We start from the raw sequence: 57,671 nt of genomic DNA, 5'->3' as shown, positions 1-57,671 counted from the left end.
GAATTACACTGCGTTTGAGGAATATTCAGTCTGCAGAGTGGGGAACAGCTTTAAAATAAGTCCATTTGTGCCGGTTTTTTCATCGAATTGAAATATGATCTCCTTATCATTCCCTATAGATAAGAAAAAGTTGAGTGACTGGATGATCGAAAAGATTTTTTATGCATAGATTCAGGTCATTTGAAATATTGAGGCACAAACTATTTTAGGCTTTAATTATTTTAAAATGATGTATTTAAAATAGTTCCACTCCCCACGATAAAGCGGAGTGAGTTAAATTAGCTCAATTATCGAAATTTGGCTTTATAAGACATCTGTTTGTCATATAATTGTCACAATTAAATTGAACAATAAGGGGATTTTATTATCTCCTTGAACCGTCTGCATGAATTCTAATATTCCTCCCGTCCAAGATCAGGTGCCATCCGCACCATCGAAATCGACGAATGTGCATGTTCCTACACCGAAATTTTTTATGCCGGTGTTTATCACGGTTATTGTTTCTACTTTGCTGTACATCGGCTTTCAACTTTCAGCTGATTTGGCCCATGTTCCAACACTCAGTTTATATTCGGTTATTCTTTTAGCGACTGCATTGTTAATCGCTTTAGGCTTTGAGTTTGTTAATGGTTTTCATGACACAGCCAATGCTGTAGCAACGGTCATTTATACCAATGCCTTACCTGCACCTGTTGCGGTGATGTGGGCAGGTTTTTGTAATTTCCTGGGGGTGATGGTTGCAAGTGGAGCAGTGGCTTACGGCATCATTGCTTTGTTGCCGGTAGAGTTGATCATGAATGTCAGCTCTGGCGCAGGTTTCGCCATGGTTTTCGCCATGCTGATTGCTGCGATTCTCTGGAACTTGGGGACTTGGTTCTTAGGTATTCCAGCATCAAGTTCACATACTTTAATCGGTTCGATTTTAGGGGTGGGCATTATGAATTACATCCTGCACATGGGTAATGGTGCAAGTGGTGTAGACATCGACCAAGTGATCAAAGTCGGTAAAGCCTTGTTGTTTTCGCCTTTAATTGGTTTTGCCTTTGCGGCAGTGCTCTTCCTTCTGGTCAAGAAGATTTTTAAAAAACAAGTTGAACTTTTTCAACCCCCTGAAGGTAATAAACCACCACCACCATTAATTCGTGCCATCTTGATTTTCACCTGTACTGGTGTAAGTTTCGCGCATGGCTCAAATGATGGTCAAAAAGGCATGGGCTTGATTATGCTCATTCTGATTGGTGTTGTACCTTTGGCTTATTCTTTAAATAAAAATTTAGATCCTGAACATATTCAATCATTTGACCAGCTATCTAACCAGGCTGCGACTGCCATTTATGCCAACCATTCTGACATTACAGATGGCGAAGCACGTCAAGTTTTGACCCGTTATATCCAGACCAAAGAAATATCTCCAGAAGTTGTACCTGCTTTAGCAAGTTTGACGGATCATTTGGGTAATCGTGTTGCGCAATATGGCGATTTAAAACAGATTCCAGAAACTGAAATTTCGATTATTCGTAATGATATGTACTTGAGTACGACAGCATTTAAGGGTTTGGATAAAAATGAACAGTTGCCTGCAATGTCAGCTGATCAAACCAAGACAGTGAAAGCATATCGCGACAATTTAGATTCGTTCCTGCAATACATTCCCACTTGGGTGAAGGTGGCAGTTGCACTGGCACTTGGCCTTGGAACCATGGTAGGCTGGAAACGTATTGTGGTGACTGTGGGTGAACGTATTGGTAAAGACCACATGACGTTTGGTCAAGGGATGTCAGCAGAACTTGTGGCAATGTCGACCATTGCTGCGGCTGATGGCTTTGGTATGCCCGTATCGACGACTCACGTGCTGAACAGTGCAGTTGCAGGTACCATGGTGGCCAATAAATCCGGACTGAACTTTGTGACGGTAAAAAACATTCTTTCCGCATGGGTCTTTACTCTACCCGCAACAATCTGTTTATCGGGTGGCTTGTTCTGGTTGTTTCTGCAGTTTGTTTAAGAAATTTATTTGAAATAAAAAAGCTGCAATTGCAGCTTTTTTATTTTTAAGGAATACGTAGTTTAAAAAATAAACTCTTCCTGGACTAGCAGAACTACTCATCTTTTTTAAATAGAGAAGTTCCTCCTCTCTTTGGGAAGAGGTTGGGTGGAGGGTTTTTATTAATATATGTACCTTTTTAGTACAGTAAAAAAATGACCTCTACCTAACCATCTCCTTTAAGGAGAGGGAACTTTTCCAGAATAATGAATATATTGATCAAAAGGAAACAGTATAACCACTACTTCTTATTCTTAAATAAACCAAACACCTTCTTAAGCGGTAATTTCTCATTGGCAAAGCCATACAGTGCAGCAAAAGGCAGCGCGGTACGAGCCAAATAAGCCACACGCCATAAACCGCCATGGTTGGCACCTTTCATCATCAATTCTAATGGATGATCCAGAGGCGTTTCCGGATTCGCTACCGATTCAGGATGACGTAAGTCATAAATCCATAATGCGGCCATCAGCGCATTGGTGGTTTCTGGATGAAAAGATTCCACATCAAATAAACTTGCACCATTAAATGCGGCTTTTAATAACGGATTTTTAGTTACCGAATGCGTAGTGGTAGAGGGTGCAATATTGATGCTGACACGTTGTCCATAATGACGCGCCAAAATTGCACGCCATTGCTGAATCCGTTTTGCCAAAGCATAGTTTGGACCTTGCTCCACCACCAGGCAGTCTGCAATGCCATAGTCATGGCCGTTTTCACAGCGAATTAATCCATCCAGATTTTTCTGGAAAAAGTGCTTTGCAGAAATCAGCGAAATGCTTTCACTAATAACACGTTGCGATTTTGAGCGTGTGAGTAACTTAAGTGTTGAAGCGTCCACTACCTCTTTAGGAATGGCATAGACATCGGTTGGGGTGCACATGAACATTAAGCTTGTGTCAGCCTTTTGTTCACTCACGTACTGCATGATGCTATCCATGGCCATGGATACCCGAACGTGCTTTTCACCATCCAAATAGGCAATGGCTGCTAGGTCTAGCTGATGCTCACTCTGGATCAGCCAATGGGCAATTTCAGGTGTTTGAGTAAGTAAATTCGCCCCCAGTTTTTCTTTGAGTATAGTGGTTGGCATATCTTCCGCCAATTTTTCCGAACAGGGTGCATATAGGATGGCATTGCCTTGTTGAATGGTCTTTAAAATTCTATCCCAAACACGGCTGTTGGGTAAATCGACGGCCACAATATTGGCTTTCCATTTTGACAGCCAGGTCAGTGGACCCGCTTCAGAACCTGCACCAAATAAGACCATGGTGCGGTCAGAAAGATCGAACCATTCAGGATGAGCTTGTGCAGCACGTAAAGCATCGGCATGGCTGGGTTCTATAATGCCTGCATCTTGCCAGATTTGAATTTGATCGAGTAAAGCCTGACCTTGCAGTTTTTGACCTTTATACGGCACGTACCATTCTGGAGCGGAATCACTTTCACCTTTTAGCTGAACCGTATACAAAGGGGCTGTATCGATATCCTTCATAATGTCTTTAAGCAAATAGCGTTGACCATTTCTATAAAAGTCAAAGCTATGATGGGCTTTGTGTAAGCCTTGTTTTGCAATGGTAATCGGATTATTGAGGTTGCGAATACCTTGTTCAACCAGAGCCTTAAAATAGACAGGATAATGCTTACGCCAGTTTTTTTCCGCAAGTGCATTCATTGATGACTTGTTGCCAACAATTGATAAAGCTTCAGCAATAATTTCTTTGCCTGTCTGCGAGCTGCTGGGTTTATTACTGCTGGGATTGATAGGAAATTGAAGACCATCTAATGAAGTGGACATGCAAAAAATCTCGTTTTTTTGATCATTAATATACAGATGTCTACATTATCTATGCCAAATTGATTTGAGGGGTAGCATTTAATGACAAAATTGTGTGAATCTTTTTCAAAAGGTACAGTAAAAAGGAGTCGAGGCTCCTTAATCTATGAATATTATCCTTTTAGGATGATTTCGAAATGTCGCCCGAATACAGTATTGTCCAGACCTGTGCCAGAGATATATAAGGCATTCGCATTTACAAAAATAACTCGATTCTGTTTTACTGCGTGAGACTGCCCCAAAACAGGATGGGTTTTAATGCCGTCCTTGGTAGCATATTTCTGGGTATTCAAGGCGCCACGATCCAGCCACAATTACATAATCCGGGTTTTGTTGAATGGCAGCATTTAGCTGTTCAGCATTTTTCTTTTGTGTGGCTAAAGCTTCAGCTGATCCTGCTTCAGGGCGTGCAGTATCCGTGTTTTCAGTCAGCGGAAGAACAGATTTAAAACCTGTTAACTCATGGATAAAACCAAAATGGTCATTGGTTGAATGCGGCATGTATTTATCTCCGGCAGCAAAGAACATCACTGCTGATTTATTGGCAGTCTGTTGCTTCACTTTCAGCTGTAATTAATCCAAATCTTTTAATTTTTTAGCGGCAATATCTTCACGCTTAAAGGCTTTTACAAGAGTTAATGTGCGATTTTTCAAATCACTCATGTAATGGTCAGTCTTGGGAGAAAGGTCAACCGTTGCTGCAATCAATTGCAAGCTTTCCATTGTTTTCGCGGAACGACCACCGACAAAAATTAAATCGGGTTTTAACTGTTTTAATTGAGCCAAATCGGGTTCAAAAAGACTACCTGCTTTAACAAACTGCGCTTGATTATATTCAATTAGGCTGCCTGTAAATGTGGTTTTAGGCACAATTTGAGCCTGAATGTTTAGGGTATTTAAAGTATCTAAAATGGAGAGATCATAAACTGCAATTTTTTCGGGATTTGTTTAAGTTCAATGTTCCATTTTTCTGTAGCTAGATTGAAAACTGCACTATGTGCCAAACTATTCAATCCCACTGAAGCTAAAATGGCACTTAAAATAATACTTTAGTTTTCATTTGAATATGATCTTCGCTTAAATTTGTGCAAGAGGGTAACAAATAGTTTAATTATTTAAAATGATAATCATTAACAAGTAGAAATAATTTTTTTTTTAACATAAAAAAGACGCTGAAAATTCAGCGCTTTGGAATATTGATAGCTAAACAATCCATTTTAGAAAGGTAATTGCATCAGCTTATTGAAAAAGTGGGGGATAAGCCGTGGTTCAAGAATGATGGTCATGATCACACCATATGCAGCTCCCCAAAGATGCGCACTATGGTTGATGTGGGAATTGCCACGCTTACCTGACCAGATACTGTAAGCAACATATAAAATCGCAAAAATAATAGCTGGTACAGGAATAAAGAACACAAAAATCAGTTTCCACGGCTCAAATAAAATATAAGCAAACAAGACTGCCGAAACGGCACCAGAAGCACCTAAACTTGCCCATTGATGGTCATTTTTATGTTTGAGATAACTTGGAATAATGGCAACAATTAAGCCGCCTAAATAGAACAATACAAAACCAAGATCAAAAAAATACTGGCGGTAAAAACTTTCAATTACACTACCAAAAAAGAATAGCGTAATCATGTTGAAGATCAGATGCCCACCATCGGCATGCACGAAACCATGGGTAATAAAGCGGTCATATTGTCCACGCTGCATTGCAGGAGGCCAAAAAATAAGACGGTTCATGACCTTCTGATTTGAAAATGCAATCAGTGAAACAGCCACTGTAATCAGGATCAGGCAAACAGTATGGTTAAAAGGTAGATCTAGCATAAAGTGGAAGTTCAACTTTTAAATATTTATACTTAATAATGCCATTAAATGAAGCATTAAGATGAACTTTTATAATAATTCCGACAATTTTAGTTGATTTTTTTTTATTACCCCGCATCTTCAGTTAAAATGATAACTTCAGCTTGAGGAAATATGATTATGTCGACTGAGAACATCAGCGCTGCAGTTGCAGAAGAAATTCCAAATTTATTGATTACGCCAACGGCACAAGAGTATTTGTTTGACCTGCTTGAAAAACAAAACACTCCAGGCATTGCTGTGCGTATTTTTGTGGAAAATCCTGGTACGCCACGTGCTGAATGTTGTATGGCATATAGTGCACCTGAAGAAGTGATTCCTACAGACTATAAACAGGATTATCCAAATTTTGCGGCTTATATTGATGCGCCTTCTATCCCATATTTGTTAGATGCCGTGATTGACTACAATAAAGACCGTTTTGGTGGTCAGTTGACTTTCCGCGCACCAAACTCGAAAGTGCCACGTGTAGGTGCGGATGCCTCAATTGAAGAGCGTATTACCTATGTATTGCAATCTGAAATCAACCCCGGTCTTGCAGGTCATGGCGGTAGCTGTGCCTTGGTTGAAATTGTTGAAGATGAAGAACATGGCTTAACTGCTGTATTGAAATTTGGTGGTGGCTGCCAAGGTTGTTCATCAATTGATTTGACCTTGAAACAAGGCGTTGAAACAACATTAAAACAACATATTCCTGAATTGGCACATGTGGTTGACCAAACTGACCACAGCAATACCGAAGGTGCTTATTTTAAATAAGTCCAAATAGTTGAATAGAATAGCCTCCATATTGGAGGCTATTTTTTTTGCCTAAAAAATAAAAAAATGAGAATGATTCTTATAATTAATTGCATTAAGTTTAACTTTTGTTACACTGTGCAACGAAAATTGCATTACTTATCCATTATTTTGCCACTTGGGGAAATTTGAATGACCAAGCGTATTGTTCGATCTGCACTCTCACTTTCAATTTTATCTGTTATCGCTTCAGTGACATTTGCAGCTGATCAGAATACATCTTCTGTTTCCAATCCGGTCAAATTAGAAACAATAGTCGTTACAGCGGCAGGTTATGAACAGGATGTAAGCAAAGCTCCCGCATCCATGACTGTGATTACCAAAGAAGAACTAGAAGCGCGACAATATAACGATATTACTGATGTACTCAGAAATACGCCGGGGGTGGTGATTTCTGGCGCAGGTTCTGCACAAACGGTCAGTATTCGTGGTATGGGTTCAAGTTACACCTTGTTTTTGGTCAATGGTAAACGTCAATATTCTAAAGATGTCAATCCGAATGGGGATGACAGCGGATTTGAAAAAAATATCTTGCCGCCGGTTGCATCCATTGAACGTATTGAAGTGATTCGTGGGCCTGCATCTACTTTATATGGCAGTGATGCGATGGGTGGTGTCATCAATATTATTACCAAAAAAGTCAGTGATGAATGGTCGGGAACAGCTGAATTAGGAACGGTTTTACAGGATTCGAATAATTCTGGAGATATCAAAAATGGTTCGGTCTATCTAGCCGGGCCTTTGATTGAAAATAAACTGGGCATGCAGCTTGGAGTGAATAAGCAAAAGCGTGAAGAAGACAGCTATGTAGGCGGCTTCCGCGGTACAGAAGTAGAAAGTCTAAATTCCAGACTAACTTATTTAATCAATGATAATCATGATTTAGAGTTTGATGCAAATTTCACCAAACAGGAATCTGAATCTACTGCGGGTCAAACCATTCTAAGTACGGGAATAGATTCATACGGTCGAAATTATCGTGAAGTCTTTGGTTTAACGCATAATGGCCGCTATAGCGATGTATTGAATAGCAGTTCTTATATTCAATATGAAAAATCAAAAAATCCGGATCGTAAAAACACGACTTCAGGTCTAAGCGGAATTGAACTTGAAACCTGGCTTGCCAATACTCAATGGAATTGGCAGTTAAGTAATCATAATTTAATTTCGGGCTTATATTTTAAAAATGAGTCAGTGGTTGATAAAGCAACCAATCAAAATTTGGAGATGCCTGTAACTGAATTAGACCGTTGGGCATTTGCAGTTTTTGCAGAGGATACCTGGGCAATTACCGATACTTTTAACTTAACCACGGGTTTACGTTACGATCACGATGAAAATTATGATGGTAACTTTTCGCCTCGCTTATATGGGGTGTACAACCCGACAGATGCCTGGACATTTAAGGGCGGGGTATCTACAGGTTATAAACAACCTGACTTAAGACAATCATCAAGTGATGTACATTCTGTGACCGGTAAAGGCAGTGCCTTTATTATGGGTAATGATGATTTAACGCCGGAAAAATCGTTGAGCTATGAACTTGGAACTGCATGGCAGGGTGACAAGTCTAAAGCATCTTTAACCGCCTTCTATACTGAATATAAAGATAAAATTACTGAAGTACGCGATTGTTCATCTCCAAACGGGAATAACAGTGATTCGGCGACCTGGACATGTGCAGACCCATTTGGTCGCATTGATGCAGCGACGGGGAATGTCCGCTTGTGGAACTTTATCAGTTCACGAATTAATGTGGATGAAGCCACCATGCAAGGTGTGGAGGCTTCATTTGACACCGAGCTTGCGGAAGGGGTAAATCTAAATACCAACTACACCTATACGGAAACCGAACAGAAATCAGGTGGTTTAAAAGGTCAGCCTTTAAATCAAATGCCAAAGCATATGTTTAATGCAACTGTGGATTACAACATCAATGATGCTTTAGATGTCTGGACACGCCTACATTATCGTAGTGAAACCTCTTCTTATTTAGGTCGTGCAGCAATGTCTGATCCGACACCTGCGTATCAATTCCTGGATGTTGGCTTTAACTATCAATTTACCCCAAGCTTAAAAGGTAAATTCGGGGTTTATAATATTCTGGATGAAAAAGCAGAAGATGCAGATGGCGATCAGGTTTTAGATGGCCGTCGTTATGGAGTCAGTTTTGTTGCCAATTTCTAATCAGTTGAATGTTGAATAAAGAAAAAGCCGCTTCAAGCGGCTTTTTTTATGATTGAATCTTTAAAATTTTCTGTGCGGTTTCAGCATAATAAAATTTTTCTAAATATGCGCGAGCACGCATGCGTAAGTAGTCAGAGGAAAGCATTTTTTGAATAACCGGTGCTAACAACTGCTGCAATTCATGTTGAATTAAAGCTTCATCAATATTTAAGTCGCGCAGTAACAAGTCAAAACTACGCTCCTGATTCCGGGTATACCAGGCATAGACACCATCATGAACTTGCTGTTTTAAATATTCTGTTTGACGCAGATGATCCCAGATTTCATGCCCTAAGCCGACAGTATTCGGCAGGTCTTGAACTTCGATATAGTTCTTCAAAACTATTACAGGCATGTCTTTAATTTTATGCCACAGATTGGCCTGAAAATGGTACAGCTTTTCATCATCAAAGTGCTGATTTAAAACATGCTCACTCATTTGACTGAGCTTTAAAATATTCTTTTGCAGATAATGCCCAATGGTCTCCTGCAGATTTGAGTCAGTAACGGTTTCTAAAACTGATTTACCCATTTTCATAAAACGTGACACACCCGGCACACGTTTTGCCATCACTGAATTATCCAGATAATCCTGAATGGAATGTTGAATCAATTGCGTGATCATGGCTGAAAAAGCCGGGCTATTGACCACGGTTTTAATCAGGCGTTGACGATGTCCACTTTTACTTGCGACATATTGGGCAATTTTATCGACGGTTAATACCGGAATGACATCCGCAATCTGAGTGCTCTCATTAGCAGGATGAATTAAGGCAAAGCGCAGATGTTCGCTAATTTGCTCAATTAAAAAGGGACTGGCAGGTTTGGCTAAAACCTGCTTTTGTAAGAGCGCGTTGATTTGCTCAAATGACCAGATATCCTGCAAGGTTTGTTTTCTAAACCACTGATAGAAATTTAAAAATTCGCTCTGAATAGTGGCAGTATGTGAAAACTCTTGCTCTAAAAAGTCAATATGAGCTTCAATCAATTGCTCAATCATCGGGTGTTTCGGCATACTGTCTCTACAAACTAATTTAATGGGATAAGTTTATCAGCAAGTGGGTTTTTTAACTTTTGGGTTCTTGCTAGAAAAGGTAAATAGTGGTTCGCCACTTGTTGTTCTGCTTCTAAAATAGGCATGTGCCCGACATTATTTAATATAACCGGGGTTTCTGCACGCTTTAATAAAGATTGTAATTCATTTGCAGCTTCGACATTAATAATTTTATCTTGCTTGCCCCACAGGATCAGTGTGGGGGCTTCAATGGATTGCGTCATTCGGGCAAAAGATTCAGGCGTATAAATACGACTCAGGGTGATCAACTGGTCAATCATTTTACGGGTCTGCACGGACTGGGAAATCAGCATTTTTTCTTGGGCTTTTTTAAAATAGATCGGTAAGTCGGGTGGGTTTTGCATGACTTGACCCATCACATCGTCCAGATCACCCGGTTTAGACACAATGAGATGCTTTAAAAAATAAGGGTTTTTGCTATAGGCGGTATTGGCCTGTTTATAGATTCCGGCGCTATTGAGTAAAAACAGGCTTTGAGTATCAAATGGATATTGTGAGGCATAAACCGTGGCAATCGATCCGCCCAGAGAGTGTCCTGCAATATTCAGTTTGTCTTCCACCTCAATGGCTTCCACGAAACGGCGTAAGCGTTCAGTGACATTAGGAACCGATAAATCAAAATTATCGGCAACTTTGGTTTCCCCGTTGCTGGGAAGGTCGGGAATAATGACATGGTAGTAGGGGGTTAAAAAATGTGCCACTCCATTCCAGTTGTCCCGGTTTCCTGCCAAACCATGAATAAGCAATACGGCCGGTTTATTGCTCGAGCCACCTTCACTATAGCTCCAGCTAATATCATTAATTTTAATGGTTTTACTGTGTAAGCCAGCAGCATTGCGTTCTTTGGCTAAATAATTCTCGAATGAAGGTTTAACAACATAGGTTTTTTTATTGATTGCTGCGTAGGAATAAACAGGCGTACTGATAGAAAGTGCCAAGCATGTTATTTGCAAAAAGCGCGATAAAGTCGGTTGAAGCGCTGTCATTGATCATCATCCTAATGTATTCATGACGATAATTGTTTATAAGTAATTCTATAAAAATCATCTGATTTTGACTGCATTTTATTTTTTTAAAAATGTCTGTAGTATATTGTAATTATTATTAAATAATTGTCACTGAATAGTTTTTTGAATTGCGTTACATGTCACTTTAAAAGTGTGATAGGGGTCAAGTTTATGAGCTAAATGAAATATTTTGTAACCTTAGTCATAAAATCAACAGCTATACCTTTTTGCAAGTGACTTTCCAATTTCATCGCATTAAAATATTGCAACTTAAAACATTGGAAGACCAGCATGCTAACAGCAGAAGAAGCTTTAGATCGTTTAAAAAAAGGGAACCAGCGTTTTGTAAATGGTGAAACCACCCATTTAAAGCTTTTGACTCACCAACAACGTGCAGAAATGGCGGAAAGTCAGGACCCATTTGCAATTGTTTTAGGCTGTTCAGATTCTCGAGTACCCGCTGAAATGGTATTTGACCAAGGCTTGGGTGATTTGTTCGTTATTCGCGTTGCCGGAAATATTGTTGCACCCTCGCAAGTCGGTAGTGTGGAATTTGCAGCAGAAAGTTTTGGCTGCCCAGTGGTGATTGTCCTCGGTCATACGCACTGTGGCGCAATTCATTCCACTATTGAAGCTTTAACCAATCCTGCGACTCCACCATCAGCCAACTTGATGTCCATTGTGAACCGGGTCCGTCCTTCAGTTGAAATTTTAATGCAGACCGAACTGAAAAATGATTTGGATAAACTGTCTATACATGCGATACGCTCAAATGTATTTGCCTCTGTAAATCAGCTGCGTCATGGTTCGGCGGTATTAGAAAACTTAATTGCCAAAGGCAAATTAAAAGTGGTTGGAGCAGAGTATTCACTTGAAACGGGTGAAGTCACTTTTTTTGATTTCTAAAATACAATCAATCTTCGAGTTGCATAAAAGGCGCTTTATAAAGCGCCTTTTATATAGGGATAAGCATTATCCAGTAAAATACTTTGTGCCTTAGCATTGGGATGAACTAAATCCTGCTGCATTAAGTTTTTCTTGCCTGCAACTCCTTCCAAAAAGAAAGGCATCAATTTGACTTTGTACTGTTGACTGACAGTTTTGTAATTTTTTTCAAAAGCTTTGCTATAGGCTGTACCGTAATTCGGTGGAATTTTCATTCCAAGCAGGATTACCGTCGCTTTAGCTTTCTGACTTTGTTGAATTAAATGAGCCAGATTCTTTTGAATCAATAGCGGGGCTTGACCACGTAAACCGTCATTTCCTCCTAACTCAATCACCACAATATTCGGTTTATGGATTTGCAATAATTTAGGCAACCGCGCCAAAGCACCACTGGTGGTTTCACCACTGACACTGGCATTGACCACTTTATGTTGTTTCGGATACTGTTGTTCTAGACGTTTTTGTAGTAAATGCACCCAACCTTGCTGTGCTTGCATTCCATAGCCTGCGCTAATACTGTCACCCAGAATCATAATGGTTTTAGCAGACACCACGACTGGAACAAGACACAGGCTGAACATCGCCAGGCAAGCAAATACACGAATTTTTAGATTGCGATTTTGCATATAGGGATTTTATGATCCAAGTGACGAGCGACCATTCCATCATGCCACAAGCAATAATTTCTGCACAGCAACTGACACAAAAGATAAAACTTCCTCAAAAGGAATTTATTATTTTCGAAAATTTCAGTCTGGATATTTTGGCAGGTGAACAGGTGGCCATTACCGGGCGTTCAGGCTCCGGAAAATCGACCTTACTCGGAATTCTGGCGACTTTGGATCAGGCCAGTTCAGGAAAGTTAATCGTTTGTGGTGAATCAATTACAGAATTGAATGAAGAACAACGTGCGCTGGTACGCTTAAAATATATCGGTTTTGTGTTCCAGTCTTTCCAGCTGTTGCCGCATTTAAGCGCGCTAGAAAATGTGATGTTACCGCTACGCTTAGAAAAGAATTTTAATTTTGCTTCCGCTGAAAAAAAGGCATTGGCTTTACTTCAGAAAGTCGGTTTAGAACGCCAGGCAACACAAACGCCCAAAGTACTTTCGGGCGGTGAACAGCAACGTGTTGCCATTGCACGTGCTTTAATTAGCAATCCGAAAATCATTTTTGCAGATGAGCCAACAGGGAATCTAGATGCTCAAACAGCCAAAGAAATTGAACAACTTTTATTTCAGCTGAATCGTGAGTTTGGCACGACCCTGGTTTTGGTGACCCATGATCCAGCATTGGCTAAACAATGTCAGCGCCATTTTGAACTGCTAGACGGTCGCTTGATTGAACATCGTAACGGTGAGGGCTGAAATGAATCCACTCTTTCGACCCTTGCTGACTCAAAGTTTTAAAAGTAGCGGTGTTTACCTCCTAATTATTGCTTTGACTCTGGCCATTAGTGCGACCACGGCACTGAAATTTAGCAATGAACAGATTCAAAATGCCGTGGCATTACAGGCTGCTGAAATGTTGGCAGCAGATTTGGTTCTGAGCGACAATCAGCCGCTTGAAAAAAAATGGCAACACAAAGCTGACCAGTTGGCGCTAAAAAAATCCGAAGTCACTACATTTAGTTCGATGGCACATACCAATGATCAGTTTGTCATGGTCAATGTCAAAGCCATTGATGATGCATTTCCTTTGCGTGGTGAAATTCAGGTTGTACCCCAAGCATGGAAAATTCAGCCAGGAGAGGTTTGGTTGAGTAACCGTGCCATGGATCTGTTGCATGTCAAAGTCGGGGATACTATCAATATTGCCGATGGGACATTTAAAGTCACTGCTAAAATTGAACATGATTCCAATCAGGAATTGGGTTTTTCCGGCTTTTCGCCTACGGTGATTATCTCCCAGGCTGATGTTGCCCGAACCCATGCTATTCAAGTCGGAAGTCGGGTTGAATATCGTTTATTAATGGCAGGACCTGTACAACAGACCAAACAGTTTGAACAAGATTTCAAACAGCTGTATAAATCAGCCCAGAGCAAAATACAGAATGAGCAATCCAGCTTAAAACTGCGTAATGCCAGCGAAGGCAATACCCGCTTAATGAAGCCGATTGCCAATCTAGATACCTTTTTACAACTTGCCAATATTTTGACCATTTTGCTGTGTGGTATTGCAATTGCCTTAACCAGCCAACGTTATGTGCAACAAAATCAGGATAGTATTGCACTGATGCGTTGTATCGGGGCAACCAAAAGACAAATTCTGAGCGCCTATCTGGCTTTATTGGGCGTGGTATTAATTGCCGCAATGGCGATTGGCAGTCTGGCAGGGGTCGCGCTTGGATATGGTTTGTTGCAACTGATGCTGCAACTGATTCCACATCTGCAAATTGAATTTTCTGCATTGGATATGTTGCTGGGTCCATTGCCGATTGCGATGCTGACCAGTGCAGTGGTGTTACTCGGATTTATCGTGCCAAGTCTATGGCAATTACTCAATACACCACCTATTCGTGTGATTCGCCAGCAAGAAAAATCTGTGCAGTCGATGCTGTGGATGTTGCTGATGGGCACGGCAAGTCTGGTGCTGTTTAGTGTTGTGCTAACCGAAAATATAGTGCTGACTGCATGGGTTATCGGTGCGATTATCATCTTGTGTACTGTTCTATATATACTGATTTGGGGGTGTTTAAAACTGATCAAGGGCCTGAAGTGGTCCATTTCAGCTTATATACGTGCACCTTATCAAAGCGCCTTTCAAATTACCGCTTTAGCCCTCGGTTTAAGTTTAATTACGGTCTTGGCAGTATTGCGAACAGATTTGCTCGAGCGTTGGCAGCAGCAATTGCCTGAAGGTACGCCGAATCAATTTGTTTACGGTTTGCCGCCGTTTGATATGCCTTTATTTAAAGCGCAACTTGAACAAAGGGATTGGCACAGTACTCCACTTTATCCCAATATTCGGGGACGATTGGTGGCAAAGAATGATCAACCTTTTTCGGATGAATTACTTAAAAACAATAACTCTTTACGTCGTGAGCTCAATTTGACCCAAACAGCAGAATATCCTACTGACAATAAAATCGTGCAGGGCACAGCCGCATTGCAGCAGGTCGGTGATGTATCGATTGAGGTGAAAACTGCAGAAGAACTGGGCATTAAAATAGGCGATCGGCTCACTTTTAGTCTGCCTGAAGGCTTGATTCAAGCCAAAGTCGTTAACTTGCGTAGCGTCGAATGGGAAAGCTTTAGTCCGAATTTCTTCTTTATTTTTGCACCGAAGACTATGGATGAAAATGCGGGCAGTTATTTAGGCAGTTTTTATGTGCCTGAACAGGATAAAAAACAACTGGTTTCTGTGATTCAACAATTTCCCAATACGGTTTTTATTGATGTCAGTCTGATTCTGGATGAAGTAAAACGCCTGGTAAATGTGCTGGTTCAAATTATTACCGTACTCGCGCTGTTGGTCAGTGTCTCGGGTATTCTGGTTTTAATTGCCTGCTTGAACTTGTTGATGGATGAACGCAAACGTGAAGTGGCTTTATTGCGCTCATTTGGTAGCTCTAAACAAAAGCTAAAACAGATGATGACTGTGGAGATCGGCTTTATCGGATTCATGGCAGGTGTAGTTTCATGTCTGTTTGCAGAAGTGATTAGTGCGATTGCCAGTTATAAAATGAATTTGGTGATTCAGGTGCATTGGGAAATTTGGCTGATTTTACCAATTTTAATGACTGTCGTGTGTGCCTTGATTGGGCGTTATCGTTTGAGTTATTTATGTGACATTCCACCACTGCAAAGTTTGCGCGAGATGAATCAATAATAGTTTCATCTCACAAAGAAGATTGATCCTTTTATTAAAAACGCAGTTGTGCGCGCATGGCTGCAAGGATTTGACGCCAGACAGGTTCGATGATTTGTACTTGCTGCATGCAGTAATCATACAACATATAGCAAGTTACAACGCCTACAACCAAACCGAGAATAACCCCTAAATTGGGTTTGTGGATACGTTGTCCCACATACCAAATAGCTGCCAATAATGCACCCATCAGCATACCACCGATATGGGCTGCATTGTTAATACCGGGCATGGTAAAGCCTATGAACAGGTTAATCCCCATCACCATAACCAAGGTTTTCTTGTCTAGAATAAAGCGTTGCCTTGGTAAAACAGGAAGTAAAGACAAAACGGTCAAAGCCCCCCCGATCCCCATCACTGCACCAGAAGCACCGGCACTGACCGTCGGGAAAAGTTTAGGATCATTGCTTTGCAGCAGTTCAAAGGTATTTTGAATATCGATCAAGCCACTGAGCAAACTTCCCATCAGGCCGGCAAGAATATACAGACCCCCATAATAGAATCGGCCAAAAAGCTGTTCAGTCACACTGCCGAAAATATACAAGGCCCACATATTGAGCATTAAATGAATCAAGCCAAAATGAAAAAACATGCTTGTAAACAGGCGAGTGGGTTCCTCTAAAAAGGTTAAAGGTGCATAATCAGCTCCCCAATGAATAGCATCGACCAGACTTGGACTGGTAATATTGACCCCTGTGAGTACTTGCCAGAGAAATAAACCGACATTAATGGCAATCAAAACTGCAGTTAGCCACCAAAGGTGAACTTCGGGTTTACTTTGAATGGGAGGAGGGGAAAGTTTAGCCATGCTATTCTTTTATAATCTTTGCTATATTCAGCTTCAAGCTTAGCACGAAAAAACAGATATTTTGGAGTAACTCACTGACATGAAAGCTTTTATTGTTCGTAGTTTGTTAATACTTGTCAGTTTGGTGCTTTTGATACAGCTTTGGATTTTTGCAAGTCTGGTATGGTGGCGAACTCATCCAGTGGATACCACCATGATGATGCGTCTGGATTATTGGTCTGAGCCCTCTAAGCCGATCAAGCATCAATGGCGTGATTATGATCAGATCAGTGACTACCTTAAACATGCCGTGGTTGCCGCAGAGGATGGCAAGTTTCTGCAACATCACGGTTTTGACTGGGCAGGCATGCAATTTGCCTTGGAGCGGAATAAAGACAAAGGCAAAGTGGTGGCTGGAGGTTCGACCATTTCACAGCAATTGGCAAAAAATCTATTCTTATATAACAAGCGTTCATTTCTGCGTAAAGGCCAAGAAGCTGTTGCGACCTGGATGATGGAGCGGGTTTGGACTAAACAACGTATTTTAGAAGTCTATTTAAACTCGGTTGAATTTGGCGACAATATTTATGGGGTGGAAGCAGCAACCCAGTATTATTTTGGTAAAAGCGCGAGAAGTTTAACCCGTGAACAAGCTGCCTTCTTAGCGGCCATTTTGCCCAATCCCAAATATTACCAAGACCACCGTGATGACCGGAAACTACAATACCGTAAACGTATGATTCAAAAGTATATGCGTTATAGCCACATTCCTTAATTGAAGACTGTAATAAAAAGCCCAAATTTTTGGGCTTTTTTTATGAAATTGTCATAATTTTGAAGCATACTGATCAAGATACGGATTACTTTCGAACAAGCATAGGTTAGGTATGAATACTGCAGCAGGGCTATCTCCTACACACACAGAATATACATATAACGATCGCTACATTAATCGTGAACTTTCTATTTTAGATTTTCATCTTCGTGTATTAGAACAGGCGGTTGATCCACTGCATCCTTTACTTGAACGGATGAATTTTTTGCTTATTTTCTCGCGCAATCTAGATGAGTTTTTTGAAATCCGCTTTGCGGGACTGATGGAGCAGCTCGATTTAGGCAATGAAAGTCACAGTCCGGATGGATTAACCCCAAAGCAAGTGTTAGAGATTATTTCTAAAACTGCCCATGCTGCCATCGAACGTCAATACCGTATTTTAAATGAAGAAATTTTGCCAAAGCTGCGTGAAGAAGACATCTGTTTTTTACGTCGTGGAGAACTGACACCTGCTCAATCGGCCTGGATTAAAAAGTATTTTCAGGAGCAAGTGGCGCCGGTACTCACTCCGATTAGCTTGGATCCAGCTCATCCATTTCCGCGTTTGGTCAACAAAAGCTTAAACTTTATTGTGACCCTCGAAGGTAAAGATGCCTTTGGTCGTCAAATTGATTTGGCGGTTGTGCCAGCCCCACGTTCATTGCCGCGAGTGGTCCGTTTACCGGATGAATTGACTGACGGCAAAGAGCATCATGTGATGTTGTCTGCCATTATTCATGAGCATGTTTCAGATTTGTTTCCGGGTATGACGGCAACCGGTTGTTATCAGTTTCGTGTGACCCGAAATGCAGATTTGGCTTTAAATGAAGATGTTGAAGATTTGGCCAAAGCCTTAAAAGGGGAGCTGAATTCGCGTCGTTTTGGCCGTGCAGTGCGCTTGGAAGTGACGCAAAATTGTCCCGAACATATTTATGAATATTTGCTTGAGGAATTTGATCTAGACAAAGACCAGCTTTACAAAGTCGATGGTCCGGTCAACCTTGCGCGCTTATTGTCGAATTTTAAACGTCCACATTTACGTTATGACACTCATACCCCGGTCATTCCGAAAGTATTGAAGAAGTCTGAAAATATTTTCTCTGCCATGCAGAAACAGGACATCCTTTTACACCATCCATTTGAATCCTTTGCACCTGTCATTAATTTGTTGCGTGAAGCCGCGCGAGATCCTCAAGTGCTTGCTATCAAGCAAACCTTGTACCGTAGTGGACCAGATTCTGAAATTGTTCAGGTACTGGCAGAAGCTGCTCGAAATGGAAAAGAAGTCACAGCAGTCATTGAGCTGCGAGCGCGTTTCGATGAAGCATCCAATATTGAAGTGGCAAATGTACTGCAAGAAGCTGGTGCGGTGGTAGTGTACGGTATTGTGGGCTATAAAACCCATGCCAAAATGATTTTGGTCGTGCGCCGTGAGAACAATAAACTGGTGCGTTATGTGCATTTAGGTACCGGTAACTATCATGCAGGCAATGCCCGCATTTATACCGATTATGGCTTGCTGACCACAGATAAAGAATTGTGTGAAGATGTGCACCGCATTTTCCAGGAATTGACCGGTATGGGCAAAATGGCGAAGCTGAAAAAACTTCTGCATGCACCCTTTACCCTGCATGCACAACTGATCAACTTTATTGATGAAGAAATTGCCAATGCCAAAGCCGGCAAGCCGGCACAAATTATTGTCAAAGTGAATGCCTTGACTGAAATGCAGCTGATTAACAAATTATATGAAGCTTCACAAGCCGGTGTGAGCATTGATCTGATTATTCGTTCCATTTGCTGTCTGCGTCCTGGCTTACCGGGGCTTTCAGAAAATATTCGTGTACGTTCAATTGTGGGGCGTTTCCTGGAACATACACGTGTGTACTATTTTAGCAATAATGGCAATGCGCGAATTTACTGTTCAAGTGCGGACTGGATGGATCGTAATTTATTTAACCGGGTTGAAGTCTGTTTCCCGATTGAAGATCCAGCGCTGAAAAAACGCATTTATCAGCAAGGCCTACTGACCTATTTGAAAGACAATCAGCAAGCATGGTTGTTGCAAGGGGATGGTACCTGGCTTCGTGCGCAGGTTGCAGATGGCCAACAGCCGCATAATGCACAAAGAATATTATTAGATTTGATTAAATAATTTATTTAAGTGTTGACGACGAAATAAGGAAGTATCTGGACTCTTTTTATGCAATGAAAATATTGGAAATCAAAAGATCTAACTTTTAATTAGGTGATTTTTCGATCAGTGCTTTGAATGTTACCCTCAATTTTATAGAGGGAGGTTGAGGTCTGATCTGCAACTTGCTGTAGGTTAAGACCCGCTGATACTAGATTTAAAATTTCATACTCAAGGGCTCAAGGGTGCTTAGCTTTATAAGTTTTCTAAGTTAAGTGGTTGATATTATTTGTTTAGATTCAGGTTTATGCAACAAAATATACTGTGTCAGAATATGATGGATCGGTGCTCCACCGCGCAGCATAATTTTATGTACAAAATATTGTTTTTTAACTTTAAACCCAGCTTGTCGTTAGGGTAAAGCTTTCTTATTTAGACACATGTAAGTGTCTTACTTTTAAAAAAGTTTATTTAAGCAAAGAGCTCGCAAGGAAATGGGGCAGTAAAAAAAGGAGCATTTGCTCCTTTTAATGTATCGCTTATTTTTAGTGAAGATTTTTGGTGATCTTTTGCAAGATTTGCAATAACACATCAAATTCACTTTGCAATGGTGTGCTTTTACGCGTGACCAAAGCGAGCGTGCGACTTGGTGCCGCTTCAATCGCTTTAACCACCAACTCTGGATTCGCTTTAATCATATTGGTATGAATGGCAATTTCAGGAAGCAGAGTAAAGCCCAAATCAGCAGAGACCATTTCAACCAAGGTGGGTAGCGAACTTGCTTTTAAACGATGATCATTTTTACGTTCACCAATCGGGCAGGCACTTAAAACATGATTGCGTAAACAATGACCTTCTTCAAGTAACACCAAACGTGATAAATCTAAATCATCTAAAGTTTTGGCATTCAGTGCATTTTGATCGGTTTTGTGATGCACCAAATAAAGATTTTCTTTCGCGATTTCAGCAACTTTTAAGCCACGTGTATCAAAAGGCAGTGCCAAAACAATCATGTCCAGATTGCCGTGTTCTAATTTTTCAACAATTTTCTCACTTTGTGCTTCATACAAATGCAATTGAATTTTAGGCAGTTGTTTATGCACTTCGTCTAAAAGTTGCGACAAAATGAAAGGGGCAATAGTGGGGATGATGCCTAAATGTAAATCACCAGTTAAAGGCTCACTCATTTCGCGACTTAAACGCATCAAGTCTTGAGCATCAGCCAATAAAACACGGGCTCGAGCAACAACCTGTTCTCCAAGCGGAGTTAAACGTACATTTTGGCGGTCACGTTCAACGAGGACTCCACCTAACAAACGCTCTAACTCCATGATTCCGCCTGACAAAGTCGATTGGGTCACAAATGAACGGCGCGCAGCTTCAGTAAAATGTAGCGTTTCAGACAGTGTAACGAGGTATGACAGCTGTCTTAAAGAGGGTAATGCAGCCATAGTGTCCTAATGTTTTAATTTAAAGTGATCAGCAAATAGTCCGCTAAGATATGGAATAAAATGCGGAGGCATATCATGCCCCATTCCATCAATTAATTCAAACTTAGCATCTGTAATTGCCTTTGCAACTGCTTTGCCATGACTCGGTGGCAGTAAACGATCACGAGAGCCATGTACCACAAGGGTAGGTTGCTGAATTTGCTTACTCAATTGTAGCAAAGAACCGGTACATAATATTGCTAAAAATTGTTGAAGTACACCCGCTGGATAATAACTTCGTCGATATAGTTTACGGGCGGTCTGAATAATCTCGATTTGGTTGATATATCCAGGCGAACCGATAATGTTAAAAACTTTCACACTATGATTGACAATACCATCCTCATCCGTAGATTCAGGTCGGCCAATCAGGCTAAAAAGCTGTTTTGGAAAAGGTGGGGGCAGTAAAGGCTGATTGTTGCTGGTAAACATTAAACCGAGGCTGCTAACTTTTTCAGGATGCTTAGCTGCTAGGATTTGTGCAATCATGCCACCCATTGAAGCTCCAATTACAGAGACTTTTTCCAGTCCCAGACGGCCAATGAGTAAGGCAGCATCTTCAGCCATATCATATAAATTATACGGTGCACCTTGATTTTCTAAGCCGAGCGCAAAACGACTCATCAGTTTTAAGGTGTTGAGTCGTGGACCTGAATGACGAATTTTTGAAGACAGTCCAATGTCACGGTTATCAAAACGAATAACATAATAACCTTGGTCAATCAGTGATTTACAGAAAAAATCAGGCCAAAACAACATTTGCGCACCTAAGCCCATAATCAGCATGATTGCAGGATGTTCAGGATTTCCACCCATTTCTACATGCAGTTCAACGCCATTGCCTAAATTGACTTTGGTTTCATGCATAAAAGATGTATAGGGAGAGCCTGTAAAGTTGAGTGCGCTATTCATTGTTGTTTTCCTAAAAAAGGACATTTTGTTGAAAAAACGTCCTTTGTATTAAAACCTTAAATGGCTACAGGAAGCAAGTCAGGTACAAGTTTAGTTAGACTTAATCGCTGTTTTGCCGCAGTCGCGCCCAATAAAACAAAACCACGCAAGGTATTTTGACTATCTAGGGCTTTGGCAATCATGCCATCTTCAAGCTCTTCGGTCTCCCAGATGACGTCAACACCCACTGGGGCAGGAAGCACAGTCAGGGGAGCCGCAGGAGTTTTAACGGCAACAGGCATCGCTGGATAATGAACATGGGTTTGTTCACCATTTAAGGTTTTCGCTAAAGCACGTGCTTGTTGCATGATCGGCATCACATACGGCAACAGCAAACCATTGACTTCTGCACAGTCACCAATTGCATAGATATCGGCTTGATTGGTTTCCAAATGACTATTGGTCAAAATACCGCGGCTGCAGTGAATATTCGCAGCTTTTGCCAATTCTAAATTTGGCTGTAAACCAATCGCTGAAAGTACAATGTCTGCAACAATCGACTGACCATTGGCTAAAGTAATTTGATAGTCACCATTTTCAACTTTAATCACTTTTTCAACAGTGGTACCCAGTACAAAACGAATGCCAATCTCTTCAAGTTTTTCTTGAAAAGACGCAGCTACATAATCGGGAATGAGACGTCCTAAAGGTTGTGGAGCCAAATCAATCACCGTGACCTGGTGTTCTGTATTTTGTAAGTCATTGGCAAATTCACAACCGATCAGACCTGCACCCAGAATCACCACGCGTTTATCGTGATGTTGAGCAAGATTTTTACGGAAGGCTTTATAGTGATCCAAATTGTTGACCACGTGTATATCATCACTGCCATCGCCTGCAATCGCGAGGCGAACCGGATTTGCACCTACGGCTAAAACCAGTTTTGAATAAGGTTGAGTGGTTTGTTGTCCATCTTTTTCTAAAACCAGTTGATGCTGTTCAGCTTGAATCTCTTTAACCGAAGTATGCGCTTCAATACGCATCTTCAGTTGATCACTCATTTTTCTGGCATCACCTAGGGCAATTTGCTCAGGTGCTTTTTTTCCGGCTAAAGCATTAGACAGCGTGGGTTTAGCATAGTTTACCGCATCATCTGCACAAATCATGACCAGTTCATGCTCGGGATTTAGCTTACGAAACTCACGCGCTGCAGTATAGCCGGCCATACCCGAACCAATGATGACGATAGGATGCATAGTTTTCTCCAAACTGTTTTTGATAAGACGTAAAAAAGACCACTCATTATGGTCTTTGGTATCAATTGTTAGAATTCAACCATTTCAAAATCAACTTTTGATACACCGCAGTCGGGGCAAGTCCAATCATCTGGGATATCTTCCCATTTTGTCCCTGCAACAATACCATCTTGTGGCCATCCTTCCGCTTCGTCATAAATCCATCCACAAACGATGCATTGATACTTTTTCATTTGACTCTCCAAAACACTGACTTTTTAAAAAGTGAAGCCAGTAAAATCGCATATACAGGGTGACTCTAATGATATGATTTTCAATCTACATATTCATTCAAATTTTTACGCAGTTCTAGCATTAATGTAAAGCAAATATCCGAGTTTAATCGGTGAATTTGAAACCAGAATTGCATGGCAGGACAAAACTTGTCATATAAATAGGTAAATATGGTTTTTGTTTAACAATTTAAATTGAATCTGAATTTTGAAATGTCAATCAATCGGTGTGGCTTTAAGAAGATCAAGAAATAACTTTATGCTGGTGAAAATTTGGGTTTAGACGAAGGTCGGGGGAGAGAAAATAAACAAAGTTTGTTCATTTAGGATCAGATAACTCTATATCTTATATTTATTTAAAAAATAAATATAATTAAATCAATTTATTGAGATTTGTTAGCTTAGTTTGAACCCTGGTAACTGCGCTCATTTACTGGTCATGAACCTGATAAAGCGTTAAAATTAACATATTCTCCTCTAAATTACTTTTCTCCCATGAGCAATTTGTCTACAACTTTGTGGTCTCACATTCGTACTGTCCAAGATTTCCCTAAACCGGGTATTTGCTTTTTTGATTTAACCCCGTTGTTTATGAGTAATATTGGCCCATTAACCGATGCTTTAATTGCCAGTATCCCGGCTGAACAATTGGAACAGGTAGACAGTTTTGTCGCGGTAGAAGCACGTGGTTTTGTACTGGCAAGTTTGTTGGCTCAACGTTTGGGCAAAGGTTTATTGCTGGTGCGTAAAGCAGGCAAATTACCACCACCGGTTGTGGGCGTAGGTTATAGCCTTGAATACGGTATGGATCGTCTGGAAATGTCAGCGAATATCGAAGCACAAAAAATTATTATTGTGGATGATGTTTTAGCAACAGGTGGTACTTTAAAAGCAGTGAAACAGCTGGTAGACAAATGCAACCATGAAATCTTGGGTGCGAGCATTTTCCTCGATTTACCTGATTTGCACGGTGATTTAGGTTTAGATGTCTGGTCTGTGTTAGACGATAAATCCCAGCCAGAACAAGCAGTCGCTTAATTGGTTTGATGTCATAAAAAAGTCTTGGTTAAACCAAGGCTTTTTTATTTTTTAGAAAATGTGTTTGCATGTGTTGAATGAGATCATTTATGTTTTCTGGACTGGCTAACCGGTGATGTCCACCTTCTAGAGCCTGAACGATCATATAGGGTTCGAGATATTCCTGAACGGCATACATATCTAGTATTTCATCGCCTAACTCTAAATAGGCAATTTGTGCAATGTCGTGTTCGAGATCCTCTTCATTAATTGCAGGGTAGTCTTCACGAAAATCTGGACGAAGACTCGGGTTGGCAATCACAGTCGGAATTTTACACAAGGCAGACATTTTTAAGGCCCAATACGCGCCCAAGCTGTGTCCGACCAGAATTTCAGGCTTGATTTTGGCAATAATATCGCGATAAAAATCGGCGACCGTCTGAAAATTCAGGTTGCGGTAATCTATATCGATACAATATTTTTGATTGGCATCAATGGCATGGAATTTTGTCGATTCACGCGAGGAATCGAGTCCATGTAAAAACAAGATTTTCGAAGTGCATGTATTCATTGTTTTATAGTTCACGCTGTTTTTATGTACAAAGATAGAAAAGTTGAATCGTTTCCTTTTCAACCATTTTGCTTAAATTATTGTAGGTGACTATGAAGAATAAAGAAGTTAGCTTTTGGTCTAATAAATCGACACAATAATAGGGTATAAACCCACTTACAAAATAAATTATTGATTAAAATTAAATAGATAAAAAATAATTAAGTTGCTCTGAACCTAGATAACAAAACCTGCCTATCGCGCAAAAATAAATTTAGATAGCTTGGATAAATATAAGCTGAGGTGAGCCTATGGAAATTTTGAATTATGAAATTTTGATTCACGCCTCTCCACAAAAGGTATGGCAGACTCTGTGGGATGCAGACACTTATACCGAATGGACACAATATTTTGCTCCGGGTTCATCAATGCATTCCGACTGGCAAGTGAATGGACGAACTGTTTTTCTCGATGCCAATGGTGATGGCATGGTTTCAACCATTACCGAGCTGGAAGAATTTAAAGTAGTGACCTTTAAGCACTTGGGCATGCTGGAAGATGGCATTGAAGATTTAGACAGTGAAGAAGTTAAGCAATGGAGCGGTGTTTTAGAAAAGTATGTGCTTGAAGATGTAAATGTCTCAACCATGCTGAGTGTAGAACTGGAAACCTCTAAACAACATGTGGAATTGATGAATAATGGTTTACAAAGAGGTTTTGAGATCGTCAAACAATTGGCCGAAGCCAAAATGTGAGTGAAACAACATTATGTGGAGCAAATCAATGCTTTTGTTTGGCAATAAGTCATACGAAATTTATGCTAAATCTGCTATCCTATGCAACTTCCGTTTTTTACATATATTCGAGGCAGAGATGACGCAACATAACGCTCAATCGACTTCTGAACAACACATTTCCGAAAACGATTTAATTGCACAGCGTCATGCCAAGTTAAAGCATATTGAAGAACATGCTAAGGAAAAGGGAACCAGCCCTTGGCCGAATACATTTAAACGTGAACATTACGCTCAAGACTTACAAGAACAATTTGCTGATAAGTCTAAAGAAGAAATTGAAGCGGGTGAAAAGGTTTATGTAAAAGTTGCAGGTCGCGTGATGTTGAACCGTGGTTCATTTATCGTGATTCAGGACATGACTGGACGTATTCAACTGTATGTTGCACGTAAAGAATTAGATCCAGACGTACTCGCAACCATTAAAGGTTTAGACCTGGGCGATATTATTGCCGTTGAAGGTTATATTGGCCGTTCTGGCAAAGGTGATCTTTATGTTCATATTGAGCATTTTGAGCTTTTAACCAAATCGCTTCGTCCACTTCCAGATAAATTCCATGGTTTAAACGATACTGAAATGAAGTATCGTAAACGCTATCTTGATCTGATCGTAAACGAAGAAACTCGTAAAACCTTTGAAATTCGTGCCAAAGTGGTTTCAGGCATCCGTGCGTTCTTAACTGAAAAACGCTATATGGAAGTAGAAACCCCAATGATGCATGTGATTCCAGGTGGCGCGTCTGCACGTCCTTTTGAAACGCATCATAATGCACTGGACATGCCATTGTTCTTGCGTATCGCACCTGAGCTGTACTTAAAACGTTTGGTGGTGGGTGGTTTTGAACGCGTGTTCGAAATTAACCGTAACTTCCGTAATGAAGGTGTATCTACACGGCATAATCCGGAATTCACCATGATTGAATTCTACCAGGCTTATGCAGATTACAAGGATTTAATGGAACTCACAGAGCAAATGCTAGAAAAACTAGCGCTTGATATCTTAGGTTCGACCGATGTGCCATATGGCGAAGAAGTATATAGCTTCAAAGGTCCATTCAAGAAAATCTCGATGTTTGATGCGATTCTGGAAAATAACCCACAATTCACGCCTGAAAATGTAGCGGACCGTGAATTCCTGGCGAAATTTGTTGAAGAAGAATTGAAAGAAAAAGTTAAACCTGGTTTTGGTCTAGGCAAACTTCAAACCATCGTATTTGAAGAAACAGTTGAAACTAAACTTCGTCAACCCACTTTCATTACTGAATACCCAGCGGAAACCTCTCCATTGGCACGTCGTAATGATACCAATCCACACATCACTGATCGTTTTGAATTCTTCATCGGTGGTCGTGAATTGGCGAATGGTTTCTCGGAATTGAATGATCCAATTGATCAGGCAGAGCGCTTCCAGGCGCAGGTAGCTGAAAAAGATGCAGGTGATGATGAAGCGATGCATTACGATGCAGACTTCGTAGAAGCGCTAGAATATGGTTTGCCACCAACAGCAGGTGAGGGAATTGGTATTGACCGTCTGGTAATGTTGTTTGCAAATGCAGCCAGTATTCGTGATGTGATTTTATTCCCGCATATGCGCCATAAAAACTAATTTGTTGATGTCAAGAAACCCGCTTTAGAGCGGGTTTTTTATTTTAAAGACAGCACAAATATCAAATTTATATGTGTTATGAATAGTCATTTGAATTTTAAGAATTTCAGACAAAAAAATACGCAATGATTGGGGTGACCATTGCGTAGCACAACGAATCTGTTTACACAGTTTCGGTTAAGGAGAATGTTAGAACTCTACTGAGCCCTAAGCACTGAAAGTATAATAAAATGAATGGTGAGTCATTTCATGAGTCTTTGAGTTAAATTGTGTAAATTCAGGTTAATAACTATTGGTTAGTGTGATTAACTGCTCATTATTTAGCCCAAAAAAGCCCTTCTTGATAAGAAAGGCATTTTTTAGATCAGATACTTTTAGAAATGAAAAACCCCTAAGCCCGATTTAACTTCATCAAGGGTTTGCTGGGTAATATCGCGACATTTATCGGTACCGGCTTTTAAAATATCCATAATGTAATCAGGATCTTTTTGGAGTTCCATACGGCGTTCGCGAATAGGGGTTATCAATTCTTTTAAAATCCCTTCAAGGCGTTTTTTCACCGTACCATCACCTAAGCCACCACGACGATAATGTTCTTTTAACTCTGCAAGTTCTTCCAGGTTGGTATCGAAAGCATCTAGATAAGTAAATACCACGTTACCTTCAACCTGACCTGGGTCTTCAACACGAAGATGATTTGGATCGGTATACATTGCATTTACTGCTTTTTTTATATCTTTATCAGAAGCATCTAACACAATGGTATTACCCAAAGATTTCGACATTTTCGCTTTACCATCAAAACCGGGTAAACGGCCGACATTTGAAAGCAGTGCTTTGCATTCTGGAAGCAAGTCATGACCAATTTGACGGTTCAAGCGACGGACTATTTCGTTGGTTTGTTCGATCATTGGAATCTGATCTTCACCGACAGGTACAACCGTTGCTTTGAAAGCAGTAATGTCGGCTGCTTGTGCGACTGGGTAGCACAGGAAGCCTGCTGGAATATCACGCTCAAACCCACGCATCTGAATTTCAGATTTGATGGTCGGGTTACGCTCTAGGCGTGACACAGTCACAAAGTTCAAATACAACATAGTGAGTTCATTCAATGCCGGCAAGCATGACTGAACACAAATCGTTGTTTTGCTTGGATCAATACCCACGGCTAAATAGTCAGTTGCCACTTCAATAATATTGCGACGTACTTTTGCAAAGTTGTCTGCGTTATCAGTTAAGGCTTGAGCATCGGCAAGGAGAAGATGTTGATGGTGAGAATCTTGTAGTCCTACACGTGAACGTAAAGAACCAACAAAATGACCTAAATGAAGTTGTCCGGTTGGGCGGTCGCCAGTCAAAATAACAGGACGATTGTCTTGATTACTCATTATCTCTCTATTCCAAAGTAGTTAGCACTACATTTATATGCTGATGAATTGCTGTATTGTACGGCATAATGTTTTTCAATGTCAGGCACAATGAAAACAGAATAGAAAAAAAACCAGAACAATTTAATGAAGTTGATACAGTTCTTTTAGCTCTTTGTCTTTAAAATACAAGATAGAAATTTTAAGGATAAAAAGAATGGCGAGTAGCTTATTAATATTATTAGATGATATTGCCACGGTATTGGATGACGTTGCTGTCATGAGTAAAATGGCAGCCAAGAAAACCGCAGGGGTGTTGGGAGATGATTTGGCCCTTAATGCTCAACAAGTCAGCGGTGTGCGTTCTGAACGTGAACTGCCTGTGGTTTGGGGTGTTGCCAAAGGCTCTTTTGTTAATAAATTAATTCTTGTTCCTCTTGCCTTACTGATTAGTGTGATCGCGCCATGGTTGATCAATCCTTTATTGATGATTGGCGGTTTGTTTCTATGTTATGAAGGCGTAGAAAAAGTGCTGCACAGTTTGCATCATAAAAAAGCCAAGACCCAAGAAGCTGCTGAAGCAGAATTCACTACCATTGAAAGCGATTTAGTGAAGTTTGAGAAAGATAAAATTAAGGGTGCAATTCGTACCGACTTTATTTTGTCTGCTGAAATTGTCGTGATTTCATTGGGCACGGTGGCGACGGCTACTTTTGGTAGCAAAGTGCTGGTGCTCTCCATCATTGCAATTGTGATGACGGTGGGCGTTTATGGTTTTGTTGCCATGATTGTGAAAATTGATGATTTGGGATTATATTTAACCGAACAGGCATCGAGTTTCAAGCAAAGTATTGGACGTGGTTTACTGGCTTTTGCACCCAAACTGATGAAAACCCTGACCATTGTCGGAACCATTGCAATGTTTTTAGTGGGGGGCGGGCTTATTACGCATACCATTCCGTGGTTTCATCATTTAACCGAAAACTCGGTTGATCAGGCGCAAAATCTTCCCAATATTGGAAATATTGTTGGCGCACTCACGCCAACTTTAATCAACCTTGTTATCGGTTTTGTGGCTGGCTTACTGGTTTTATTGGTGATTTCGACTATTCAAAAGTTTTGGCCGAAATCAAAACAGGCATAATCGTAAAAACTCACTAAAATTAAGTGAAAGCAAACTAAAAGGAATATCATTATGCGCTGGAAAGGACGTCGTGTAAGTTCGAATGTGGAAGATCGCCGCGGTGGAGGCGGAGCCAAAGCAGGTGGTATTAGTATTTTAGGGTTGGTGGTTGCATTTGTGGCCTGGAAATTTTTTGGCGTCGATCCTCAGCAAGCTTATCAGGCAACCAAACAGGTTACTTCCCAATCACAGCCAGCTGAAACCAGAGGTCTGGATAATCCAACTCCTGAACAGCAAGAAGCCATGGATTTTGTCGGGACAGTTTTGGCTGATACTGAAGATACCTGGTCGCAAGTATTTCAACAGCAATTGAATAGTCCATATGTCGCGCCTAAATTGGTGATGTTTAGTGGTGTGGTGAATTCAGGCTGTGGTACGGCGCAATCTGCAATGGGACCTTTTTATTGTCCGGCAGATCAAAAAGTGTATATCGATACGACCTTCTTTAAAGACATGCGTCAGCAAATGGGCATTTCCGGTGAGCAGAACAGTACTGAGCTCTCACGCCAAGATCAGGCAGGCGATTTTGCTCAAGCGTATGTAGTTGCGCATGAAGTGGGACATCATATTCAAACGCTGTTAGGCATTTCGGATCAGGTGCAAAAAGCACGTGCTCAATCTAGTACAGTACAAGGCAATCAACTGTCTGTGCGTCAGGAATTACAGGCAGACTGCTTTGCCGGAATTTGGGCCAATCATAATCAGCAACGTACCCAGTTCTTGGAACAAGGCGATATTGAAGAAGCAATGGATGCAGCGCACAAAATTGGTGATGACTACTTGCAGAAACGTTCGACAGGGCAGGTGGTTCCAGACAGCTTTACCCATGGAAGTAGTGAGCAGCGCATGAAATGGTTTCAAACCGGTTTGAAATCAGGAAATATGAACGATTGCGATACTTTTAATCAAGCCATTTAATAAAGTGATTAAAAAAGAGGATTTTAAATCATCTTTTTTATTTTTTTAGCGCGTTAAAAACTTTTTAAAGTTGCGGAGAATCCGGATAGAGACATACAGGGCCGCAAATGCAAACAGCAGGATACTAAAAACAATGTATTTAAAACTGGTAATATCTGCCTGATAAAACTGTTGAATTTGTTGCGTAGAATAAGACAATTGTTGCGGCTTTTGAGTGCGGCTGTCTTGATAAGTAATATTTTTGATATAATTCAGCTGACCTATTTTTAATAGATCGAGCTGCGCGATTTGTCTAGTATGTAGCTGGTTATATTCATCGGTACAAATATCTTGCTGATAATGCTCGCAGGGCAATTTAGCAATATAACCATTCTGGGCAATTAAAATAAAAATGGCTTGATCCGGTCGTTTATTATTTGAAACTAAAACCAATTGTTCTTGAGCGGTCGATTTGAGCGAGATGTGTTTGGCTTGCTGAAGCTGTTGATCTGCTTGTAAAATTTCTTTGCTTTTAGAGTAGGCACTGAAAAATAAAGCCAAGGTAATAAGAAAAATCACAACTGCAAAAAATAGTCGAAATAGGGTTTTAACTGTTTGATGCATGAATAAAGTCAACTTAATGTGGAGATTGAAGAAAGTGTTGCTAAACTAAAGGCTCAGATGTTTGTCTATGTTAAATCATTGCTAAAAATATGTAAAAAAACTTAACTATTTTGTTTGCCCTACAAAAAGTCGTTAAACTTATCCAGTTCATAAATGTTATTTCATGAAATATTTTATTTGGAAATAGTTGGATGAGTTCGCTTTATTCCAATGAATCGCAAAAATTGGAACCTGAATGGGAAATTTCTTTTTTCTTCAAATCTTTACTGTCATTTTCGCACTTTCTATTGCCACGACAATTTTTAATAAACGTGTTTTGGGTTTTCCTCAAGCCATTGGGGTGCCAATTGTATCTGCTATCTTTGTTTTTATTTTACAATGGGGTGCAAGCTTACTCAGCGGCAACCAGTTTATAACTATTAATATTCATAATATTGAAGAAGCAGTTCGTCATATTGATTTTTATGATTTTTTAATTAATGGGGTGATTTGCTTCATCCTGACATCATCCGCTTTAAAATTTAAAGTGTCAGATTTAAAAAGACACTGGAAACCCATTAGTATTTTGGCGAGTATTGCGCTGGTGCTTTGTGCAGTCTTTTTCGGGGTGGTTTTATACGGATATCAATTTCTGATAGGCAAGCATGTCGATATCCTGGTTCTATTGTTATTAGGTGCTGCGCTTGGTGCAACAGATCCGATTGGGATAAAAGCTGTTTTAAGTTCGGTACGTGCACCTCATCATCTGATAGTAAAACTCGAAGGGGAATCACTATTTAATGATGCTATGTGTATTGCCGTATTCATGACTTTGTTAAATGTATTACAGGGTGAGCATTTTACCATTATCGGTACTTTAGAAACCTTGCTCTATGAAATTGTGGTGGCCATTATTATTGGTTGGGGCTTTGGTCTGGGGATTTTAAGATTACTTCGTGGCAAACATGAAATGGAATCTTTAATTTTAACTACTGCATTATTGGCCTGTGGTTCCTATCTGGTTGCCTTATTTGCCCATGCTTCTGCACCAATTGCCTGTGTCATTGGCGGCCTGGTTGTGGGCAATAAGTGGAAAGAAATTTTACAGGAACGTGAAATTCGGGAAGTAAACCATTTTTGGCATACTGTTGAAGGGATTATCAATTCATTCCTGTTTACCTTGATTGGTCTGGAACTGTTTATTCTAGATTTAAGCATCAGTCTGATTTTAGGCGGTATTGTTGCCTTTATTATTTTGCATGCTTCACGCTTTGCAGCCAACTACCTTTCTTTTGCATTTTTTCCAACTTTTCGCCACAAGAGCTACAACGGCAGTTTAACGATCTTATCATGGGGCGGAGTGCGCGGAGGGATCTCACTGGCCTTGATATTGGCGGTTGCGAACATTCCTGAACTAAGTGAATATAGCAGTATCTTAATCGGTTATACCTTTATTACGGTATTACTGTCAGGCTTGGTGTGTGGGCTGGGTTTACCCGCGGTTATGAATGCGTTTTATTATAACCCGAATGAAGAAACCACAGGTTTTAAAGGTTGGTATCAGCGCATGTGCCATAAAATGAACAAGAAAGGTTTCCAGTATATCGTCGGGGAAGATGCGAATGGTAATGAAACCATTACGGTCTATAATCCAGAGGATTTAATTGATGAAAAATCCGAAGATGGCGTTGCGGTTATGCATAATCCAGAAAAGGTCAAAGTGGTGAAACGCTTAGAAAGCCCAGATAATTTCTAAACCTAAAAACCTGATAAAAGAAGCTCTTAACGGGATTTTTTTATGCTCGATAGTTTAAAATAGGATGATTTAAGAACAATCTATGCCACCCCATTTAAGTCGTTCTAGTGATGAATTAGCCCGTCAAATCTTGCAGGTGGTGGTGCTCATTCCTTATGGGAAAGTAGCTTCGTATGGACAAATCGCCAAGCTGGCAGGTTTATCCAAACATGCACGTTTAGTGGGTTATATTTTAAAGCATTTGGAGGCAGAGACAGAAATTCCTTGGCATAGAGTGATTAATTCGCAAGGGAAAATCAGCCTAAGTAGACTGGATAATCGTGGGGATAATCTCCAACGCTTAAAATTAATGAAAGAAGGCGTGAGGGTGATAGGGGATAAAATTAATTTAAGACAATATCAATGGATGAATGATTCATCACAGGATTAAATGTTCAGGAGTAGTGACTTCCCACCTTTAAAAAAAGATGGGATAGACCAAGGGGAATTATTATTCACGCACAATAAGTACCGGAATACGTGATTCGCCCAATACGCTTTGTGCCACACTGCCAAGGAAAAGTTTTTTTAAACCTGTACGGCCATGTGAACCAATAATAATCAGGTCTGCATTACTTTCTTCTGCAGCTTGGACAATTTCACTATGAATCACTTGTCCTTCTAGTAATTTGGTTTCTACTTCAATTCCTTGTTCATGAAATTTTACTTTTGCCGCTTCCAGAGATTCAATAATTGCTGTACGGGCACGCTCAATTAAATCATTGGTTTGATTGGCAGAAATATATTCCGCTGCGATATAGGGGTCGAGAGCTAATACTTGAACCACGGTAACCTTACTGCCAAATGCCTTTGCAAATTCAACTGCTTTTGCTACCGCTGCATTTGCAGTTTCTGAACCGTCAATAGGGACTAAAATATTGTGATAAGCCATGGGTATTTCTCCTTATAATCGTTACTTAAATAGATGCTTTTAGCATTATGATTTATTGTGGATTAAAACAGATTAAAGCTCGATGTTAGCTGTATTTTTGATAAAATAAAACCTAGTAATTTCATAGGGATATTTAAATTACCCAAAAATATTTTACAATTTAATCTATCATGGAATGGTTAAGAAATTAGAAGGCTTAGAACTAAAGTATGATGAAATTGTAAGCAGATTTTTAATTTGAAATTATATGTAAAAATATAGGTAAATTACCTTTGAAAATTGTCATATGATAAGTGTAATAAATTATTAATAATGAATTAGAAATGACTGAAATAAAGCAAGTAAATTGACAGCGTAATCATTTTGAAAAATATTGCAGAAGCATGGGAAAGTGATTTGTGTGATCATCGTTGTTTAGGTGAGCAGCTTACAAATTATGTGAATCGTTTAAAATGTAGTGCAGTCTTGGCTTTAGAGGCTATAAGAAGATCTAATTAATTTTAGCGTCAGGTTGTGACGTAATATAAGTTATCACTTGTTACATTTATAGTAATAATTGCTATATTTATCTATTGCTTAGAAAAGAATAATTGTGATGGATAAATTTAACTTTGATTCGGATGAAACTTTTGAATCTATAAATGACTTTCTAGATAAATGTTGTATTTATTGGAATCTAACGGGTAGGCACACCAGAAATATTTATCAAACTGAATTTGATGGAGTAGATATTGTTGGTGAGCTTAATAATTTATTGCTTAAGTTAAAATCTTCAAAATACTCGTTACAGCAAATTACAGGTTATCAAGAATTTGAATTCATTATCGAGTCGTCATTTTGTTCCACTTATATACAAAATATGGAAGATTATAAAGAGTGGATATTTGAAAATAGATATCAAAGTTTTCAAATAGAATTTTCTCCATGTCCTTTAATGGAGTCTAGTAACTTTTGTCCAATTTATACTTTTTTCTTTTCTTTTTTATTGGATACCCAAGATAATTATAAAATTAAAGCATTTTCTTTTGAGGCCTTATTGAATTGTGTCCGTGATTTTAATGATTATAAAAATGGCATCGATTGGGCAGATATGACTGAGCATTTACCGAAAAACTTCATGGATCACGAGCATGAAATGTTTGATGAAATTTTACGTATTGGACGACAACCTATTATTGAGATTTTAACCTTAAGCCTGAAATGTCTTGAAAATGATTATGCAGCTATGAGAGATTTAAAGAGTAGAGAGTTTGCTCAAAAACTGAAATTAAACTTAAAATTATGAATAATAGCCCATTTAAGTAAGAACTTTTAAAATTCTATAATTATCGTAAAGGCGGCGAAGAAAGCAAAGTATTACTTTAATTTTTTACTTCTCTGTTATTTTTATTCCACTTTGCATGAGATAAGTAATAAGTTGTGCTACATCATCCGTCTGCAACTGTTCACGCATTTTTAAAAACTGCTTTTCATCTAACCCATAGAGCTTAAGATAAGGCAATTTAAGATCAAAAAAGGGATAATTTATGAATTATCCCTTGTCAAATGGTTAAAGTTATCTCTCTTTTTTCTGATCAGGTTCATTCTCCGAACTGTCTAAAGTACTTTTTAAAATTGCACTATAGATTGGTGTGGCACCTAAAGTTTGCGCCATAAATGTCGCTGCCAGACAGGTAATAATCAGCGGTAGAATGAGTACAAAACTTCCCGTCATTTCCATGACAACCATGATGCCTGTTAGTGGGGCACGAATTGTGGCAGCAAAAAGACCCGCCATCCCCAACACTGCACAACTCAGTAATTCAATATCATATTGAGGAAAAACGGGCTGTGCGATCATGCCAAACATCACCCCTATAATTGCACCTAAAGCAATTGTCGGTGCGAAAATACCGCCAGGCGCACCTGAGCCAAAACATAAAATAGTCGCAATAAAACGTAAACCCAGAAGTATCAAAAGCGGATAGAACATGGTCATGCCATCTACAAGATTTGGCAAAATAGCGAAACCACCCCCTGTCATTTCAGGTTTCAGTATACTTAACACCCCAAAAGTACCTGCAAGCACAGCACCCGTTAAAGGAAAGAAATATCGTTTCTTTTGATAAAACAAACCCAGAATACGACGTAAAGTTAAAATAAGAGAATTGAATAAAGAACCAATCAGACCCAGGAACAAACCTAAAAAAATATAAATCCAGACAGATTTTAAAGGGGCTGCCAAAAAAGTCCCAATATCTAAAATTGGGTTAGACCCCATTATGAACTGATAGACCATGCAAGAAGTAATACAGCCAACAAAAACAGCCTTAATAGACGCCTTGGTATAAGTAAATTCAGGCCGCATCTCTTCAATGACAAACAAGATACCACTCAGCGGCGCATTAAATGCGGCTGTAATACCCGCACCTGCACCAGTTGCAATGAGGGTATGCTGAGATTCTTTATTTTTGACTTTACAGAGGTCGGCAGTCATTTTCCCAAGGTTGGCACCTATTTGCACAGTAGGGCCTTCACGTCCTAAGACCATTCCACTCCCTAATGCACCTAAACCACTGAAAAATTTTACAGGAATAACACGCCACCACCGTACTGGGCGTAAATCGAGTAGTGCTCCTTCGACTTCGGGAATTCCTGATCCTCCTGTTTCAGGGGCAAACCTTTGTACAAGATAATAGGCAAAAGCACCCATAGCAGCAGTGATGCAAAAAATTAAAAAATAGCTTAAATAGGGTGAGGCATGCTCAACATGCTGTGAGAACTGTTCACGGTAGCTAACGGTATAATTAATGCAAATATGAAAAAGGGAGCCAAGCAGACCTGTTGCAGTACCTACAATGCTCGCTAATATAAGAATGATAAAGGGTGAGCGTTTTTGCCAGCTTTCAATCTTTTGAGTTACAGTGCTTGCGAGCTCTCTAGGTGTATGCATACACTATCCTGAACTTGGATTTTCTAATTATAATTGAACACCTTGGCGGTATTTTTACAAACTCTGCATCAAAAATTTCTAGTTATCGATATCGGACTGAGCAGAATTTACTGCCTCTATGTTAAATAAAGTGACAATTGCTGAATGTCATCTGTTTGTAATTGTTCACGCATTTTTAAAAACTGCTTTTCATCTAGATCATAGAGCTTAAGAGAAAGCAGTTTTTCTATATCTTCTTCAGAAAAACGATATTTAATAATTTTGGCAGGCACACCCCCCACAACAGCGTATGGTGGCACGTCTTTAGTAACCACAGCTCCCGTTGCCACTACCGCACCTTCACCTAGTTTTACACCTTGCATAATCATGGCTCGAGAGCCAATCCAGCAACCATCCCCAATAATGGTGTCACCGGCAGATACAAAACTACGCGTATCGAAGGGAAAAGCTGAAATCCAGTCGGTACGGTGTAAGTGATTACCACCCATCATAATCACGCATTCTGCGCCAAAACAGACAAAATTGCCGATATAAAGCTGATCAATCGGTTTCTCGGGTGTAGAGGGTTTGTCATGTAAATAACGCACCGCACAGCGCTCAAAACCCTGATCCCAGTAGGCTGAGTAGTAAGAATAATTGCCCTTAATGTGAATATTCGGATTTTTCACTGTTTTAGAGATGAATTCGAATTCACACCAGTGTTTGACAGGGGAGTTAAGCAGTTGATCAGACATAGGAATGTAGTGCTGGGAGGATAAGTTCAATTATAACTGAATTTCATAACCTCTTCTTAAAGGAGAAGGAGCTCCCATGGTAAATTGGGATTTGTAAAGATTGCTCCCTCTCCCTATGGGATGAGAAGCACTGCTTCGCAAGGGGTGAGGGAGAATAATAAAATTATGAAAAATTTATTTAAAAAAATTCAAAAAAATCTTAAAAATACGAGGAATGCTCTGGGGGAAAATAAAACCTAAAATTGCAGAGCTAATTGTAATGATAAAGATAATAAGTGCGGAACTGGTATGTGTATCGATGAAGTATGACCAGTTAATTGCGATGGCAATACCCAGTATCAAACCACCTATTGCACCGTAAAAAGCTTGTATGACTCGATCATCCATTTGTATTATCTATTTTGTTATTAATCTATAAATTAAAGATAAAATGAAGATTTTGCAATAAAAAACCCCTCATTAGAGGGGCTTTAAAAGTATTCAATCTTTAAAATTAAAGATATTCAACTTTCACAATTTCGTATTCCACTTCACCGTTTGGTGTCTGAATTTTGGCTTCATCGCCTTCGCTTTTGCCCAAAAGACCACGTGCAATTGGCGAGTTCACAGAGATTTTATTGATCTTAAAATCTGCTTCATCATCGCCTACAATTTTGTAAGTTTTTTTCTCTTCAGTATCCAGGTTTTCAATCGTTACTGTTACGCCGAAAACGACACGACCGTTTTGTTCAAGTGTTTTAACATCAATCACTTGCATAGCACCGAGTTTGCCTTCGATGTCTTGAATACGGCCTTCACAGAAACCTTGTTGCTCGCGAGCAGCATGGTATTCCGCATTTTCTTTTAAATCCCCATGTTCACGCGCTTCAGCAATAGCCGCAATAATACGTGGACGATCAATACTTTTTAATTGATGTAATTCTTTCTCTAAGGCAAGTTTGCCTTCGGGAGTCATAGGATAACGTTGCATTGTTGTCCCTCTAATTGAGTATAAAAATAAATGGCTTATAAATGAAAAAATCCCGCCACCAATAAGGTGACGGGACTTATCGGTAATTTATTAACCTACTGTTAAATCTTGCAAGCGATATACATCCATCGGCAATTTAATTGCTAAAGCTTGGCATACAGCATCAGCACCATTCAAGGTCGTGGTGTAATACACTTTACCTTGAAGCGCAGAGCGACGGATTGAAAACGAATCCTGCTGAGCTTGTTTACCTTCAGATGTATTGATAATGAGGTGAATCTCACCATTTTTCAAGCGATCTACGATATGAGGGCGACCTTCGGTTACCTTATTCACACGTTCACATGCAATACCCGCTTCAGTAATCACTTTATGCGTACCACTTGTTGCTACAAGTTTGAAACCGTAATCAACAAGTTGCTGCGCAATACGTGCAACATGCGGTTTATCTGACTCGCGTACAGACAAGAATGCATGTTTTACTTCGCCTTCGGTAGGTTTACCAGGTAAGCGATCATTCGAGCCTAACACAGCTTTATAGAAGGCTTCACCAAAAGTTGTACCCACACCCATCACTTCACCTGTAGATTTCATCTCAGGTCCAAGAATTGGGTCAACACCCGGGAATTTCGCAAATGGGAACACTGCTTCTTTTACAGCGAAGTGAGTCGGAATGATTTCTTTTGTGAATCCTTGAGATTCTAAAGATTGACCTGCCATACAACGTGCAGCCACTTTTGCTAAAGACTCACCGATACATTTAGAAACGAAAGGCACAGTACGTGATGCACGTGGATTCACTTCCAGAATGTAAACATCGTTGCCTTTAACCGCAAACTGTACGTTCATCAAACCAATTACGCCAAGCTCTTTCGCCATCGCAACAGTTTGACGGCGCATTTCGTCCTGAATCTCTTGAGATAGAGAATAAGGAGGAATAGAACATGCCGAGTCACCAGAGTGAATACCAGCTTGTTCAATGTGCTGCATGATACCGCCAATGACCACGTCTTTACCATCAGATACACAGTCAACATCGACTTCGGTTGCATCATCAAGGAAGTGGTCAAGCAATACAGGCGCTTCGTTAGAGGCTTGAACTGCATCACGTAAGTAGCGTTTCAATTCGTCGTCGTTATAAACGATTTCCATCGCACGGCCACCAAGCACGTATGAAGGACGTACCACAAGCGGGTAGCCCACTTTAGATGCTTCAGCCATACCTTCTTCAGCAGATTTTACAATGCTGTTGCTTGGTTGACGAAGTTGCAGACGTTGAATCATTTGCTGGAAACGTTCACGGTCTTCTGCACGGTCAATCGCGTCAGGTGATGTACCAATAATTGGCGCACCGGCTTCTTCTAAAGCACGAGCCAATTTAAGCGGCGTTTGACCACCGTACTGTACGATAATGCCTTTAGGCTTCTCGATACGCACGATTTCAAGTACATCTTCAAGTGTAATTGGTTCGAAGTACAAACGGTCTGAAGTATCGTAGTCGGTAGAAACCGTTTCAGGGTTACAGTTCACCATAATGGTTTCATAACCGTCTTCACGCATTGCAAGCGCCGCGTGTACACAGCAGTAATCGAACTCGATGCCTTGACCAATACGGTTAGGACCGCCACCGATGACCATGATCTTGTCGCGGTTCGATGGATTTGCTTCACATTCTTCATCGTAAGTTGAGTACATGTAAGCAGTATCAGATTCGAATTCTGCTGCACAGGTATCCACACGTTTGTAAACTGGAGTTACGCCCAAGTTCCAACGGTGCTTACGGAATTGTTTTTGTGAAATGCCCATCAAGTGCGCAATGCGAAGGTCAGATAAACCTTTACGTTTGAACGCACGGATGTTGTCGGCATTCAAATCACCGAAGCCAAGCGTTTTGATTTGTTCTTCAGATTTAATGATGTCTTCGATCTGGATCAAGAACCATTTGTCGATGTTGGTTGCTGCGAACACTTCATCAAGGCTAAAGCCGTGACGGAATGCATCAGCGATGTACCAGATACGCTCAGGACCCGGAACTTTAAGTTCCTGAAGGATTTTATCCTTTGCGCCATCAGCACCGATTTCGATTTTTTCATCGAAACCTGAAGCACCCACTTCAAGACCACGAAGCGCTTTTTGCATCGATTCCTGGAAGTTACGGCCAATCGCCATCACTTCACCCACAGATTTCATCTGTGTGGTCAATACTGCATCTGCTTGTGGGAATTTCTCAAAGTTAAAGCGAGGAATTTTTGTTACCACATAGTCAATCGCAGGTTCAAACGATGCAGGTGTTACGCCGCCAGTGATGTCATTTTTCAATTCATCAAGGGTGTAACCCACAGCCAGTTTTGCTGCAATTCGTGCAATTGGGAAACCTGTTGCTTTCGATGCAAGTGCAGATGAACGTGATACACGCGGGTTCATTTCGATCACAACCATGCGGCCATCTTTCGGGTTAATACCAAACTGAACGTTCGAACCACCAGTTTCTACACCAATTTCACGCAGAACAGCAATCGAAGCGTTACGCATCAACTGGTATTCTTTGTCGGTCAATGTTTGCGCAGGGGCAACAGTGATGGAGTCACCTGTATGAACGCCCATAGGGTCGAAGTTTTCAATCGCACATACGATGATACAGTTGTCGTTTTTGTCACGAACAACTTCCATCTCGTACTCTTTCCAACCAATCAATGATTCATCGATTAAAAGTTGGTGAGTAGGAGAGAGATCGAAACCACGTTCACAGATTTCAATGAATTCGTCACGGTTGTAAGCAATACCGCCGCCTGAACCACCCATGGTGAATGATGGACGAATAATAGAAGGGAAGCCGAGTTTTGCCTGAATCTCAAATGCTTCTTCCATGGTGCTTGCAACAGCAGCACGTGGGCATTCAAGACCGATACGACGCATTGCATCATCAAACAATTTACGGTCTTCTGCCATTTCAATGGCATCTTTACTCGCACCGATCAATTCAACATTGAATTTTTCTAAAATGCCGTGTTCATCAAGTGCAAGCGCACAGTTCAATGCTGTTTGACCACCCATAGTCGGTAGGACAGCATCTGGACGCTCTTTCTCAATGATTTGTGCAACGGTCTGCCAAGTAATCGGTTCGATATACGTTGCATCAGCCATTGATGGGTCGGTCATAATGGTTGCTGGGTTAGAGTTCACCAAAATAACACGGTAGCCTTCTTCACGAAGGGCTTTACATGCTTGCGCACCTGAGTAGTCAAACTCACATGCTTGTCCGATCACAATCGGACCTGCACCAATAATTAAGATGCTTTTAATGTCTGTACGTTTAGCCATGATCGCTTCCTTAATTACTTCTTAGACGCTTCGATAAGTTCGATGAAATGATCGAATAATGGTGCACAATCATGTGGACCAGGACTCGCTTCAGGGTGACCTTGGAAGCTGAACGCTGGTTTGTCCGTGCGATGCATACCCTGAAGGGTTTGATCGAACAACGAGATGTGCGTCGCTTTCAGGTTTGCAGGCAAGGTATCAATTTCCACTGCAAAGCCATGGTTCTGAGAAGTAATCATCACTGTACCATCTTCAAGATTTTGTACAGGATGGTTTGCGCCGTGGTGACCGTGAGGCATTTTCACAGTTTTAGCACCAGAGGCAAGCGCAAGGATTTGGTGACCTAAACAGATACCAAATACAGGCAAGTTTGTCGTTTCCACAATGGTTTTTACAGCTTCAATGGCATAATCGCATGCAGCTGGATCGCCAGGGCCGTTCGACAAGAACACACCGTCCGGATTTAATGCGAGAACTTTTTCTGCAGGCGTTTGAGCTGGAACTACAGTTAGTTTACATCCGCGATCCGTCAGCATACGTAAGATGTTGGTTTTGACACCGTAATCATATGCCACAACATGGAATTTAAGTTCAGGTTGAGAGAAGCCTTGACCCAGTTTCCAAGAACCTTCTGTCCATTCAAAACCGGTGGGGTCACAGCATTCTTTTGCCAGGTCTAAACCGTTTAGGCCGCCAAACGCACGTGCTTTTTCTAAAGCCTCTTCTTCTGTAATGTTGTCACCTGCAAGGATGCAACCATTCTGCGCACCCTTGGCACGTAAAATTCGTGTCAATTTACGTGTATCAATATCGGCAATCGCAACAACATTGTTTTGTTGAAGATATTCACCCAAAGATTGATTCGCACGGAAATTGCTATGCAATAAAGGAAGGTCACGAATAATTAAACCGTTTGCCCATACCTTATGAATTCGACCTGACTCAGTGTCTTCATCATTACAACCTGTATTACCAATGTGCGGGTAAGTCAAAGTCACAAGTTGCTGTGCATAACTTGGATCAGTCAAAATTTCTTGATAGCCAGTCATTGCTGTATTAAAAACGACTTCACCAGTCGTACTACCCGATGCACCGATAGACGTACCTTTAAAGATCGTTCCATCTGCGAGGGCTAAAATGGCGGGAGTGCTCAAACCAAAGCTCCTGAAATTTAGGCTGTAAAAAAGCGAGAAGACGAAAAAAAAGGAAGGCTATTTTTTTAACCAACCCTCCCTGTGTCTGCTCGCTTGAACTTAACACGGCATTATACGCAGTCGACTTGTTGAAGTCCATGCTATTTATGCCAAATGTGGAAGATAAATACCTTGTGTTTTAAATAAAATTCTGTTCCAGATAGTGTATGTAAAATGTAAGCAAATGATAATTGTCTGACAAATCAAAACTTAAATTTTATCAAATCCACTAGTCTATAGCTCTCATGTAATAACTCTAGGAATAAGGCCATGACTACAGAACAAAAACAAGTTAAAGCTAAACCTGCATTAAAAGAGGTGGTCGCTGAAGGTGCTGAAAAGTTGGGACAAGCATCTAAAGAAGCTAAGCACAAAGTCGCACAAGCAGTGACTGAATCTGCTGAAAATGTTAAGACCGAAGCCAAAGAAGTGCAATCAGATGTACAAGATCAAGTTCAAAATCTGAAACAGGATCTAATGCAGCGACTCGATATCATTAAGAAGCAACTAAATTTTTCGCAAAAAGATTTGAATGAATTAAAAGAATTTATTAAATCTGAATTGAATGCGGTAATTGATGAATTATCGAAAATGGGTAAAGAGTTGAAAGAGGATGTCAGTCAAATTTCTGTTAAACATAAAGATCATCTAGCTGAAACCTTTAAGCGTTCAAAGGAGCATACTTTAGATGTCTGGAAAAAAGTGTCAGAAAAAGCGGATGATAAATCAACTTTAAATAGCTGATTTCTTATTTAATTCAAAATGAAAGACGGGGAAGCAGGAAATAATCGAAATACGCAATATTTCCTGAATTTAAGTAATGAAAATATAAAAATTAAAAATATAAAAAAGTGAGGTCTTATGCCTCACTTTTTTATTTGTTAAATATCTGGACTGCGTTTTAGAACTGATGTAGCCAATCACGTTTGTTATGAAAGTCTGCATTCGGGCTGCTATGTTGCATCGCGTAGTATTGGGTACCTTGCGAGGTGCTAAGTACAGCACTTAAACCCAAGAACATATTTGACCATTGTAATTTGTGCTTTAACATAAATTCAGTCAAATCCAGACTCACATTTAAGCCGTAATGTGTGCGTTTAAGCTGATTCAGTTCAATGTCGGTTGCAGCTTGCGGAGGCATATCTTCAGGATAACGATACTCCTCGAATTGATAGACCTGCCAAGCTTGTGAAGGAGAGAGGTTGATCTCCCGGTAGAAATCTTCACCATGCACGCCAATAAAAATTTCATAACAGGTATTTTCCCATAAGAAATCTTGACGTGGATTACCTTCCACCAAGTCAGGCCATTGCATGAATTGATTGGGATCACGTAACCAATAGCCCACATTTATACCATATGGACCTTGTTGTTCAATCGCTCCCACTAGAGAGATGGATTGAAAGCGACGATCGAAAGCATTAAGTTCGTAACTGGCCATACAGCTTAGTTAGACAAATGTGCGTGGCGTACAAGATTCGAAAGTTTTGGATTTTGTTTTGCAGCTTTTTTATAAAGCAGTGCAATCTTACCAATCGTTTGTACTATTTCGGCGCCAGTTACTTGAGCAATTTCGTTAATTGCAGCAACGCGTGCTTCGCGATCTTCGCCGGCAATTTTAACTTTAATCAGTTCATGATCATTTAAAGCACGGTTTGTTTCTTCGATGACATTTTCAGTCAGACCTTGACCACCAAGCATAACCACTGGGTTAAGTGCATGTCCGATTTGACGCAAACGCTTGCGTTCCTGAATTGATAAAGCCGCCATAAAGATAACCTAATTTTAAAAACGGCTTAGTATAGCAAATGCCAGGTTTAAACGCTTTATATTCTGTGAAAAAAACAATTTCGTTTATTGAAAAAACATACCAAAGATCAGATTTAGATACAGATGTATACTGCAAGGGATATATTTTTCACGTACAATCATGAATTAGAAGTTTTTTATTATTTAGAGAGTTATGGCGACACGCATTACCAACCAAAAGTTATCGAAAAGCAGTCGAGATTGGATGCGCGAGCACTTAGACGATCCGTTTGTGAAAAAAGCACAGAAGGAAGGCTATCGTGCGCGTGCTGCCTACAAGCTGCTTGAAATGCAAGAAAAATATAAAATTATCAAACCCGGTATGACCGTGGTCGATCTGGGCGCTGCCCCAGGCAGTTGGTCACAAATTGCCGGAAAATTAGTCGGCGATAAAGGTTTACTGATAGCTTCTGATATCCTGGAAATGGATGCATTACCTGATGTCACTTTTTTGCAAGGTGACTTTCGAGAAGAAGAAGTTTTCGAAAAATTGTTAAATCTTTTAAACGGACGGACCGTAGACGTTGTAATTTCAGATATGGCCCCCAATACATCAGGTAACAAGGCTGTAGATCAACCGCGTCAAATTTACTTGTGTGAACTTGCTTTAGATTTTGCCAACAAGGTTTTAGGGCCGAAAGGGCAGTTTGTGGTCAAGGTTTTCCAGGGCACAGGATTTGATGAATTCCGTAAACAAGTCGTAGATAGCTTTGATGTATTAAAGACAGCAAAACCTGCTGCTTCGCGTGCCCGTTCTAAAGAAGTATTTTTGATTGGACAAGGGCGCAAGAAGGCTTCTAAATAAAGTTTACTTGCCAAGACGTTAAAAATTGTGCATTTTGTACATTTTTAAAATATTGCAAAGCTGATCTTCAGCTTAAATTAAGGTCATCCGTTTTGGGCATGATCAAATTAGATTGATATGGGAATAAAGCTTTGAGCGATCTCTTCAAGAATGCCGTATTGTGGCTGGTTATACTCGGTGTGCTGATTCTGATTTTCAGCAACATCAGTGACCGCAATCAACCGACTGCAATGAATTATTCAGAGTTTGTTTCAGCGGTGAATGCTGGTCAAATTAAGCAAGTCACAATTGATGGTGAAAGAATTCGTGGTGAAAAAACAAACGGTTCAGAGTTTGAGAGTATTCGTCCTGCGATTCAAGACCCAGAACTTATGCCCAACCTCATTAAACAAGGTGTGGCCGTAGAGGGTACTGCTCCTGCGCGTCAAGGCTTGTTGATGCAACTTCTTATCGCCAGCTTCCCTGTACTGTTGATCATTTTGTTATTCATGTTCTTTATGCGAAACATGGGTGGTGGTGCAGGCGGTAAAAGCGGGCCAATGAGTTTTGGTAAATCAAAAGCAAAAATGCTTTCTGAAGACCAAATTAAAGTCACTTTTTCTGATGTTGCTGGCTGTGATGAGGCAAAACAGGAAGTTGTAGAAATCGTTGATTTCCTGAAAGATCCAACTAAATTTAAACGTCTCGGTGCAAGTATTCCACGTGGTGTTTTAATGGTCGGTCCTCCCGGTACTGGTAAAACTTTACTTGCCAAAGCCATTGCCGGTGAAGCAAAAGTTCCATTCTTCAGTATTTCTGGTTCTGACTTTGTTGAAATGTTTGTGGGTGTGGGTGCGTCCCGTGTCCGTGACATGTTTGAACAAGCAAAACGCCATGCGCCATGTATCATCTTTATTGATGAGATTGATGCAGTCGGTCGTCACCGTGGTTCAGGTACCGGTGGCGGTCATGATGAACGTGAACAAACATTGAACCAGATGCTTGTAGAGATGGATGGTTTTGAAGGTAACGAAGGTATTATTGTTATTGCTGCAACCAATCGTGCAGATGTACTGGATAAAGCCTTACTTCGTCCGGGTCGTTTTGACCGTCAAGTGATGGTAGGTCTTCCTGACATTAAAGGTCGTGAACAAATTCTGAATGTTCACATGAAAAAATTGCCTTCTGTTACAGGTGTAGATGTAAAAGTTCTTGCACGTGGTACCCCGGGCTTCTCAGGTGCACAATTGGCGAATCTTGTAAACGAAGCGGCACTCTTTGCAGCACGTCGCAACAAGAACACAGTTGATATGCATGACTTTGAAGATGCAAAAGACAAGTTGTACATGGGGCCAGAGCGTAAATCGATGGTGCTTCGTGACGAAGAACGTCGAGCTACGGCTTACCATGAAGCCGGTCATGCGATTGTTGCGGAAAGTTTACCGGGTACAGATCCTGTGCATAAAGTAACCATTATGCCGCGTGGTTGGGCTTTGGGTGTAACTTGGCAGTTACCTGAATTTGATCAAACCAGTCATTATAAAGACAAAATGTTGAATGAAATTTCCATTTTGTTTGGTGGTCGTATTGCCGAAGAAGTATTCATTAATCAAATGTCCACAGGCGCATCAAATGACTTTGAACGTGCAACGAAAATGGCACGTGCAATGGTCACCAAATACGGTATGTCTGACAAAATGGGCGTAATGGTTTATGAAGAAGATGCACAGCAATCTTTCATGGGCAGTATTGGTAGTCGCAGTATTTCTGAGACGACACAACTAGAAGTGGATCGTGAAATTCGTCGAATTCTAGATGAACAATATAGAATCGCACGCGATATCTTGGAAAGTAAAAAAGATGTTGCCCATGCGATGGTAAAAGCATTGATGGAATGGGAAACCATTGATCGTGACCAAATCCGTGACATCATGGAAGGTCGTGAACCTCAACCACCTAAGGTATATATTGCTGATAACCCAGTAATTGAGGTAACACCGAAGGATGGTCCAGCTACACCACCACCTTTACCTGCAAGCTAAGGGTTTAGGTTGAGTGTAAAAAGAGTCTCAATTGAGGCTCTTTTTTATGTTTAAAATTTGAGATTTTGAAAAGATTTTAGCTAGTGTAAAACTAACTCTTGATACACTGTCCGTTAGATATTAAGGAGAGTTGTTATGCGGTTGATGCCATTACCAAAACGAGTATTACAATGTGGACGGCTAAGTCTGGATTTATCTCAACCGCACGTCATGGGCATTTTGAATGTCACCCCTGACTCTTTTAGTGATGGTGGAAAGCATAATGAAAAAGATCAAGCTGTTAGCTATGCACTGCAAATGCTTGCTGATGGAGCAACTGTTATTGATGTGGGGGGTGAGTCTACACGTCCGGGAGCATCTGTGGTGGATATCGAAGAAGAAATCTGTCGTGTTGTTCCAGTGGTAGAGGCATTATCAAAATATGATGTGATTATCTCCATTGATACTTCACAACCGCAAGTGATGCGTGCAGCCGCTCAAGCAGGAGCCCATATCTGGAATGATGTCCGTGCATTAACGCGTCCTCAGGCACTTGAAACCGCGGCTGAACTGAATATACCTGTCATCATTATGCATATGCGTGGTGAGCCCACGACCATGAATAATTTAAATCAATATAATGATGTAACGACGGAGGTAATTAAAGAGTTACAACTACGTGTCAATGAGGCTTTAACAGCAGGAGTAAAACCTGAAAATATTATGATTGATCCAGGCTTTGGTTTTGCTAAAAATGCCCAACAAAATTTAAAATTATTAAATGAATTTTATAAATTGAATGACATGGGTTATCCCATTTTATCTGCACTTTCTCGGAAGCGTTTTATAGGGGAGGCTTTGGGTGGGGTGGATGCACAAAGTCGTGCTGTAGGCTCGGTAGCAGCGCATTTATTCAGTATTCAGCAAGGTGCTTGTATGGTGCGATCTCATGATGTCAAAGTGATGAGTGAAGCAATTAAAGTCTGGAATGCAATGAATAATCTAGGCGTATAAGTAAGAAAAATGCTCGATAATGTATCGAGCTTTTTTGCTTTAAGATGTAATTGTTTTCCTTGATGCTCAAGCGAAAAATGGTGAACAACGATTCGTAATTTACCTGGGTTATCTTTTACAAATTTCCAGCTTTTATCTACACCTGTCATTTCACCATTTTTATTGGTGAAGTGAACTTTGCCTAAGGTGGTCGCACTGTTACCCGCTATATTTATAGCTGCATTATCAATTTTGCATCTGCCACCCGCTGAGTGCAAATCCTTTGGCATTTGGGGAATTTGGATATCTTCCCACGAAATAAGACAAGGCACCTTCTTTTGTCGTTCTGGCTGTTTGTGGATAGCTTTAGTTAATATTGTGCAGTAGGGCTTTGTTATATAAATGTTTTAAAAGCTAATCTGTGCATATATTCCATGAATTCTGCATGTATTTAAGTGGACTTAATACTTATTTTTTTATTTGTGCAGTTCATTTGATAACTAGCCAGCAAAGAGCGTGTAGTGTACATACCTATAATCTTTAATTAATTAGTGAGTTACTTAAAGTGCATAAGAGATGATTCCAGTTTAATTGCATACAGGAAGTTTAAATAAAAAATAGGGTGGGTAAGTACACAGTCTTTTTTTATGGTTTAGTTTGGTAATTTTATTGCTTTGTGTTATACAGGCTCGCTTTAACACGTGTCTTTTTTGAGTTTTGTATGTTTAAAAATTTACTTCTCCCGATGTTTGATGATGAATATTATCCCGATATTCTGGTGGCTGAAGTTAAACAGATAATCAAGCAGTTTGCGAAAAAAGTAGCAAAGTCTGATTTATCTGAAGTAGAAATTTATCGTTTTGCTGCCGAAACAGTGGTGTTCATTAATAAAATGAAACCGCAGTTTGAAGACCTTGATTCCTCCTTGGATGATACTGCGGCTGATTATATTGCTGAAGCCATGATGATGGTGGTGCAAGATAACGGTTATATGGGTATTGAAATGGAAGAATTGGTGTCTAATAGAGAGTGGTAAGTCACTCTCTATCAGTTAGTTTGATATTTGAGGACTTATTTAGATCAAATAACATTTTGGAAAGATGACAACTTTCATTGGGATGGATCTCTGCTATCCCGTCCACAGTTAAGTGGCGTTTTTCATTTTTTAGGTAAGCACCTGCTCTTAAGTTGAGCCAAAAATCTGGCTCTTGTTGCAGGAGGGTGCGAAGCCGTTTTTCATCTTGTGTATGATTAAACTCAAGCAGGTAGGGTTCTTTGGCTAAAGTGCAGTGATGTAAGATAAGCTGATCTTTATCTAGGCTAATTGTTCCAGAAAATAAAGAATAAATGACCTTGGTTTGTGCTTTACCTTCGGCTTCTGCTGCATAAATAAAGGATGCGATGAGCGATATAAACAGGCTGAAATACAGCATGCGTGCTAAGTTGTTTATTTTCATTTTTATTATTTCTTTTTATTAGTTTGATTTTATTTTAATAATTTAGGGATAAAAAAACCAGCTTATTGCTGGGTCTTTTATTGCACCATTTTAATCAGCCTTAAAATGGTGCCCGAGGCCAGACTCGAACTGGCACGCTTTGTGGGCGGGGGATTTTAAATCCCCTGTGTCTACCGATTTCACCACTCGGGCATGTGCGCAATAATAGAGGACGAAATAAAACTTGGCAAGCATCTTTCGGTGTGTTTGCCTTCTTTTCAATCAATTCATGTGCTTATCACTAAAAAATAGTTTATTTTGGAGATTTTCTTGCAAGATCATCATTATTTTTCCCTTTTGCTACAGAGAGTAAAAAATAATCATTTTTGAATGAAAGCTAGATTAGAGAATATGGCTTTTGATTTTACATCAAGCTATCTAAATAGGTTTCAACATCAATATGTTTATGGGTTTTACAGAGTTCATTTTCATAACGAATCAATTGAATATGCAGCTCGACAAAGTTTTTTTCCTGTCGTTGAAGGGCAGCGTGTACCTTGGAATTTTTTGTATGAAATAAGCTTTTAAATTTAATTTTTAAAATTTGTTTATATGACCAAAAACATATGCGACGTGTTTCTTGTAGATAAAAATATTGCTCGTTTTGAGTGTTTTCACGGAACATATTTTCTTTATAAAAGCGTACAAAACCAAAACTTAAAGCCAAGAAAAATAGAATGATTTCCAAAAAAGTACTTTCAATATAAGCAATATTGATTGTTTGCAGCACAATTAGCACAGCGAGCTTAATCGGCGTATGACGTAAGTGTTGATAGAGGGAGGTTGAGCTGTGTTTGATCTGCTTGATGACGAGTGGAGTGTAGAGCATAAACAGCAACATAATGGCTAAAACTGCAATGCCATGCGAGCGAAAAGTATCAAATTGCGGAAGTTGAATCGAGACAAAATGACTCAAACTCATCGAAAGTGAGATAAAAATCATCGCTGCAAGAATCCATGGAATCAGTTCTTTAAGTTCATCTAAAATGCCCTTGGTTTTGATCATGCTATAAAACAAATAATTTCTTTTAAATGCTGTCGGGTGTTGTTCCCGCATTTGCTTTAAAAAAAGGGCGGTTTGTTTATTGCTGATCATAAGAATTAAAGGGGGGTATAAAAAGTAAATGTAATATAAATGATTTAACAGAATATGACAGAGAAAAAGTAGGCTAATCTTTTATAAATGGAGAGCAAAAAGTATTTCCTGTTAACTTTTGGCCATTTAAGTCGAGTTCAGTTTTTTAGATAGATCTATTGCGGTGTACTGATAAAATTATAAGTTTTAAGTCGCTCAAGATATTTTCGTGTTGCTATATCAATAGTGCAATTTATAACTATTGTTTTTAGCTCAGTAGCGAAAGAAGAATGTGCTGAAGCAGATTTTATTTCTGTATTAAATGATGAATTATGCGAAAATAGATCTTTATTATTTTTTGTCCAAGGACAGTTTATGACTGATCAATCTCCTGAATCTTTAAGCGATATCGAAATTTTAGACATTTTACAGTCCATGAAAGACGATGTACTAAATACTGAAGCGAAAGAGATTATCCTTAAGGGCGGTAAAGCGGGTCGTCAGGAAGCCTATAAACAGGCAATTGTGGCTTTGCATGATACTTTTGAAAAAAACTTTGTTGAAGCAGTGACTTTGGCATTAGGACTAAATGCCGGACAAGCCAAAAAAATTAAATATAAAAAAGATCGTATCCGTATTTTGAAAGTACGTGGTATTGATTACATGGCAATTGACGGTGCTGAAACAGCGCAGGTTTTGTCACAAGTTGCGCAAGCAATTGTTCGTGAAGATGCAATTGTAACGCACGATCTACACAATATTTTTCCATTCTGGAAAGAAGGCTGGCCTATGGTTCAGTTTGATAATGCTTACAATATTTTAGAAGAAGATATTGGTATTCACTATGCGCTTGTGATTGAGAACTTAATTGAAAATTTTAAATAACCCCCATTAAATCGCGCTTCATGAATAAAAAAAGCACCTGTTGAATGGTGCTTTTTTTATATTGTTTTGAGTTTTTATGGATAAAGCTAGGTCAATAATAAACTCACTAGCCAAATAAACAGTCCCTCCGGATGATGAGAGGGCTTCAAAGAAATTTACCCTTCCATAGAGTTGAATCATCACTTTTCCGCTCGTATTTATCGCTATGAGGTGTAATCCAGCAAACACTAAAGCAGTAGTGCACCACTAGATTGATCAATGGAAGTGCTGGTTTGGCAAAAAATAATAAATCATATAAAAGCCAGAAGAATAAAAAACTTGATCAAGCGAGTAATGCTAATAAGGAAATATTCATTCTCATTTTATTGTTTTGTATTGATTTTACATTCAATAAAAAAGAAGAAGCAGATTACTCTGCTTCTTCCTGAATTTCATTTTCTGTTGATCTTTCAAGTAAACGTGTCACTAACAATTGATCAATTTTAAAATGATCGACATCGACTACTTCAAATTTATAGGCTCCAAATATCACTGCATCTGCAGGGCGTGGAATCTTGCGCAATTTATACATCATAAAACCAGCGATAGTTTCATAGTTTTCATCATCCGGCATTTCATCAATTTCGAGCGCATGCTTGATGTCTTCAATTGGTGTGCTGCCATCAATTAGCCATGAATTATTGTCACGCTTGATGATTTGCTGATCCGCTTCAATCGTTGTTACCCAGTCGCCCATTACCGTAATCATAATGTCGGAGAGGGTAATCACCCCCACCACCAAGGCATATTCATTAATGACGACTGCAAACTTTTCCTTGGTCGAGCGGAAACGATCCAGTACTTCCGATAAAGTCAGGGTGTCAGGAATGGTCAATACATTACGGATGGTGCTTTCATTTAACTGTAACAGCGACTGATTATTCAGAATACGCACCAGAATATCTTTGGCATCGACATAGCCAATCACACTATCAATGTCATTGCTACAAACCAAAAATTTGGAATAAGGATATTCCGCCAGCTTTTGTCGAATACTTTCTTCAGGTTCATTTAAGGTAAAGAACACCACATTTTCACGGGTGGTCATACTTGAAGGCACATTACGCTCTTCAAGTTCAAATACGTTTTCAATGAAATGATGTTCTTGTTTTTGTAATACACCGGCCTGCGCACCTGCATCCATTACAGCAGAAATATCAGCAAAGGTAATGTTGTCATCACGGATGGTATTGACTTTAAACAAGCGGAATAGCAAATTCGCAATGGCATTAATGATCCATGCCAATGGCTTACAAACTTTGATAAAAATTTGAATTGGATTAATGACCGAGACTGCAATTTTTTCTGGTGCGATCATGGCCATGCGTTTGGGCATTAAATCGGCAAAAAGAATAAAAAGCGAGGTGACTAAAGTAAAGGAGAGGGTAAATCCAATGGTTTCGGTCCATGGACCTTGATAAATGCGATTCACAAAATTTACAATATAGGGACGAAATGCTGCTTCACCCAAAATACCACCGAGAATGGCAACTGCGTTTAAACCAATTTGCGAAGCTGCAAAGAAATCAGCTGATTGTTCTTGCAGATCTAAAACTTTTTGGGCGCGTTCATCACCCGATTCTGCAAGAATTTTAAGTTTGACCTTACGTGCACCGGCAAGGGCAATTTCAGTTAATGATAGAAAACCGGCTCCCACAATCAGTATCACGATGATGAGGATATTCTGGAAAAGGCTCACAAATCCACCTGTAGATCATCATTATTATGGAATATTTTTAACACAAAAAAACTAAAGGTAGTAAGTAAATTACTACCTTCATTCGTACAGTATAATATTAAAAAAGAAGAATTTAAGAATTTTTAAGATTAATAGTGAGAAAATTGTGAGTTATTGCTTAGAAATTCACGATTTTCTTCTTCAATCATTTGACGGGCGACATACAGAATCAGCTGACGCAACCAGCGGTGTGCAGGGTGATGATGCAATAATGGACACCATGCCATTTTCAATTCAAATTCAGGAATATAAAACGGTGGGTCTTTAATCAGCAGGTTCGGATTGTTTGATTGCAGTTTTGCAATACGGCTTGGCAGCGTTGCGATTAAATCCACATTAGATGCCAACAGTGCAGGCATTTGATAATGACGGGTAAATACTGAAATCTTACGTTTTTGACCAATACGCTCTAAGGCTTGATCAATCCAGCCCAGTCCGGCTTGTTTATCCGGGTTGACCCCAAAGCCAACGCCCATACCGGTTTTAGACACCCAGATATGCTGTGCATCTAAATAGCTTTTCAGATTTAAGTTTGTGCTGGCGGGGTGTTTGTTGTTGAGTAAACACGAAAAACTGTCACGCCAAACCAAGACCTGATGGAAACTTTGTGGAATTTCATTGAATCGGTTAATGGCTAAATCAACTTTACCTTGTTCCATGTCACGGTAAGACACGTCACTTGGGGTTAAAAAGTCGAGTACCACATTCGGTGCTTCTGAACGTAATGCTTTAACCAGACGAGGAACCAAAGTTGCTTCGGCATAGTCTGAGGTCATGATGCGGAAAACGCGATTCGATGTATAAGGACGGAATTCTGTACGAGGTTCTAAAATCATCGACAAATCAGAAAGCGCATCACGAATACGAGGTTGTAATTCTAAAGCACGTTCTGTCGGTGTCATGCCTTCAGAAGAACGGATTAAAAGCGGATCATTAAATAAATTGCGTAGACGGCGTAAAATATTACTCATGGCGGGTTGGGTAACACCCAATTGCTCTGCTGCGCGGGTAACATTTTTTTCACGTAAAAGAACATCAAGGTAAATTAATAGATTGAGATCGACCCGCTCCAGATTCATACAGAAAATACCGACAATAAAACCATGAAATTATGTTGATTATGCCATAAGCAGCAAGGCTTGTGTAGGAAATATGATGAAAAAAAAGCCGGTATAAACGTGTATTTTTTGGCATATTGTCTGTTTTGTAGACACTAAATTTTTATGATTATCAGTTGAGTTGTTAAGCTGATTTAAATATAAAATTGGTGATTTTCATCACTTCAATATAGACATTTAAAGTGTAATTTTTAAACGGATCCAATTACATCTATTCGGCGCGTTTTAATTATATTGATTTTATTGTAATGGCAGAGAGCTTTTAGAGGAATAGGTGTATTTCATACGTCTAGACTAGAAAAGCCGTTCTGATGTGTATAGTGGAGTTTCCGAATAGAAGATAAAATGAACAGTTTTATTTCGCCTAAATAAAATACAATTGTATTTTAAAAATAATGACGATTAAATAATAAAAATGAGATAAAAATAAGAATATTGATCTTTTTTAATAAACCCTATACTTAGGTCTAATGAAGAATAAAACAGCATATCGTTTATTTGTTATACAAAAAAAGACTTTTTACTTTTTTAATATAATTTTAAAAATTAGTAACTTGTAAAATATGGTGATAATTATAATTAGACTTTAATCTACATATTTTTTAAATAAATACTGAAGATTCTCGCAGACTATTGGATTAATTATTTGACTGCATCTAAGCTGTGTCCATTGCAACGAAGCGCTCTAAATCTGAACAAATCAATATCTTGCAGATTTAGTCCTTTGATTGATGAAATCCTAAAATTATATACAGGAAAATATCATGACTACATACCAAACAGCGATTGACGCAATCCGCGAATTAAAAGCAAAATTCGGCAACACTTGGCGCGATATCAGCCCAGAAGATGCTGCGCGTATGCAAATGCAAAACCAATTCAAAACTGGTTTAGACATTGCTAAATATACTGCTGCTATTATGCGTCGTGATATGGCTGAATATGATGCTGATTCTAGCAAATATACTCAATCTTTGGGTTGCTGGCACGGTTTCATCGCACAACAAAAAATGATTGCGAACAAAAAGTATTTCGGTACGACTGACAAACGCTATATCTACTTATCTGGTTGGATGGTTGCTGCACTTCGTTCAGAATTCGGTCCACTTCCTGACCAATCTATGCACGAAAAAACTTCAGTACCTGCTTTAATCGAAGAAATCTACACTTTCCTTCGTCAAGCTGACGCAAAAGAATTAAACGACTTGTTCCGTGCGCTTAAGAAAGCAAACGAAGCAGGCGATACTGCTAAAACGGCTGAAATCACTGCACAAATCGATAACTTCCAAACTCATGTTGTGCCAATTATTGCGGACATCGATGCTGGTTTCGGTAACGAAGAAGCTACTTACTTACTTGCTAAGAAAATGATCGAAGCGGGTGCTTGTGCACTACAAATCGAAAACCAGGTTTCTGATGCGAAACAATGTGGTCACCAAGCGGGTAAAGTAACAGTTCCCCACGAAGACTTCATCGCGAAAATCCACGCTCTTCGCTATGCATTCTTGGAAATGGGTCTTGATGACGGTATCATCGTTGCGCGTACTGACTCTGAAGGCGCTGACTTGACTCAAAAAATCCCAGTGGTTAAAGAGCCAGGCGACATCGCTTCTCAGTACATCAGCTATTTAGAAACTTCTGAAATTGATATTTCTGAAGCGCAAGAAGATGAAATCCTGATCAAACGTAACGGCAAATTACACCGTCCTAAACGTTTACCTTCTGGCCTTTACCAGTTCCGTGCTGACACTCAAATTGACCGTGTTGTACTTGACTGTGTATCTAGCCTTCAAAATGGTGCTGATTTACTTTGGATCGAAACTGCGACTCCAAACGTTGATGAAATTGCGCACATGGTGAACCGTGTACGTGAAACAGTTCCAAATGCTAAGCTTGTTTATAATAACAGCCCATCATTCAACTGGACTTTAAACTTCCGTCAACAAACTTATGATCGTTATGTTGCTGAAGGTAAAGATGTATCTGCATACGATCGTGCTAAGTTAATGAGCGCTGAGTATGACGAAACTGAATTGGCTGCTGATGCTGACGAAAAAATTCGTACATTCCAAGCTGATGCTTCTCGTGAAGCGGGTGTGTTCCATCACTTGATCACACTTCCAACTTACCATACAGCTGCTCTTTCTACTCATGAGCTTGCTAAAGGTTACTTCGGTGATGAAGGTATGCTTGCTTATGTTGCTGGCGTACAACGTAAAGAAATCCGCGGTACGATTGCATGTGTTAAACACCAAGCAATGGCTGGTTCTGACATCGGTGATGATCACAAAGAAATCTTCGCTGGTGACAACGCGCTTAAAGCGGGTGATGACGCTAAAAACACAATGAACCAATTCGGTGGTTAATCCTCCCGAGTGATTCAAAAAAACCCTGCGAAATAATCTGCACCCCGAAAGTTGGACACTCTCAGTCTAATTTGAAGGGTGCTTTTTAATGGCTAAATATTCTCAAGAATTCAAATTGAAAGTTGTTGAACATTACCTGTCTGGTCACGGTGACTCAGTGACGGGGCAACTTTT

Annotated in this window: 50 protein-coding genes, 1 tRNA gene and 1 pseudogene; 23 read left to right on the top strand and 29 right to left on the bottom strand. The window is 39.9% G+C overall.

Translation table 11 applies throughout. The features are described from left to right. Positions 1-385: 385 nt before the first annotated feature. Positions 386-2,005 carry an inorganic phosphate transporter gene (locus ACKI4H_RS09580; RefSeq protein WP_407305321.1) on the top strand — a complete coding sequence of 540 codons (1,620 nt, stop codon included), beginning with the start codon at positions 386-388 and terminating at the stop codon, positions 2,003-2,005. A gap of 280 nt (positions 2,006-2,285) precedes the next feature. Here ACKI4H_RS09580 and ACKI4H_RS09575 read toward each other — a convergent pair whose 3' ends face one another. The 4 genes from ACKI4H_RS09575 to ACKI4H_RS09560 all read right to left on the bottom strand — a co-directional run bounded on the left by ACKI4H_RS09575 (position 2,286) and on the right by ACKI4H_RS09560 (position 5,716). Continuing rightward, positions 2,286-3,842 (bottom strand): hypothetical protein, encoded by a 1,557-nt coding sequence (locus ACKI4H_RS09575; protein WP_407305320.1) that lies wholly within the window; start codon positions 3,840-3,842, stop codon positions 2,286-2,288. A 294-nt stretch (positions 3,843-4,136) separates the two neighbouring features. Next, the gene (locus tag ACKI4H_RS09570) at positions 4,137-4,442 is read right to left on the bottom strand and encodes a hypothetical protein (protein WP_407305319.1); all 306 of its coding nucleotides are present in this window, start codon (positions 4,440-4,442) and stop codon (positions 4,137-4,139) included. 12 nt (positions 4,443-4,454) lie between these two features. Then, positions 4,455-4,754, bottom strand: coding sequence for a hypothetical protein (locus ACKI4H_RS09565; RefSeq protein WP_407305324.1), 300 nt, complete (start codon positions 4,752-4,754; stop codon positions 4,455-4,457). A 344-nt stretch (positions 4,755-5,098) separates the two neighbouring features. Further along, positions 5,099-5,716, bottom strand: coding sequence for a rhomboid family intramembrane serine protease (locus ACKI4H_RS09560; protein WP_407305318.1), 618 nt, complete (start codon positions 5,714-5,716; stop codon positions 5,099-5,101). A gap of 159 nt (positions 5,717-5,875) precedes the next feature. Here ACKI4H_RS09560 and nfuA point away from each other — a divergent pair, with 159 nt between their 5' ends. After that, positions 5,876-6,514, top strand: coding sequence for a Fe-S biogenesis protein NfuA (gene nfuA, locus ACKI4H_RS09555; protein WP_407305317.1), 639 nt, complete (start codon positions 5,876-5,878; stop codon positions 6,512-6,514). Between the two features lie 171 nt (positions 6,515-6,685). Continuing rightward, positions 6,686-8,740, top strand: a complete 2,055-nt coding sequence (locus tag ACKI4H_RS09550; RefSeq protein WP_407305316.1) for a TonB-dependent receptor domain-containing protein — start codon at positions 6,686-6,688, stop codon at positions 8,738-8,740. Positions 8,741-8,786: 46 nt separating this feature from the next. Here ACKI4H_RS09550 and ACKI4H_RS09545 read toward each other — a convergent pair whose 3' ends face one another. Further along, the gene (locus ACKI4H_RS09545) at positions 8,787-9,794 is read right to left on the bottom strand and encodes a hypothetical protein (RefSeq protein WP_407305315.1); all 1,008 of its coding nucleotides are present in this window, start codon (positions 9,792-9,794) and stop codon (positions 8,787-8,789) included. A gap of 14 nt (positions 9,795-9,808) precedes the next feature. After that, positions 9,809-10,840, bottom strand: coding sequence for an alpha/beta fold hydrolase (locus ACKI4H_RS09540; protein WP_407305314.1), 1,032 nt, complete (start codon positions 10,838-10,840; stop codon positions 9,809-9,811). Positions 10,841-11,152: 312 nt separating this feature from the next. On the opposite strand from ACKI4H_RS09540, the gene ACKI4H_RS09535 reads away from it, so the two are divergent. After that, the gene (locus tag ACKI4H_RS09535; protein ID WP_407305313.1) at positions 11,153-11,767 is read left to right on the top strand and encodes a carbonic anhydrase; all 615 of its coding nucleotides are present in this window, start codon (positions 11,153-11,155) and stop codon (positions 11,765-11,767) included. Positions 11,768-11,802: 35 nt separating this feature from the next. On the opposite strand, the gene ACKI4H_RS09530 is transcribed toward ACKI4H_RS09535, so the two are convergent. Then, positions 11,803-12,387 carry an arylesterase gene (locus tag ACKI4H_RS09530; RefSeq protein WP_407305323.1) on the bottom strand — a complete coding sequence of 195 codons (585 nt, stop codon included), beginning with the start codon at positions 12,385-12,387 and terminating at the stop codon, positions 11,803-11,805. 56 nt (positions 12,388-12,443) lie between these two features. On the opposite strand from ACKI4H_RS09530, the gene ACKI4H_RS09525 reads away from it, so the two are divergent. Beyond that, a complete protein-coding gene (locus ACKI4H_RS09525) occupies positions 12,444-13,172 on the top strand; it encodes an ABC transporter ATP-binding protein (RefSeq protein WP_407305312.1) in 729 nt (242 codons plus the stop codon). Position 13,173: 1 nt separating this feature from the next. Further along, complete coding sequence (locus ACKI4H_RS09520) at positions 13,174-15,636, top strand: ABC transporter permease (RefSeq protein WP_407305311.1); 2,463 nt, start codon at positions 13,174-13,176, stop codon at positions 15,634-15,636. A gap of 34 nt (positions 15,637-15,670) precedes the next feature. Here the strand turns inward: ACKI4H_RS09520 and ACKI4H_RS09515 are convergent, their stop codons facing one another. Then, positions 15,671-16,483 (bottom strand): rhomboid family intramembrane serine protease, encoded by an 813-nt coding sequence (locus ACKI4H_RS09515; RefSeq protein WP_407305310.1) that lies wholly within the window; start codon positions 16,481-16,483, stop codon positions 15,671-15,673. A gap of 79 nt (positions 16,484-16,562) precedes the next feature. On the opposite strand from ACKI4H_RS09515, the gene mtgA reads away from it, so the two are divergent. Beyond that, on the top strand, positions 16,563-17,237 hold the full coding sequence (mtgA, locus tag ACKI4H_RS09510) for a monofunctional biosynthetic peptidoglycan transglycosylase (RefSeq protein ID WP_407305309.1): 675 nt from the start codon (positions 16,563-16,565) through the stop codon (positions 17,235-17,237). 112 nt (positions 17,238-17,349) lie between these two features. Further along, on the top strand, positions 17,350-19,431 hold the full coding sequence (ppk1, locus tag ACKI4H_RS09505; RefSeq protein ID WP_407305308.1) for a polyphosphate kinase 1: 2,082 nt from the start codon (positions 17,350-17,352) through the stop codon (positions 19,429-19,431). Between the two features lie 524 nt (positions 19,432-19,955). On the opposite strand, the gene oxyR is transcribed toward ppk1, so the two are convergent. The 4 genes from oxyR to rubA form a co-directional block, all read right to left on the bottom strand. After that, positions 19,956-20,861 (bottom strand): LysR family transcriptional regulator OxyR, encoded by a 906-nt coding sequence (gene oxyR, locus ACKI4H_RS09500; protein ID WP_407305307.1) that lies wholly within the window; start codon positions 20,859-20,861, stop codon positions 19,956-19,958. Positions 20,862-20,867: 6 nt separating this feature from the next. Then, positions 20,868-21,812: an esterase EstB gene (gene estB, locus ACKI4H_RS09495; protein WP_407305306.1), complete on the bottom strand. Its 945-nt coding sequence runs from the start codon at positions 21,810-21,812 to the stop codon at positions 20,868-20,870. 56 nt (positions 21,813-21,868) lie between these two features. Further along, on the bottom strand, positions 21,869-23,047 hold the full coding sequence (locus tag ACKI4H_RS09490) for an NAD(P)/FAD-dependent oxidoreductase (protein ID WP_407305305.1): 1,179 nt from the start codon (positions 23,045-23,047) through the stop codon (positions 21,869-21,871). 68 nt (positions 23,048-23,115) lie between these two features. Continuing rightward, the gene (rubA, locus tag ACKI4H_RS09485) at positions 23,116-23,280 is read right to left on the bottom strand and encodes a rubredoxin RubA (protein WP_067723781.1); all 165 of its coding nucleotides are present in this window, start codon (positions 23,278-23,280) and stop codon (positions 23,116-23,118) included. A 534-nt stretch (positions 23,281-23,814) separates the two neighbouring features. Between rubA and ACKI4H_RS09480 the strand changes: the two genes are divergently transcribed. Further along, positions 23,815-24,357: an adenine phosphoribosyltransferase gene (locus tag ACKI4H_RS09480; RefSeq protein WP_407305304.1), complete on the top strand. Its 543-nt coding sequence runs from the start codon at positions 23,815-23,817 to the stop codon at positions 24,355-24,357. 28 nt (positions 24,358-24,385) lie between these two features. Here ACKI4H_RS09480 and ACKI4H_RS09475 read toward each other — a convergent pair whose 3' ends face one another. Then, complete coding sequence (locus tag ACKI4H_RS09475; RefSeq protein WP_407305303.1) at positions 24,386-24,907, bottom strand: YqiA/YcfP family alpha/beta fold hydrolase; 522 nt, start codon at positions 24,905-24,907, stop codon at positions 24,386-24,388. A gap of 290 nt (positions 24,908-25,197) precedes the next feature. Between ACKI4H_RS09475 and ACKI4H_RS09470 the strand changes: the two genes are divergently transcribed. After that, positions 25,198-25,641 (top strand): SRPBCC family protein, encoded by a 444-nt coding sequence (locus tag ACKI4H_RS09470; RefSeq protein WP_407305302.1) that lies wholly within the window; start codon positions 25,198-25,200, stop codon positions 25,639-25,641. Between the two features lie 118 nt (positions 25,642-25,759). Next, positions 25,760-27,286 carry a lysine--tRNA ligase gene (gene lysS / locus ACKI4H_RS09465; protein ID WP_407305301.1) on the top strand — a complete coding sequence of 509 codons (1,527 nt, stop codon included), beginning with the start codon at positions 25,760-25,762 and terminating at the stop codon, positions 27,284-27,286. A 374-nt stretch (positions 27,287-27,660) separates the two neighbouring features. On the opposite strand, the gene trpS is transcribed toward lysS, so the two are convergent. Beyond that, a complete protein-coding gene (trpS, locus tag ACKI4H_RS09460) occupies positions 27,661-28,674 on the bottom strand; it encodes a tryptophan--tRNA ligase (protein WP_407305300.1) in 1,014 nt (337 codons plus the stop codon). Positions 28,675-28,870: 196 nt separating this feature from the next. Between trpS and ACKI4H_RS09455 the strand changes: the two genes are divergently transcribed. Both ACKI4H_RS09455 and ACKI4H_RS09450 read left to right on the top strand, forming a co-directional pair. Next, positions 28,871-29,797, top strand: coding sequence for a DUF808 domain-containing protein (locus tag ACKI4H_RS09455; RefSeq protein WP_407305299.1), 927 nt, complete (start codon positions 28,871-28,873; stop codon positions 29,795-29,797). A gap of 51 nt (positions 29,798-29,848) precedes the next feature. Then, a complete protein-coding gene (locus tag ACKI4H_RS09450) occupies positions 29,849-30,754 on the top strand; it encodes a neutral zinc metallopeptidase (RefSeq protein ID WP_407305298.1) in 906 nt (301 codons plus the stop codon). Positions 30,755-30,799: 45 nt separating this feature from the next. Here ACKI4H_RS09450 and ACKI4H_RS09445 read toward each other — a convergent pair whose 3' ends face one another. Continuing rightward, the gene (locus ACKI4H_RS09445; protein ID WP_407305297.1) at positions 30,800-31,357 is read right to left on the bottom strand and encodes a hypothetical protein; all 558 of its coding nucleotides are present in this window, start codon (positions 31,355-31,357) and stop codon (positions 30,800-30,802) included. Positions 31,358-31,592: 235 nt separating this feature from the next. Between ACKI4H_RS09445 and ACKI4H_RS09440 the strand changes: the two genes are divergently transcribed. Then, positions 31,593-33,092 carry a cation:proton antiporter gene (locus ACKI4H_RS09440; protein ID WP_407305296.1) on the top strand — a complete coding sequence of 500 codons (1,500 nt, stop codon included), beginning with the start codon at positions 31,593-31,595 and terminating at the stop codon, positions 33,090-33,092. 82 nt (positions 33,093-33,174) lie between these two features. Beyond that, a complete protein-coding gene (locus tag ACKI4H_RS09435) occupies positions 33,175-33,522 on the top strand; it encodes an MGMT family protein (RefSeq protein WP_407305295.1) in 348 nt (115 codons plus the stop codon). 60 nt (positions 33,523-33,582) lie between these two features. Here ACKI4H_RS09435 and ACKI4H_RS09430 read toward each other — a convergent pair whose 3' ends face one another. Next, positions 33,583-34,023, bottom strand: a complete 441-nt coding sequence (locus tag ACKI4H_RS09430; protein ID WP_407305294.1) for a universal stress protein — start codon at positions 34,021-34,023, stop codon at positions 33,583-33,585. Between the two features lie 595 nt (positions 34,024-34,618). Here ACKI4H_RS09430 and ACKI4H_RS09425 point away from each other — a divergent pair. Then, complete coding sequence (locus tag ACKI4H_RS09425) at positions 34,619-35,308, top strand: hypothetical protein (RefSeq protein WP_407305293.1); 690 nt, start codon at positions 34,619-34,621, stop codon at positions 35,306-35,308. A gap of 84 nt (positions 35,309-35,392) precedes the next feature. On the opposite strand, the pseudogene ACKI4H_RS09420 reads toward ACKI4H_RS09425, so the two are convergent. The 6 genes and pseudogenes from ACKI4H_RS09420 to carA form a co-directional block, all read right to left on the bottom strand. Beyond that, positions 35,393-35,527: pseudogene (locus tag ACKI4H_RS09420) on the bottom strand (hypothetical protein); the annotation flags it as partial. A gap of 51 nt (positions 35,528-35,578) precedes the next feature. Continuing rightward, positions 35,579-36,955, bottom strand: a complete 1,377-nt coding sequence (gene clcA / locus ACKI4H_RS09415) for a H(+)/Cl(-) exchange transporter ClcA (RefSeq protein ID WP_407305292.1) — start codon at positions 36,953-36,955, stop codon at positions 35,579-35,581. Between the two features lie 116 nt (positions 36,956-37,071). Then, positions 37,072-37,689, bottom strand: coding sequence for a CatB-related O-acetyltransferase (locus tag ACKI4H_RS09410; protein ID WP_407305291.1), 618 nt, complete (start codon positions 37,687-37,689; stop codon positions 37,072-37,074). Positions 37,690-38,182: 493 nt separating this feature from the next. After that, positions 38,183-38,659, bottom strand: coding sequence for a transcription elongation factor GreA (gene greA / locus ACKI4H_RS09405; RefSeq protein ID WP_407305290.1), 477 nt, complete (start codon positions 38,657-38,659; stop codon positions 38,183-38,185). 90 nt (positions 38,660-38,749) lie between these two features. Next, positions 38,750-41,980 (bottom strand): carbamoyl-phosphate synthase large subunit, encoded by a 3,231-nt coding sequence (gene carB, locus ACKI4H_RS09400; RefSeq protein WP_407305289.1) that lies wholly within the window; start codon positions 41,978-41,980, stop codon positions 38,750-38,752. Positions 41,981-41,994: 14 nt separating this feature from the next. After that, positions 41,995-43,134, bottom strand: coding sequence for a glutamine-hydrolyzing carbamoyl-phosphate synthase small subunit (gene carA, locus ACKI4H_RS09395; protein WP_407305287.1), 1,140 nt, complete (start codon positions 43,132-43,134; stop codon positions 41,995-41,997). A 309-nt stretch (positions 43,135-43,443) separates the two neighbouring features. On the opposite strand from carA, the gene ACKI4H_RS09390 reads away from it, so the two are divergent. Further along, complete coding sequence (locus ACKI4H_RS09390) at positions 43,444-43,917, top strand: hypothetical protein (protein WP_407305286.1); 474 nt, start codon at positions 43,444-43,446, stop codon at positions 43,915-43,917. A 157-nt stretch (positions 43,918-44,074) separates the two neighbouring features. On the opposite strand, the gene ACKI4H_RS09385 is transcribed toward ACKI4H_RS09390, so the two are convergent. After that, entirely contained in the window at positions 44,075-44,614 is a 540-nt protein-coding gene (locus tag ACKI4H_RS09385) for a DOMON-like domain-containing protein (protein ID WP_407305285.1), read from the bottom strand. A gap of 5 nt (positions 44,615-44,619) precedes the next feature. Beyond that, positions 44,620-44,943 (bottom strand): ribosome assembly RNA-binding protein YhbY, encoded by a 324-nt coding sequence (gene yhbY / locus ACKI4H_RS09380; protein ID WP_067868089.1) that lies wholly within the window; start codon positions 44,941-44,943, stop codon positions 44,620-44,622. Between the two features lie 193 nt (positions 44,944-45,136). Here yhbY and rlmE point away from each other — a divergent pair, with 193 nt between their 5' ends. From rlmE to ACKI4H_RS09360, 4 genes are all read left to right on the top strand, one after another. Then, positions 45,137-45,787: a 23S rRNA (uridine(2552)-2'-O)-methyltransferase RlmE gene (gene rlmE, locus ACKI4H_RS09375; protein WP_131268099.1), complete on the top strand. Its 651-nt coding sequence runs from the start codon at positions 45,137-45,139 to the stop codon at positions 45,785-45,787. A gap of 131 nt (positions 45,788-45,918) precedes the next feature. After that, positions 45,919-47,808, top strand: a complete 1,890-nt coding sequence (gene ftsH, locus ACKI4H_RS09370) for an ATP-dependent zinc metalloprotease FtsH (protein WP_407305283.1) — start codon at positions 45,919-45,921, stop codon at positions 47,806-47,808. Between the two features lie 135 nt (positions 47,809-47,943). Beyond that, the gene (folP, locus tag ACKI4H_RS09365; protein ID WP_407305282.1) at positions 47,944-48,801 is read left to right on the top strand and encodes a dihydropteroate synthase; all 858 of its coding nucleotides are present in this window, start codon (positions 47,944-47,946) and stop codon (positions 48,799-48,801) included. Positions 48,802-49,501: 700 nt separating this feature from the next. Then, positions 49,502-49,816, top strand: a complete 315-nt coding sequence (locus ACKI4H_RS09360) for a DUF5713 family protein (RefSeq protein ID WP_407305281.1) — start codon at positions 49,502-49,504, stop codon at positions 49,814-49,816. 1 nt (position 49,817) lies between these two features. On the opposite strand, the gene ACKI4H_RS09355 is transcribed toward ACKI4H_RS09360, so the two are convergent. From ACKI4H_RS09355 to ACKI4H_RS09345, 3 genes are all read right to left on the bottom strand, one after another. Next, a complete protein-coding gene (locus ACKI4H_RS09355; protein ID WP_407305280.1) occupies positions 49,818-50,237 on the bottom strand; it encodes a hypothetical protein in 420 nt (139 codons plus the stop codon). 106 nt (positions 50,238-50,343) lie between these two features. Then, positions 50,344-50,429, bottom strand: a tRNA-Leu gene (locus ACKI4H_RS09350). Between the two features lie 211 nt (positions 50,430-50,640). After that, positions 50,641-51,372 (bottom strand): hypothetical protein, encoded by a 732-nt coding sequence (locus ACKI4H_RS09345; RefSeq protein WP_407305279.1) that lies wholly within the window; start codon positions 51,370-51,372, stop codon positions 50,641-50,643. A 354-nt stretch (positions 51,373-51,726) separates the two neighbouring features. Here ACKI4H_RS09345 and ACKI4H_RS09340 point away from each other — a divergent pair, with 354 nt between their 5' ends. After that, positions 51,727-52,236 carry a hypothetical protein gene (locus tag ACKI4H_RS09340; RefSeq protein WP_407305278.1) on the top strand — a complete coding sequence of 170 codons (510 nt, stop codon included), beginning with the start codon at positions 51,727-51,729 and terminating at the stop codon, positions 52,234-52,236. 409 nt (positions 52,237-52,645) lie between these two features. Here ACKI4H_RS09340 and ACKI4H_RS09335 read toward each other — a convergent pair whose 3' ends face one another. Further along, the gene (locus tag ACKI4H_RS09335) at positions 52,646-53,974 is read right to left on the bottom strand and encodes a hemolysin family protein (RefSeq protein ID WP_407305276.1); all 1,329 of its coding nucleotides are present in this window, start codon (positions 53,972-53,974) and stop codon (positions 52,646-52,648) included. Positions 53,975-54,102: 128 nt separating this feature from the next. After that, positions 54,103-55,092, bottom strand: a complete 990-nt coding sequence (locus ACKI4H_RS09330; protein ID WP_407305275.1) for a LysR family transcriptional regulator — start codon at positions 55,090-55,092, stop codon at positions 54,103-54,105. A gap of 803 nt (positions 55,093-55,895) precedes the next feature. Here ACKI4H_RS09330 and ACKI4H_RS09325 point away from each other — a divergent pair. Next, positions 55,896-57,497, top strand: coding sequence for an isocitrate lyase (locus ACKI4H_RS09325; protein ID WP_407305274.1), 1,602 nt, complete (start codon positions 55,896-55,898; stop codon positions 57,495-57,497). Positions 57,498-57,671: the final 174 nt, after the last annotated feature.

Origin of the sequence: Acinetobacter sp. (genome assembly GCF_045628685.1) — a bacterium.
Taxonomy (GTDB): domain Bacteria; phylum Pseudomonadota; class Gammaproteobacteria; order Pseudomonadales; family Moraxellaceae; genus Acinetobacter.
This window is presented reverse-complemented; position numbering and strand designations above follow the sequence as displayed.

Excerpts from the sequence above, each read along its gene's own strand:
- ACKI4H_RS09580 (WP_407305321.1), top strand. The coding sequence starts at position 386 with ATGAATTCTAATATTCCTCCCGTCCAAGATCAGGTGCCATCCGCACCA.
- ACKI4H_RS09575 (WP_407305320.1), bottom strand. The coding sequence starts at position 3,842 with ATGTCCACTTCATTAGATGGTCTTCAATTTCCTATCAATCCCAGCAGT.
- ACKI4H_RS09560 (WP_407305318.1), bottom strand. The coding sequence starts at position 5,716 with ATGCTAGATCTACCTTTTAACCATACTGTTTGCCTGATCCTGATTACA.
- nfuA (WP_407305317.1), top strand. The coding sequence starts at position 5,876 with ATGTCGACTGAGAACATCAGCGCTGCAGTTGCAGAAGAAATTCCAAAT.
- ACKI4H_RS09550 (WP_407305316.1), top strand. The coding sequence starts at position 6,686 with ATGACCAAGCGTATTGTTCGATCTGCACTCTCACTTTCAATTTTATCT.
- ACKI4H_RS09545 (WP_407305315.1), bottom strand. The coding sequence starts at position 9,794 with ATGCCGAAACACCCGATGATTGAGCAATTGATTGAAGCTCATATTGAC.
- ACKI4H_RS09540 (WP_407305314.1), bottom strand. The coding sequence starts at position 10,840 with ATGACAGCGCTTCAACCGACTTTATCGCGCTTTTTGCAAATAACATGC.
- ACKI4H_RS09535 (WP_407305313.1), top strand. The coding sequence starts at position 11,153 with ATGCTAACAGCAGAAGAAGCTTTAGATCGTTTAAAAAAAGGGAACCAG.
- ACKI4H_RS09530 (WP_407305323.1), bottom strand. The coding sequence starts at position 12,387 with ATGTTCAGCCTGTGTCTTGTTCCAGTCGTGGTGTCTGCTAAAACCATT.
- ACKI4H_RS09525 (WP_407305312.1), top strand. The coding sequence starts at position 12,444 with ATGATCCAAGTGACGAGCGACCATTCCATCATGCCACAAGCAATAATT.
- ACKI4H_RS09520 (WP_407305311.1), top strand. The coding sequence starts at position 13,174 with ATGAATCCACTCTTTCGACCCTTGCTGACTCAAAGTTTTAAAAGTAGC.
- ACKI4H_RS09515 (WP_407305310.1), bottom strand. The coding sequence starts at position 16,483 with ATGGCTAAACTTTCCCCTCCTCCCATTCAAAGTAAACCCGAAGTTCAC.
- mtgA (WP_407305309.1), top strand. The coding sequence starts at position 16,563 with ATGAAAGCTTTTATTGTTCGTAGTTTGTTAATACTTGTCAGTTTGGTG.
- ppk1 (WP_407305308.1), top strand. The coding sequence starts at position 17,350 with ATGAATACTGCAGCAGGGCTATCTCCTACACACACAGAATATACATAT.
- oxyR (WP_407305307.1), bottom strand. The coding sequence starts at position 20,861 with ATGGCTGCATTACCCTCTTTAAGACAGCTGTCATACCTCGTTACACTG.
- estB (WP_407305306.1), bottom strand. The coding sequence starts at position 21,812 with ATGAATAGCGCACTCAACTTTACAGGCTCTCCCTATACATCTTTTATG.
- ACKI4H_RS09490 (WP_407305305.1), bottom strand. The coding sequence starts at position 23,047 with ATGCATCCTATCGTCATCATTGGTTCGGGTATGGCCGGCTATACTGCA.
- rubA (WP_067723781.1), bottom strand. The coding sequence starts at position 23,280 with ATGAAAAAGTATCAATGCATCGTTTGTGGATGGATTTATGACGAAGCG.
- ACKI4H_RS09480 (WP_407305304.1), top strand. The coding sequence starts at position 23,815 with ATGAGCAATTTGTCTACAACTTTGTGGTCTCACATTCGTACTGTCCAA.
- ACKI4H_RS09475 (WP_407305303.1), bottom strand. The coding sequence starts at position 24,907 with ATGAATACATGCACTTCGAAAATCTTGTTTTTACATGGACTCGATTCC.
- ACKI4H_RS09470 (WP_407305302.1), top strand. The coding sequence starts at position 25,198 with ATGGAAATTTTGAATTATGAAATTTTGATTCACGCCTCTCCACAAAAG.
- lysS (WP_407305301.1), top strand. The coding sequence starts at position 25,760 with ATGACGCAACATAACGCTCAATCGACTTCTGAACAACACATTTCCGAA.
- trpS (WP_407305300.1), bottom strand. The coding sequence starts at position 28,674 with ATGAGTAATCAAGACAATCGTCCTGTTATTTTGACTGGCGACCGCCCA.
- ACKI4H_RS09455 (WP_407305299.1), top strand. The coding sequence starts at position 28,871 with ATGGCGAGTAGCTTATTAATATTATTAGATGATATTGCCACGGTATTG.
- ACKI4H_RS09450 (WP_407305298.1), top strand. The coding sequence starts at position 29,849 with ATGCGCTGGAAAGGACGTCGTGTAAGTTCGAATGTGGAAGATCGCCGC.
- ACKI4H_RS09445 (WP_407305297.1), bottom strand. The coding sequence starts at position 31,357 with ATGCATCAAACAGTTAAAACCCTATTTCGACTATTTTTTGCAGTTGTG.
- ACKI4H_RS09440 (WP_407305296.1), top strand. The coding sequence starts at position 31,593 with ATGGGAAATTTCTTTTTTCTTCAAATCTTTACTGTCATTTTCGCACTT.
- ACKI4H_RS09435 (WP_407305295.1), top strand. The coding sequence starts at position 33,175 with ATGCCACCCCATTTAAGTCGTTCTAGTGATGAATTAGCCCGTCAAATC.
- ACKI4H_RS09430 (WP_407305294.1), bottom strand. The coding sequence starts at position 34,023 with ATGGCTTATCACAATATTTTAGTCCCTATTGACGGTTCAGAAACTGCA.
- ACKI4H_RS09425 (WP_407305293.1), top strand. The coding sequence starts at position 34,619 with ATGGATAAATTTAACTTTGATTCGGATGAAACTTTTGAATCTATAAAT.
- clcA (WP_407305292.1), bottom strand. The coding sequence starts at position 36,955 with ATGCATACACCTAGAGAGCTCGCAAGCACTGTAACTCAAAAGATTGAA.
- ACKI4H_RS09410 (WP_407305291.1), bottom strand. The coding sequence starts at position 37,689 with ATGTCTGATCAACTGCTTAACTCCCCTGTCAAACACTGGTGTGAATTC.
- greA (WP_407305290.1), bottom strand. The coding sequence starts at position 38,659 with ATGCAACGTTATCCTATGACTCCCGAAGGCAAACTTGCCTTAGAGAAA.
- carB (WP_407305289.1), bottom strand. The coding sequence starts at position 41,980 with ATGGCTAAACGTACAGACATTAAAAGCATCTTAATTATTGGTGCAGGT.
- ACKI4H_RS09390 (WP_407305286.1), top strand. The coding sequence starts at position 43,444 with ATGACTACAGAACAAAAACAAGTTAAAGCTAAACCTGCATTAAAAGAG.
- ACKI4H_RS09385 (WP_407305285.1), bottom strand. The coding sequence starts at position 44,614 with ATGGCCAGTTACGAACTTAATGCTTTCGATCGTCGCTTTCAATCCATC.
- yhbY (WP_067868089.1), bottom strand. The coding sequence starts at position 44,943 with ATGGCGGCTTTATCAATTCAGGAACGCAAGCGTTTGCGTCAAATCGGA.
- rlmE (WP_131268099.1), top strand. The coding sequence starts at position 45,137 with ATGGCGACACGCATTACCAACCAAAAGTTATCGAAAAGCAGTCGAGAT.
- folP (WP_407305282.1), top strand. The coding sequence starts at position 47,944 with ATGCGGTTGATGCCATTACCAAAACGAGTATTACAATGTGGACGGCTA.
- ACKI4H_RS09360 (WP_407305281.1), top strand. The coding sequence starts at position 49,502 with ATGTTTAAAAATTTACTTCTCCCGATGTTTGATGATGAATATTATCCC.
- ACKI4H_RS09355 (WP_407305280.1), bottom strand. The coding sequence starts at position 50,237 with ATGAAAATAAACAACTTAGCACGCATGCTGTATTTCAGCCTGTTTATA.
- ACKI4H_RS09345 (WP_407305279.1), bottom strand. The coding sequence starts at position 51,372 with ATGATCAGCAATAAACAAACCGCCCTTTTTTTAAAGCAAATGCGGGAA.
- ACKI4H_RS09340 (WP_407305278.1), top strand. The coding sequence starts at position 51,727 with ATGACTGATCAATCTCCTGAATCTTTAAGCGATATCGAAATTTTAGAC.
- ACKI4H_RS09330 (WP_407305275.1), bottom strand. The coding sequence starts at position 55,092 with ATGAATCTGGAGCGGGTCGATCTCAATCTATTAATTTACCTTGATGTT.
- ACKI4H_RS09325 (WP_407305274.1), top strand. The coding sequence starts at position 55,896 with ATGACTACATACCAAACAGCGATTGACGCAATCCGCGAATTAAAAGCA.